This is a genomic window from Streptomyces sp. NRRL S-455 (genome assembly GCF_000717875.1).
Taxonomy (GTDB): Bacteria; Actinomycetota; Actinomycetes; order Streptomycetales; family Streptomycetaceae; genus Streptomyces.
Window position 1 is genome coordinate 57,672 of sequence record NZ_JOCT01000028.1, and the last position, 40,716, is coordinate 98,387.

The window sequence follows — 40,716 nt, forward strand, 5'->3', positions numbered from 1 at the left end:
ACCCGACGACGAACAAGGTCGTCGTGACCGCCGACCGCACGGTCTCCAAGGCCGAGTGGGCGAAGCTGACGAAGGTCGTCGACGGGCTCGGTGCGAAGGCCGAACTCAAGCGGACGAAGGGGGAGTACAAGCCCTTCATCGCCGGTGGTGACGCCATCACCGGCGGCAGTGGCCGCTGCTCGCTCGGCTTCAACGTGGTCAAGGGCGGCGAGCCGTTCTTCCTGACCGCCGGGCACTGCACCGAGGGCATCTCCACGTGGTCGGACTCCAGCGGCAAGGAGATCGGCACCAACGCGGACTCCAGCTTCCCGGGTGACGACTACGGGCTGGTCAAGTACACCGCGGAGGTGGCTCACCCGAGTGAGGTGAACCTCTACAACGGCTCGACGCAGAAGATCTCGGGCGCGGCCGAGGCGACCGTCGGCATGGAGGTCACGCGGAGCGGGTCGACGACCCAGGTGCACGACGGGAAGGTCACGGGGCTGGACGCCACCGTGAACTACGGCAACGGTGACATCGTGAACGGTCTGATCCAGACCGACGTGTGCGCGGAGCCCGGTGACAGTGGTGGTTCGCTCTTCTCGGGCAGCAACGCGATCGGACTCACGTCCGGTGGCAGTGGTGACTGCACCTCCGGTGGGGAGACGTTCTTCCAGCCGGTGACGGAGGCGCTGTCGGCGACCGGGACCGAGATCGGCTGAGTCGGTTCCTGGGCTTGTGGCCCCGTCCCTCTCTGTGTGAGGGGCGGGGCTGTTTTCGTGCCTGCGGCGGCCTGTGGCTGCTTCGGTGGGGGTGCGCGTAGCGCGTTGCGCCGGGTGGTGGGTCGGGGCCGTGCCGGGGGGTGTCCGTCCTCGGAACGGCGCGATGGGGTGTCACACCGACTGACTGTCCGTTGACGCGTCAACCAGCTGCGGGCGACACCCCCCGACACGTCCCCTTCCGTGCGTACGCGGGTGCGGGCCGCCGGGGGTCCCCGTTCTTCGGCTGCATGGCTCCGCGGTCAGGGGAGACTCGGTGTTTGCGCAGGTGGGGTGGGGTTGAGCGGGTGTCGCACATGCATTCGAGATTTGGTCTATGGTGGGGGTGAGGTAGCTGGGAACAAACGTTCGATAGCTGGGTGGGTCACGAGTGCGGGAGGTGCGTGTGCCGGGGTTCACGCATCTGCACACCGTCTCCGGGTTCTCCTTGCGATATGGGGCCTCGCATCCGGAACGGCTGGCCGAGTGTGCCTCCGGGCGGGGTATGGAGGCCTTGGCTCTGACGGATCGCGACACGCTGGCCGGTGCTGTCCGGTTCGCGAAGGCCTGCGCGAAGGCGGGGGTTCGTCCGGTGTTCGGGGCGGATCTGGCGGTGGCGGGAGTGGAGCCTGCCGAGCGTGGTGCGCGGAGTCGGCGTCGGGTCCCGGTGCGGGGCGGTGCCTTTGTCGAAGAATCGGCGCCTCGTGTGACCTTCCTCGCCCGGGATGGTGGCCGGGGGTGGGGTGAGCTGTGCCGGCTCGTCTCCGCCGCGCATGAGGGGGAGGGGACGCCCCTGCTGCCTTGGGAGCGCAATCGTGCCGAGGGGCTGTTCGTACTGCTCGGGCCCGACTCGGAGGTGGGGCGCGCCCTGGCCGCCGGACGTCCCGACCGGGCCGCGAGGCTGCTCGTGCCCTGGCGGGAGGTCTATGGCGACGCCCTGAGGCTGGAGGCCGTCTGGCATGGCCGGAAAGGTACGGGTCCCGGATCTTTGCGGCTGGCCGCCCGTACCCTCGGGTTCGCCGCCGAGCAGCGGATCCGGCCCGTGCTCAGCAACGCCGTGCGGTACGCCGACCCGGGGCTGGGACCGGTCGTCGACGTCCTGGACGCCGCCCGCCGGCTGGTGCCCGTCGACCCGGCCAAGGGGCTGGACTCCGGTGAGGCCTGGCTCAAGGGCGCGGGGGCCATGGCCGGGGTGGCTGAGCGGATCGTGGAGGCCGCGGGGTTCCGGCGGGACACCGCTCACCGGCTGGTGGAGCAGACCGAGGCCACGGCCGCCGAGTGCGTGGTCGATCCGGAGGACGACCTGGGGATCGGGAGCGTTCACTTCCCCGAGCCGCACCTGGTCGGTGCCGGGGGGCGTACCGCCCAGCGGACGCTGGCCTCACGGGCGGCGGCGGGGATGGTGCTGCGCGGGTACGACCGGAGGCGGGAGTACTGGGAGCGGATGCACCATGAGCTGGACATCATCGCTCATCACGGCTTCGCCTCCTACTTCCTGACCGTTGCCCGGGTGGTCGACGACGTGCGGGAGATGGGGATTCGGGTCGCGGCCCGGGGGTCCGGGGCGGGGTCGCTCGTCAATCATCTGCTCGGGATCGCGCACGCCGATCCGATCGAGCACCGGCTGCTGATGGAGCGGTTCCTGTCGAAGGAGCGGGTGGTGCTGCCCGACATCGACATCGACGTGGAGTCCGCGCGCCGGCTGGAGGTCTACCGCGCGATCATCGACCGGTTCGGCACCGAGCGGGTCGCGACGGTCGCGATGCCGGAGACGTACCGCGTGCGGCATGCGATCCGGGACGTGGGGGCCGCCCTGTCCATGGACCCGGCCGAGATCGACCGGGTGGCCAAGTCCTTCCCTCACATCCGGGCGCGGGACGCCCGTGCGGCGCTGGAGGAGCTGCCCGAGCTGCGTGCGCTGGCGGGGGAGAAGGAGAAGTACGGCAGGCTGTGGGAGCTGGTCGAGGCCCTGGACGCCCTGCCCCGAGGGGTGGCCATGCACCCGTGCGGGGTGCTGCTGTCCGACGCCTCTCTGCTGGCGCGTACGCCGGTCATGCCGACCAGTGGCGAGGGTCTCCCGATGTCGCAGTTCGACAAGGACGACGTCGAGGATCTCGGGCTGCTCAAACTGGACGTGCTGGGCGTGCGGATGCAGTCGGCCATGGCGCACGCCGTGTCGGAAGTGGAGCGGGTGTCGGGGGTCAGGGTCGACCTGGACGGGCTGCCGCCGGGGGATCCGGAGACCTACCGGCTGATCCGGTCCACCGAGACGCTCGGCTGCTTCCAGATCGAGTCGCCGGGGCAGCGGGACCTGGTCGGGCGGCTCCAGCCGGCCACCTTCCACGATCTCGTCGTCGACATCTCGCTGTTCCGGCCGGGGCCGGTGGCCGCCGACATGGTGCGGCCGTTCATCGAGGCACGGCACGGGCGGGCGCCGATCCGCTATCCGCACCCGGATCTGGAGGAGCCGCTGCGGGACACCTACGGGGTCGTCGTCTTCCACGAGCAGATCATCGACATCGTCGACATCATGACCGGCTGCGGGCGTGGCGAGGCGGACCGGGTGCGGCGCGGGCTGTCGGACCCGGAGTCGCAGGAGCGGATCAAGGTGTGGTTCGCACAGCACGCGGCGGCGAACGGATACGACGCGGAAACGATTCAGCGGACCTGGGAGATCGTCGAGGCCTTCGGGTCGTACGGCTTCTGCAAGGCACACGCGGTCGCCTTCGCCGTGCCGACGTACCAGTCGGCCTGGCTGAAAGCGCATCACCCCGCCGCTTTCTACGCCGGGCTGCTGACGCACGATCCCGGGATGTACCCGAAGCGGCTGCTGCTGGCGGACGCGCGGCGGCGCGGGGTGCCGGTGCTGCCGCTGGACGTGAACAAGTCGGGGGTCGCACACTGTATCGAACTGGTGTCTGATCGATGGGGGTTGCGGCTGGCCCTCTCCGACGTGCACGGCATCAGTGAGGCCGAGGCGGCGCGGATCGCAGAAGGGCAGCCGTACGCCTCGCTGGTCGACTTCTGGGAGCGCGGCCGGCCCAGTCGCCCGCTGGCGCAGCGGCTCGCACAGGTCGGGGCGCTGGACGCGTTCGGCGCCAACCGCCGTGATCTGCAGCTGCATCTGACCGAGCTGCACCGGGGCGCGCGGGGCGCGGGCGGTGGGCAGCTGCCCTTGGCCGGGGGACGGAAGACCGCACCGGCCGGGCTGCCCGACCTCACCTCCTCGGAGCGGCTCAGTGCCGAGCTGGGCGTGCTGTCCATGGACGCCTCGCGCAATCTGATGGACGATCACCGGGCGTTCCTCGACGAGCTGGGCGTGGTGTCCGCGCGGCGGCTGCGCGAGGCCCGGCACGGGGAGACGGTGCTGGTCGCGGGTGCCAAGGCGGCCACCCAGACCCCGCCCATCCGGTCCGGCAAGCGGGTCATCTTCTCCACCCTGGACGACGGCACGGGCCTGGTCGACCTCGCCTTCTTCGACGACTCCCACGACGCCTGCGCCCACACCGTCTTCCACTCCTGGCTGCTGCTGGTGCGCGGGGTGGTGCAGCGCCGCGGCCCGCGCAGCCTCAGCGTGGTGGGCGCCACCGCCTGGAACCTCGCGGAACTGCTGGAGGTGCGCCGGGAGGAAGGCCTGGAGGGCGTCGCGGCCCGGCTGGCCGGCGGCGACACCGGTGGCGATTCCGGCGACGACGGTGAGGGGGCGGCGCGCCGGCGGCTGGCCGGCTCGGAGGGGGCGCCCGCGCCGGCGGGCTCCGCGGCCCAGGACCCGATGGAGCAGCGGAAGATCCGCATGTCCACCGGATACGAGATGCACCCCTGGGCCGATCTGCGTCCCGCGGGCGAAGGGCCCGCGGTGGGAAGGAAGTTGTGGCACCAGAGTCCGGGGAGTGCGGGATGACCATCCTCTGCGTACGTTTCCAGCTGCCTCCGACGCGCGAGGCCGACCTGCCCCGGCTGCTCGGGATGCTGGAGGAGTTCACACCCGTCGTCCAGGCCCTGCCACCGGACGGGGCCCTGGCCGACCTGCGCGGCGCCGAGCGGTACTTCGGACGGGACGCCGTCGAGCTGGCCTCGGTGATCCGGGTCCGCTCGCTCGCGCTGTACGGCGTCGACTGCTTGATCGGGGCCGGGCCCGGACCGATGCTGGCCCGAGTCGCACTGCACGACGCCGTGCCCGGGGTGACGTGTGCGGTGCCCGAGGAGCAGGACGCCATCGCGGAGTTCCTCGCCGACCGGCCCGTCGGGGTGCTGCCCGGCGTGGGCGCCGCGACCTCCCGCACCCTGGCCGACTACGGCCTCGACACCCTCGGCCGGGTCGCTGCCGCGCCGCTGTCCACGCTGCAGCGGCTGATCGGCGCGAAGGCCGGCCGTGAGCTGCGGGAGAAAGCCGGCGGCGTCGACCGCGGCCGGGTCGTACCGAACGCCGTCTCCAGCTCACTCGCGACGGAACGCCCCTTCGGACGCGACGAACTGGACCCGGACCGGCATCGCCGGGCGCTGCTGTCGGCCGCCGAGGAGATCGGCGCCCGGCTGCGCGCCCTGGACAAGGTCTGCCGCACGCTCACCCTCACCGTGCGGTACGCCGACCGCTCCGCGACCACCCGCAGCCGCGCACTGAGGGAACCGACCGCGCACTCGCCGGCGCTGACCAGGACCGCGTACGGCATGTACGAGGCGCTCGGCCTGCAACGCGCCCGGGTCCGCGCGATCGCGCTGCGCGCCGAAGGGCTCAGCCCCGCCGACCAGGCCTCCTACCAGCTGACCTTCGACCCCGTGGACGAGAGGGTCCGCCGTATCGAGGAGGTCGCGGACCGGGCGCGGGCGAAGTTCGGGCCGCGGGCGGTGATGCCCGGGGGGCTAGCGGGGCGGGCGGCGTAGATCCTCCCGCCTGACGTCAGTTGGCCCACGGCGGCGTGATGCGGGTGCCGTCGGCCAGTCGTGCCTCCAGGCCGACGGAGGTGGTGACCCAGGAGTACGCGGTCCGTTCGATCGGATTCTCGACGGCCAGGGTGGCACCGGCGTTGATGATCACGGTGTCACCGGCCGTGATCCGGTCGGTGCGGCCGTCGAGGGTGATCAGCGGTTCGCCGTCGAGCAGGTGGAAGATCTCCTCCCGCCCCCCTGCTCGCCGCCGCCGGCGGGCTCACGCGGCGCATCAACGAGGGCGTGGACGCCCGTGGCTTCGAGGGGATGCGGCCCGCGCACGGGTTCGCCTTCGCCCGGCTCGCTCCGGACGGCGCGACGGTCACCGGGCTCGCCGCCCATCTCGGGGTGACCGAGCAGGCGGCCAGCCGGTTCGTCGATGAGATGGTCCGCAAGGGGTATGCCGAGCGGCGGCCGCACCCCGAGGACCCCCGGGCGCGGCTGGTCGTGCTGACCGAGCGCGCGTGGGCCTGTACGCGGGCGGCCGAGGACGCGGCCGCGGGTGCCGTGCGGGAGTGGGGCGAGGTGCTGGGGGAGGGTGAAATGCGAGTGCTACTGGAGCAGGTGCTGCGGATCACGCCTCGGGGGCCGGTGCGGCCCGCCTGGTGAGAGGGCGTCGGGTCAATCGTCCGTCGGCGATTGAGGCGGGAAGTTTTTACTGACGCGTAACTTCCCAGTTCGGCTACTCGCCCGTAACTTGACGAATGAACAGCATCCTCGTGATCCGGATCACAGGGCATCGTGCCGTCGCATCCCCCTTGACCCGCAAGGAGATCACCCGATGCTGCCGTGGAAACGAGTGCTCAGACCCCTGGCCGCGCTGCTGCTGACCGCCGCGGCCGTCGCCGTCCCCGCCACGTCCGCCCAGGCCACCGGGGCCCCCGGCTCCGGCTGGAACGACTACTCCTGCAAGCCGTCCGCCGCCCACCCCCGCCCTGTCGTCCTCGTCCACGGCACCCTCGGGAACTCCGTCGACAACTGGCTGGGCCTCGCCCCCTATCTGAAGGTCCGCGGCTACTGCGTCTTCTCCCTCGACTACGGACAGCTCGAGGGTGTCCCGTTCTTCCACGGCCTCGGGCCCGTGGAGAAGTCGGCCGCACAACTGCGGGACTTCGTGGACCGGGTGCTCGCCGCCACCGGGGCCACGGAGACCGACATCGTCGGGCACTCCCAGGGCGGCATGATGCCCCGCTGGTACCTGCGGTTCCTCGGCGGAGCCGCCAGGGTGAACGCGCTCGTCGGTATCGCGCCCAGCAACCACGGCACCGATCTGAACGGCTTCACCCACCTGCTGCCGCACTTCCCGGGCGCGGCGGACCTGTTGTCGAAGAACACACCCGCCCTCGCCGACCAGGTCGCCGGATCCGACTTCCTCAAGCGGCTGAACGCGGGTGGCGACACCGTGCCCGGCGTGCGCTACACCGTCATCGCCACGCGGTACGACGAGGTGGTCACGCCGTGGCGGAGCCAGTACCTGAACGGGCCGGACGTGCGCAACGTCCTGCTGCAGGACCTGTGCCCCGTCGACCTGTCCGAGCACGTGGCCCTCGGGCTGTTCGACCGGATCGCCTTCCACGAGGTGGCCAACGCGCTGGATCCGGGGCGGGCCACACCGACCACCTGCGCATCGGCCTTCAGCTGACACGTGTCGCCTGCTGGCACGTGTCAGGGAAACGTTTCGGGGCCTGCCCGGCCTGAGCCGCCGGACAGGCCCCGGTCATGGGGCGACGCGGAGGTCAGCGGCCTTGCCGGCCGTCGCTCACCGCCCTGCGCCGGGTCGAGAGGAACAGGGCCGACGCGCCGAGTGCCAGCGCCGCCGCGCCGCCCAGCGCGAGGAGCGTGGTGCTGCTGTCGCCGCCCGTCTCGGCGAGGTTCTCGGTGGCACCGGCCGCCTTGGGCAGGTCGCTGGCGGCACTCGCCGCCTTCGGCTTGTTCGGGGTGGTGTTCTCCGGGGTGTTCTCCGGGGCCGCGGCCGGCTCCGCCGACGTCCTGGCGTCGTCATCACCGTGCCCGTGGTTCTCGATCGTCGACTTGCCGGTGCCGGCCTCGATCTGCTTCCGCGTGGGAGCGGAGGCGGCCGGGGTCGGAGCCGGCGTGCCGCCTCCGGCCGCGGCACCGCCGCCGAAGGTGACGTCCGAGCAGGAGTAGAACGCCTCCGGGCTGTCCGACCGCTGCCACACCGCGTACAGCAGATGCTTGCCGGAGCGCTCGGGCAGTCTGCCGGGGAAGGTGGAGAAACCGCCCGTGGCGGCCGGGTCGGTGGCCGTCGCCACCGGCTTGCCGAGATCCAGGTCGTCCCAGGCGAGCGGTTTGGCCGGGTCGTAGCCGGGCTTGGTGATGTACACCGTGAACGTGCCCTTGTGGGGGGCTGTCACGCGGTACTTGAAGGTGTGGGCGCCGCTGCGCACGGAGGTCGCGGGCCAGTCGGCGCGGGCCAGGTCGAGGCCCTTGAACTCCGCGTTGTTCGCGCTGCAGAGCTTGCCGTCGGGTATGAGCCGCTGGTGGCGTCCGCCCGCGTCGCCGATGCGGATGCCGTTCCAGTCGTAGAGGGCCTGCGTGCCGCCCGCCGCGACAGCGGCACCGCAGGCGGCCGACTTCGGGCTCTCGGGGCCCTCGGCGTAGCACTGCGACACCCGGCTGACCGGGTCGCCCATCGAACCGTGCGCGGCCGCCGGCGCGGCGGTCAGGGCGAGCGGAAGGATGCCGAGGGCGGCGACGGTGACTGCCTTACGGCGTGCGGGCATGCGGGAACTCCTCGAAACGGTGCGTGGGACAGGGCCGGGCCCGAGTGGGCCGGATCCCGTGGGGTGATCCGAAGCTAGCCCCAGAGAACCGTGAAATCGCCTGCTGGAGGCGGGTGATGGAGATCCTTATGGCCGCGTTAAGGGAGCGCTCAGACTGGCATCAGGTGACGAACGCGGTGACGTGGGAGAAGCGGCTGCTCCGACGCGTGCGTCTCATGACCGGCACCCGGACTCAGGCGTCCGGCCACCACGTGCGTGCGATGTCCTTGCGGATCTCCGGGCGCCCGGCGGGGCGCTCGTCGACCTCCTCGCGGACCCGGCGGACGTCCGGCTTCTTCAGGGGCTTCTGCACGGTCACACGGCGCATGGCTGCCTCCTTAGGGGCTACCGGGTTCCGCGTTATCACGGAGGTAGACCTTTCGGGGGAGAGTTCCTCATCGCTCCCGGTCTGTCTGTGGCGGCAGTCACGAATCGAGTGTCAGTGGCGGGTGTCACTCTTGGGGCCATGACGCACGACAACGACGCTGTGAACTCGGCGAACGCCGGCGCCGACGTGGACTGGGACGCGCGGGCCGCCGACTTCGACGAGGAACCGGACCACGGGCTGCGCGACCCCCAGGTACGCCGCGCCTGGGCCGCGCGGCTGCGCGGCTGGCTGCCCGGGCGCGCGGGCGATGTCCTCGATCTCGGCTGTGGCACCGGCAGCCTGTCGCTTCTCGCGTCCGAGCAGGGACACCGGGTGACGGGCGTGGACCGCTCCCCGGCGATGGTGGCACTCGCCCGGGAGAAACTGGCCGGGCGTGACGCGGTGTTCCTGGTCGGTGACGCGGCGGCGCCGCCCGTGGGTGAGCGGCGTTTCGACGCCGTGCTCGTACGCCACGTCCTGTGGGCCCTGCCCGACCCCGGGCGCGCCCTGCGGCACTGGACCGGGCTGCTGCGGCCGGGAGGACGGCTCGTGCTGGTGGAGGGCGTGTGGGGGACGGTCGAGCCGGTCGGCATCGGGGCGGAGCGGCTCACCGGCCTGCTCGCCCCGATCGCCGCCCGGGTGCGGATGGAGCGGCTCTCGGACGATCCGCTGCTGTGGGGCAGGGAGGTGACCGACGAGCGGTACGCGGTGGTCGCGGTGAGCGGGGCCTCAGGCCAGCAGGGCGGTGAAGTCGCCGCGGCGGGCCAGTGACTCCAGCTCGTCGAGCGCGGACCGTGCGGCTGCCGCCGCCCCGGGGTCCGTTTCGCCGAGGCCGCTCTCGGCGAACTCGTCCTCGTCCAGGCGGCGTATGTCGCTGCCGTCCGCTGAGCACCACAGATCCAGGTCGAGATCCTCCACGACCAGTTCCTGGGCCATGGGGGTCCCCCCGCGCGAGCGGGTTAGAGCGTGGGGGAAGGCGGCCGGGCGGGTGACGTCGCAGTACCAGCCCTTCAGCGCGCCCGTGGCGGAGCGGACCTCTTTGATCGCGTACCAGCGGTCGCGCCAGTAGTACTCCGTGAAGACGTCCCCCGGCTCGAAGCGGACGAAGCCGAAGTCGCGGATCCCGGAGCCGGCCCACGGGGCGCGGACGGCGAGCCGGATGCCGTCGTCCGCCAGGAGCTCTCCGGTGTAGCGGATCTTCGTACGGCCCGCCTTGACGAGCACGACGTCCACCCGTGCGGGCCGGTCAGGGGAGTTCGCGGACATGGCGCACTTCCTTCGCGCAGATCTCGTAGCCGAGCCACTTGTTGACGGCGATCATCGGTTCGTTGCCGGTGTCGTTTCCGGTGAACGCCTCCGTGTACCCCGCGGCGCGGGCCCGGTGGAGGGAGTCGTTCTTGGCGAGCTTGGCCAGGCCCCGGCCGCGGAATTCCCGGGCGGTGCCCGTCATGGCGGTGGCGTAGCGGCTGCCGCCGTCGGTGTACGCCACGCTGAAGGCGGCGGGCCGGCCGTCGACGACGGCGACCGTGGTCAGGCCGCGGTTCAGGAGCGGGTGCTTCCAGGTCTCATCGAGCCAGGCCTCGTAGTCCGTGAACTCGACCTCGATGTCGCTCGGTTCGTCCGACGACGTCACCGCGTCCAGTTCGAACATCGGGCGCGGGTCGTCCGCGTAGTCGGCGGCCGTGCGCAGTTCGACGCCCGGCGGCGGGTCCTGGCGGGGCGGCAGCGTGCCGGCCGCCAGGTCCAGGCGCAGGAAGTAGGCGGAACGGCCGGCCCTGAAGCCCCTCCGCTCGGCGAAGGCGAGGTTGTCCGGCTCGTCCAGCACCCACGCGAACAGCTTCCTGACGCCCAGTGCGTACAGGCACTCCTCGGCCGTGCGCAGCAGGAGCGAACCGGCGCCACGGCTTCTGCGGTCCGGGCGTACGTAGATGTTGGCGCGGCCCTGGCCGGGTTCCGGGCTGTCGTGGGCGACGCTGACCTGGGCCGTGCCGATGATCTCGCCGTCCTCCTCGGCGACGAGCTGCCGGAAGTGGGCGTCCGGGTGGGTGTGGGTCAGGGTGTGCACCACGGCCTCGGGGGTGGACAGCATGTAGGGGAGGGCGAGGCGGCGGGTGTGTGAGAAGCCCTCGGCGTCGGCTCGGACGTCGGGTCGAAGGTCGCGCACGATCACGGTCATGGAGGCGCACGCTACGCGGGGGCGTGCCCGGCATGCCTCCCATTTTCCGTGAGGTACGGGACAATCGGCCTGTGACCTTGAAGATCGACATCGACGACAGTGCTCCGCCGTACGAGCAGGTGCGGGCACGGATCTCCGAGCAGGCGCGGTCGGGGGAGCTGCCGGTGGGGTACCGGCTGCCGACCGTGCGGGGGCTGGCCGAGTCGCTGGGACTCGCCGCGAACACCGTCGCCAAGGCGTACCGGGCGCTGGAGGCGGACGGGGTGATCGAGACGCGGGGGCGTCACGGCACGTTCGTGGCTGCCGCCGGCTCGGCGGCGGATCGTGAACTGGCCCTTGCCGCGCAGGCGTACGTGGAGCGGGCCCGGCGGCTGGGACTCACGGAGGACGACGCGCTGGCGGCGGTCCGGGATGCCCTGCGAGCGGCTTACGGGGAGTAGGGCGACCGAGCGCCGGCCGCGTCACGCGACGGCGATCCCCTCCAGTTCGACCATCAGGGTGGGGATCGCCAGCCGTGTCACCCCCAGCAAGGTGGTGGTCGGGGCCACCCGGGAGGCGGCCAACCGCGCCGCCAGCGCGCCGTAGTGCTGGAAGAGCAGATCCACGTCGGTCGTGTAGACGTTGAGCCGGACCAGGTTGGCCACCGACATGCCGGCCTCGCCGAGCACGGCCTCCAGGTTGTCGATGCTCAGCTTCAACTGAGCCGCCATGTCACCGTCATGCTGGGGCTTGCCGTCGCCGCTCATCGCGGTCTGCCCCGAGATGTACAGGGTCCGGGTGTGCCCGGAGACGACCTCGCCCTGGTTGAATCCCATGTCCGCCGACCACGTCACCGGGTTGACCGCTGTTCGTTCCATCGCCATGTCAGCTCCATTCGAGTCATGGGGTACGGACGTCCACCGGCTCGGCAGCCGGCTCGCCGTCGTGGGAAGAGCCTCGCAATGAATCACGACATCCTTGGTCATGTATTCCGATAGCCTTTTCGTATGCGCGCCGATCGGTTGGTCTCGCTGGTGCTGCTGCTGCGTCAGCGCGGTCGGCTGACCGCGGACACGCTCGCCCGTGAGCTGGAGGTGTCCACCCGCACCGTGCTGCGCGACATCGAGGCGCTGTCCGCGGCCGGCGTCCCGGTCTACGCCGAACGCGGGCGGCACGGCGGTTTCGCCTTGTCGCCCGGTTTCCGGACCGACCTCACCGGACTGAACCACGACGAGGCCCTTGCCCTGCTGACCGCCGGATCGCGGCGCGGCGCGCAGGCGTTCGGCCTCGGCTCGGAGCTCGCCGCGGCCATGCGGAAGGTGGTCGACGCGCTGCCCGAAAGCCACCGCGCCAACGCGAGCGACGCGGCCCGGCGATTCCTCGTCGACCCGGAGACCGACCTGCTCGCACGCCGACTGGTCACCGAGGAGGTGCCCGGCACCACGATGACCGAGGTCCGGCGCGCGGTGCTCGCCGGACACAAGCTGCGCATCCACTACGCGGCCACGGGCCGGACACCACGGTGGCGCACGGTGGACCCGATCGGCCTGGTCACCGTCCGCGACCAGGGCTACCTGCTGGCCACGCGGTCCGGTGAGGACCGCACCTACCGGCTGTCGCGGGTCCTGGCCGCCGAGGAACTCACCGAACCGGCACAGCGGCCGGACCGGGTCGATCTGGACCGGATCTGGCGGCAACGCTCCGCGCGTTTCCTCTCCGGCGGCGACCACATCACCGCGCTGGTACGGGTGAGTCCGGCACGCCGTGAGGATCTGCTGGGCACCGCGCTGGCCGTCCGCGCCGAAGAACCCGACGCAGACGGCTGGCTGCGGCTGGAGGTGACCTTCCAGGACGCACGACACGCCGAATGGGCGCTGTGGCAGCTCGCCACGGACGGGGAAGCCCTGGCCCCGCAGTCGTTGCGCACCTCCCTGCGCGACCGCGCCGCCGCGATCGCTGACCGTTACACCGACCCGCCCTGAGAGATACCGCCGGCCACGGTCCGCCGCGTCAGGTGCGGGCGAGGTGCTCCGGCGTGCGGGTGATGTCCAGGCCCGCTGACCTCCCCGCCCTCGCGAACGTCATCGCGTCCGCCACCGCCGCACCGCCCGGGTCGTTGTTGAAGTACGCGTAGACGTCCTCGCCGCCGGGCCACGTCGTGGCGATGCGGTCGAGCCAGGTGGCGAGGGAGCGGCGGCCGTAGCGCGGCCAGGGCCGAGCGCGGCCCTGGTGGAAGCGGACGTACCCCCAGTCGGTGGTGCGCCACAGCGGCGTCGCGGGGCGGGCCAGGACGTCGGCCCAGCACAGGGCCGCGCGGCGGGACTCCAGGACCGCCCGGACCTCCGGCGTCCACCAGGACTCGTGGCGGGGCTCGACCGCCACCCGGGTCGAGGCGGGGAAGCAGGCCAGGCAGGCGTCCAGGAGGCCCGGGTCGGCGCGCAGGTTGGGCGGGAGCTGGAGCAGGACCGGTCCGAGGCGGTCGCCGAGGCCCGCCGCGTGGCTCATCAGGCGGTGTACCGGCTCCTCGGGGTCCTTGAGCCGCTTGATGTGGGTCAGATAGCGGCTCGCCTTGACCGCGACGACGAAGTCCGCCGGTACCCGGCCGCGCCAGTCCGCGAACGTCTCCCGGGCCGGCAGCCGGTAGAAGGCGTTGTTGATCTCGACGGTGGCGAAGTGCCCCGCGTATTCCTCCAGCCAGAGCCGCATCGGCAGCCCGGACGGGTACAGGACGTCCCGCCAGTCCTTGTACTGCCATCCGGACGTGCCGACGAACAGGGTCATAAGCCCATGAAAACACCGGCGGCCGGCGAGAACCTAGAGATAGAGGCCCGCGTCCGCGTCCCCGCGGGGCTCCGGAAGGGCGGTCGGAGAGGTGCCCCGGCGCAGCGCGTACAGCTCCGCCAGGGTCGCGCCCTCGCGGCCGATGCCGTCCTCCGTGCCGAGCCAGGTCACCGCCTCCCGGCGGGTCAGCGGGCCCACTTCGATCCGGGCGAGGCAGCGGCCGGGGCGGACCACGGCCGGGTGCAGCCGCTCCAGGTCCTCATTGGTGGTGACGCCCACCAGGACGTTGCGGCCCTGGCCGAGCAGCCCGTCCGTCAGGTTCAGCAGCCTCGACAGCGCCTGGCCCGCCGTGTGCTTGGCCTCACCGCGGATCAGCTCGTCGCAGTCCTCGAGGAGCAGCAGCCGCCAGCGGCCCTTGCCCGCCGTGTCCTCCTCGCCGATCGCGATGTCCATCAGGTAGCCGACGTCGCTGAACAGCCGCTCGGGGTCGAGGACGCAGTCCACCTGGCACCAGTCCCGCCAGGAACGGGCCAGGGTGCGCAGCGCCGACGTCTTGCCGGTGCCCGGTGGACCGTGCAGGAGCAGCAGACGGCCCGAGATGTCCTCCGGGGTCGTCTTCATCAGGCGGTCCATCGCGTCGGCCACCGGTGCGGTGTAGTTGGGCCGGACCTCGTCCCAGGTGCCCGCCGCGATCTGGCGGGTGGTCCGGTGCGGGCCGCGGCGCGGGGAGACGTACCAGAAGCCCATCGTGACGTTCTCCGGCTGCGGTTCGGGTTCGTCCGCCGCGCCGTCCGTGGCCTGGTCGAGGACCTTCTTCGCCAGCTCCGCGCTGGTCGCCGTCACCGTGACGTCCGCGCCGCGGTTCCACCGGGAGACCAGCAGCGTCCACCCGTCGCCCTCCGCAAGCGTCGCGCTGCGGTCGTCGTCCCGGGCGACGCGCAGCACGCGGGCACCGGACGGCACGAGCGTCGCCCCGGACCGTACGCGGTCGATGTTCGCCGCGTGGGAGTACGGCTGCTCGCCCGTCGCGAAGCGGCCGAGGAACAGCGCGTCGACGACGTCGGACGGGGAGTCGGAGTCGTCGACGTTGAGCCGGATCGGCAGCGCCTCGTGCGGGTTCCCAGACATAGCCGCCATGATCCGGCACCGGGGCGCCGCGCGCACGCGGTTTCCCGGTGCGCACGGCGTGTTCCCCGAGTCGGGGTCAGGCCCCGGTGCGGGACACCAGCCGGCGTGCCCGGCGTGTCCTGCGGACCAGCGCGTACCCCTTGGTCAGGACCCGGTCCCCGGCGAACGTACGGGCGATCGCCCGGCCCTGGACCACCCGCTCGAACTCGGCGATGTCCGTACCGCGGCGCACTGTCACGCGCCGCAGGGCGTACGGTCCCTGCGCGCGGCGTGCGAGGCCGTTGCCGACGGCGAGGGCCTGGGCGTACCCCGTCTCGCGCACCGCCTGCCGGACCCGGCGGCTGGAGTAGCCGTAGGGGTAGGCGAACGAGGCCGGTACGGAGCCCAGTTGATCCGAGATGATCTCCTTGCAGTGGATCAGCTCGAACCGCAGGGTGGCGCCGGAGACCTGGTCGAGCTGCGGGTGGCTGTGGCTGTGCCCGCCGATCTCCACACCCGCCGCCGCCAGCTCGCGGACCTGGTCCCAGTCCAGCATGGTGTCCAGGCCGCCGCCGGTGTCGTACGGCCCCTGGATCCAGCCGGTGGAGACGAACAGGGTGGCCGGGAAGCCGTGCTTGGCGAGGGCGGGCAGGGCGTGCCGGTGCACGCCCTCGTAGCCGTCGTCGAAGGTGATGAGGACCGGCCGCCCGGGCAGCGGGCGGCCGGAGCGCCAGCACGCGGCGAGCTCGGCCGTGGTGACGGGGTTCAGACCCAGCTCCGCGAGCACCGCCATCTGCTCCGCGAACGCCTCCGGGGTCACCGACAGGGCACGGGTCGCCTCGTTCGGATCGGTCGCGACCGCGTGGTACATGAGGATCGGAACGCGTGCGTCGACGTCACTCACGGGCCGCCACCTCCACCCCGGGCACCCGGAAGGTGGTGCCGCCCCGGCGGGCCCGGACGCTGCCGACGACGTACCCTCCCGCCGCCGTCAGCACCCCGGCCACGATCGCGCCCGCCCGCCCCGCGCCGCCCGGCCGGGCCAGCAGGGCGTCCCGCAGGCCCCGCGCAACCCCGGCGGGCAGGACCCGGGTCGCGTAACGGCGCTCCGACTCGAGTCCCTTCCCGGCGCCGACGCTTCGGGCCACCAGGGCCTTGGACAGGCCTTCGGCGTAGGTGCGGGTGCGGAAGTAGCGGAAGTGCTCGCGGGCCTTAGGCACCCGGTGGTGGATCACCGCCCGGTCGTCGATGAGCAGGACCGCGTCGGGCCGGGCGCGGCTGAGGCGGATGCACAGTTCCGTCTCCTCGCAGCCCAGCGGGCGTTTGTCGCCGTCCCTGCCGATGCCGGTGGCGAAGCCGCCCGCCGCGTCGAAGGCGCTGCGGCGGAACGAGGCGTTGCCGCCGAGCACGTTGCGCACCCGGACCCGGCCGCGCGGCAGGCCCCGGTAGGTGCAGCCCACCACCCAGTCGAACTCCTCCGGGAACCAGCCGGGCCGCCGCCCGGAAGCCCAGACCGGCTCCGTACGCCCGCCGACCGCCATGACACGCGGGTCGGCGTACGCCTCGGCGAAGTGCCGCAGCCAGTCGCGCTCGGCCACGGCGTCGTCGTCGAGGAAGGCGACGACCTCGCCCCGGGCTGCCGCGATCCCGGTGTTGCGGCCGGCGGACAGGCCGCGGGGGCCCGCGTTCGCGAGCACCCGCACCACCCCCCCGTCGCACGACTCCTTGTACTCCTTGGCCAGCCGCTCCCGGAGCGTCTCGTTGTGGTCGACGACCAGCAGCGTCTCCAGGGCCGGACGCGACTGCGCCCGCACCGAGGAGACCGCCGCGAGGATGTCCTCCCAGCGGTCCTCGGTGTACGCGCAGATCACGACGGAGATGCCGGGACCGCTCAAGACACCTCTCCCCGCATCGCGTCCACCATCGGCGACTGGGGTGAACGGCGGCGCAGCGCACGGCGGTTGGAGCGCTCCTGAAGGATCACCCGGAGCACGCGCAGCCCGTCGCGCACGGCCCGCAGGTTGCTGGTGCCGTGGATGCGCAGGTACTCGTGGCTCGGGATCTCCTGCACCTTGAGCCCGGCCTTGACGACCCGGATGTTCATCAGGGTCTCCACCTCGAAGCCGGTGCAGTCGAGGTCGATCTTGTCGAGGCAGTGCCGCCAGAACGCGTTGTACCCGTAGCACAGGTCGGTGTAGCGGGCGCCGAACTTGCGGTTGACGGCCGTGCACAGCGCCCAGTTGCCGAGCTTGCGGATGAAGGTCATGTCGTCGGTGCCGCCGCCGTTGGCGAAGCGGGAGCCCTTGGCGAAGTCCGCGCCGGAGACCAGGGCGGAGACGTACGAGACGATCTCGTTGCCGTCGGCCGAGCCGTCCGCGTCGACCATCACGATGATGTCGCCGGTGCAGGCCTGGAACCCGGTGATCAGGGCGTCGCCCTTGCCCTTGCCGCGCTGCTCGACGACCTTGACGCCGGGCCACAGCTCGCGGGCCACCTGGACGGTGTCGTCGGTGGAGTTGCCGTCGACCAGGACCACTTCGTGGATCCAGTCGGGCAGGGTCTTGAAGACGTACGGCAGGTTCTCCGCCTCGTTCATGGCCGGTATCACCACGCTCACCGGCGGCGCGATGGCCAGGTGAGAGGAGACGGGCCGGTACGTGGCGGCGGCCGGCGGATGCTGGTCCGCCGCGGCCGGCTGCAGAACGGAGCTCATGAGTCGGTCCCTCTCGTCCGGTGGACCGCCCCCCCTGGGCAGTCCGGATCCACTCCGGTTCGAAAGGGGGGTTCTCACCCGTGCACCCCGAGATGGAGCTTCGGGCACGCCGGGTGAGCTGGCAAAGCTGGCCGGCCGCGAAAAACGGCAGCCGACCGCGCGGCACGGCCCGGTCACCGATGTGGTCACCGAGCACGGCACCCCCCTACCGCGCCCCGCGCCGGTTCGTCGCGGTCCTTGAGCCCTCCCCTAGAGCCGCGTACTGACGGACCGATGCGGGTGAGATGTATGACGGTATTGACGATTGAACCCGTATGGCAAGACCTGGAACGGCCTCTCACGTTTTTGTTGGTTTGGTCGTCGCTCTATGCGATTTCTGGTGCGTAAGTTGAAAGATTCGGTTACGCAAAAGAGCCGTTCCCCGAAGGCGGATGGAGCCTCCGGGGAACGGTTGTTCAGGTGCTGGAATCCCTGTCGCCTACTGGACGAGCTTCAGCAGCCGGTTCGGCGAGCCCGAACCCGCGCTGGTGACCTTGCCGGTGGTGGCGCCGTTCACCAGGGCCGAGGCGACCTGGGCCGGGGTGGAGGAGGTGTGGCCCGCCAGGTAGACCGCCGCCGCGCCCGCGACGTGCGGGGTCGCCATCGAGGTGCCGGAGATGGTGTTGGTCGCGGTGTCGCTGGTGTGCCAGCCGGCCGTGATGGAGGAGCCGGGCGCGAAGATGTCCAGGACCGAGCCGTAGTTGGAGTAGCTCGCCTTGGCGTCGGTGCTGGTGGTGGCGCCGACCGTGATCGCCTCGGCGACGCGGGCCGGGGAGGACGAGGAGGCGGTGGTGCTGCTGTTGCCCGCGGCGACGGCGTACGTGACGCCGCTGGCTATGGAGTTGCGGACCGCCGTGTCCAGCGAGGCCGAGGCTCCGCCGCCGAGTGACATGTTGGCGACCGAGGGGCCGGAGTGGTTCTGCGTCACCCAGTCGATGCCCGCGATCACACCGGCCGTGGTGCCGGAGCCGCTGTTGTTCAGCACCCGGACACCCACGATCTTCGCCTTCTTGGCGACGCCGTAGGTCGAGCCCGCGATCGTGGTGGCCACGTGGGTGCCGTGGCCGTTGCCGTCGGAGGCGTTGTTGTCGCCGTCGACGGCGTCGTAGCCGTGCGCCGCGCGGCCGCTGATCTGCTGGTGGGTGATGCGCACGCCGGTGTCGATGACGTAGACCGTCACACCGCTGCCCGCGCTGTCCGGGTAGGTGTAGGTGCCGGACAGCGGGAGCGAGGTCTGGTCGATGCGGTCCAGACCCCACGGGGCGCTGGTCTGGGTCGCGGCCAGCTGGACGCGCTGGTTCTGCTCGACGGAGGCCACCGCCGGGTCGGCCGCGAGCCGCCTGGCCTCGGTGGCGGAGAGGGTGGCGGAGTAGCCGTTCAGTGCCTTGCCGAACGTCTTGTCGACCGTGCCGCCGTACTCCTTGACGAGGCCCTTGCCCGCGGCCGAGGACGCCTTCAGGGCCGCGCTCTTCTTGAGCGTGACGATGTAGCTGTCCTTGATCGCGGTCGGTGAGTCCGCGGCGAGCACCTTGCCCTCGGCCGGAGAGGCCTGGGCGGGGAGGGCGGTGAGTCCGCCCACGAGGGCGGCGGTCGCCGTCAAGGTGATCGCGGCGAACTCGAGTCTCTTGCTACGCAGTTGTGCCATTACGAGGGAGTCCTCCTCTAGGCGGCGCGCGCCTGGGTGGGGCGCGCGTCATGTGGGGGAGTGCGCGTGCTCGCGCACACGGCCCGGGAGCGTCGCGTTCCGCTCCCGGCCGGAGTAAAGCGTCGACCATCTACCGGCGTAGAACAAGGGAGTTGAGCACTAGTCAACAAATCTGTCATGGGCACGTAACAAAGAGTGCCGGGCGCGTAACAAGGCGTGGGGAAACGCGCCCCGAGTGCCCCGGAGGAGCCGAAAAGGCTTGGCATGGACACTTCCGGTCAACACGCGTAGCTGCTACGACGGTTGTGGCAGAGATCCTGCTAAGGGAGGTTCCATGAGACGTTCCCGACTTGTCGTCTTCGTGAGCTCGCTCTTCCTCGCCACCGGCACCGCCCTCACCGGGGCAGCCACGGCGCAGGCGTCCTCACTTGCCGCAACTGGCGGTTATGTGGCTCTCGGTGACTCCTACTCCTCCGGAGTGGGCGCCGGCAGTTACATCAGCTCCAGCGGCGACTGCAAGCGCAGCACGAAGGCCTACCCCTACCTCTGGGCCGCCGCCCAGTCACCGTCCACGTTCCACTTCACGGCCTGCTCAGGCGCCCGAACGGGTGATGTTCTGTCCGGTCAGCTCGGCCCGCTCAGCAGTGCCACCGCCCTCGTCTCCGTCAGCGTCGGTGGCAACGACGCGGGATTCGCCGACGTCATGACGACCTGTGTGACCCAGTCCGACAGCGCCTGCCTCTCCCGCCTCGACACCGCCCGGTCCTACGTCGACTCCACGCTGCCCGGCAAGCTCGACAGCGTGTACTCGGCGATCCGCTCCAAGGCACCCAACGCCCGTGTCGTGGTCCTCGGCTACCCCCGCTTCTACAAGCTCGGCACCACGTGTCTCGGCCTGTCCGAGACCAAGCGCAAGGCCGTCAACGACGCCTCCGACCACCTCAACACCGCCATCGCCAAGCGAGCCGCGAACCACGGCTTCGTCTTCGGCGACGTACGCACCACCTTCACCGGCCACGAGCTCTGCTCCAGCGACTCCTGGCTGCACAGCGTCAACTGGCTCAACATCGGCGAGTCGTACCACCCGAAGGCTCCCGGCCAGTCCGGCGGCTATCTGCCGGTGCTCAACGCCAACGACTGACCGGTCAGCCGGAGTCCGTGTCCGAATCCGCGCCCGATTCATTGTCCGGATCCGTGCCGGAAGGGGAAGGGGAGGCCCCGCCCGTCGGGGTCTCCGTCTCGCACGTCAGGGAGAACGGCACCGCTTCGGACGTCGTGCGCACCGGCTCCCGCACCTCGACACTGATCTCGTTCTCGATCGTCCCGGACTCCTCGTCGGTCGTCACGGTCACCGCGTCCTGCTTCGTCCGGCCGCCGCCTTCCGGGAACGACAGCGTCTTCCAGCCTCCGTCGAGCACGGAGCCGTCCCGTGTCACCCAGCGGTAGCGCACCTCTGCAGGCAGGCTCCCCACGGTGATCGTCGCCGTGAACCCCGGTGCCTCCTCGCTCGGCGGCGGACACGAGCCCGAGTAGTCCGTGCGCGTGCCCTCCAGGCCGACCCGCACCGACTGCGGCGGCGGGCTGCTCTCCTCGCTCTCGCTCTCGCTGGGCGTCGGGGAAGGGCTGGACTTGCCACTCCCGGTGTTCCGTGGAGGAGCCTTGGTCTCGGTGGGCGTACCCGCCCCGGCGCCCCGGTCGCCCGAGCCGCCGCCGTCCCCGTTGTTCAGCAGCGCGTACGTCAACCCGCCCACCGCGAGGGCCAGTGCGACCACACCCGCGACCAGCACCGGGCCGGCCCTGCGGTCACGGCCTTGCCGGGTGGCCGTCGTCGCGCCCGAGCCGGAGTGCGCCGGCGGACCCCCCGGGAACGGCATCGGGGGCGTGGGAGCGGGCTCGGCGTGGCCCACGACCGTCGGCGGGTAGGGGGCCGCCCGTACGGTGTCCGAGCGCGGCGAGCCGCCCGCGCCGACGACCCGCAGGTCCTGCTCGGCCCGGTCGGCCGGCAGCCGCTCCGCCGGATCCTTGCGCAGCAGCCCCTCGATGACCGGGGCGAGCGGACCGGCCCGGCGCGGCGGCGGCAGCTCCTCGTCGACGATGGCACGCAGCGTGCTCAGCGGGGTGTCCTGACGGAACGGCGAGTGGCCCTCCACCGCCGCGTACAGCAGCACGCCGAGCGACCACAGGTCGGACTCGGGGCCGGGCGTGCGGCCCAGCGCCCGCTCCGGGGCGAGGAACTCGGGCGATCCGATGACCTCCCCGGTCATGGTCAGCGCGGAGCTGCCCTCGACCATGGCGATGCCGAAGTCGGTGAGCACGATCCGGCCGTCGTTCGCGATCAGTACGTTGGCCGGCTTCACATCCCGGTGCAGTACCCCGGCGTCGTGCGCGGCCCGCAGCGCGGCCAGCACCTCGGCGCCGATGTGCGCGGCACGCTGGGGCGGCATCGGACCCTCGGCGTCCAGGACCTCGGCCAGGGAGAGCCCGCGGACCAGCTCCATGACGATCCACGGCCGTCCGCCGTCCGTCGCCACGTCGTACACCGTCACCACGTTCCGGTTGGCCACCCGGGCCGCCGCCCACGCCTCCCGCTCCAGCCGGGCGTACATCCGCTGCACATCGTCGGACCCCAGCCCGGCCGGGGCGCGTACCTCCTTGACGGCGACCTCGCGGTGCAGCACCTCGTCACGGGCGCGCCACACCGTCCCCATGCCGCCCTCGCCGAGCGGCGCGAGCAGCCGGTAGCGACCCGCGATCACACGCTCATGGCCCGGTTCTTCGGACACGGCGCCCCCATTCGCAGCCGGGCGGAATCTCCATGAGGTCTGTTTTCCCCACGACGTCGGATTTCCTCACGAACGTAACTCAGCCGAGCGCGGATGCCGCCCCCTTGAACACGAGTCCGGCCCCGAGGACGACGACCGCGAAGGCCGATCCGAGCGGGGCGGTCCGGCGTACCAGGGCCGCCATCGGGCCCGCCGTCCAGCGCGGGCGCCGGTCCAGGAGCCGGGTCATGCCGCTGCCCGCCTTGACGACGGCGTACCCGGCCGCCGTGAGGGTGAGTGCCAGCCCGACGCCGTACGCGACGACGAGCAGCAGTCCGAACCAGGCCTGTCCGAGGGCCGCGGCGCCGACCAGCACGACGACGGCGGACGGGCTGGGCACGAGGCCGCCCGCGAAGCCCATGAGGATGGTGCCGCGGAGGGTCGGGGCGACGGGGTGGCTGTGGGTGAAGCCGCCGTGGGTGTGCTCGATCGTGTGGGGGTGGGAGTGGGGGTGCGCGGGGTCGTGCGGGTGGCTGTGCCCGTGCTCGTGATCGTGCTCGTGGTGGTGGCCGTGCGCGTGGCTGTGGTCGTGGGCCTCGTCGTGGTCGGTGTGGGTGTGGCCGCCGTGGCCGTGCGTGTGGGTGTGGCCGCCGTGGTGGTGGGTGTGCGCGCGGTTGCGCAGGGCGCGGCGTACCAGACTCGCGCCGGCCAGGGTCACGAGGAGCCCGCTGGCGACACCGAGCCAGGCGATCACCGAGGGGGCCGCCGCCGAACCGGCCGTGACCAGGAGGCCCAGGGCGACCACGCCCAGGGTGTGGGTGACCGTCACCGACGCGGCCATGGGCAGGACGTCCTTCATCCGGGCCTGGCCGCCCCGGGCCGCCGCCGTCGCGGCCATGATGGTCTTGCCGTGGCCGGGGGCGAGCGCGTGCATCGCGCCGAGGACGACGGCGATCAGGAGGGCCAGCGCGGCGAAGCCCGCGGTGAGGTCGTGCCGGGCGACCAGGTCGTCCAGGGCGCGCGTCCACCGGTCGGCGCCGCGGGGGAGCACGGAGGCCGCCGGGGCGTCCGACTCCTCCCCGGCCAGGGCCGGGCCGCCGGGGCGTACGCGCAGCGCGGCGGATGCGGTGTCGGCCGGGGAGGACAGCAACTCCTCGGGGTAGCGGGTCAGTTCAGCCGAGATCGACTTCTCCGGCACGTCCGACGCGGTGAGCGTCATACGGTCGCCACGCGCCGTGACCTCCCGCCAGCCGGGGCCGGAGGCGGCGCCGGCACCGCGGAACCCGAGGGCCACGGTCTCCTTGTCCTTGGGCAGGGGGGCGGTCAGCTCGCACTCCACGCGGAGGGTGTCCAGGCCGGCCTGCCCCGGCCGTACCCGCGCGTCGCTGCGCTCGGCGGTGAGAGCGGCGGTCCGGCCGTCGACGGTGACCCTGCTGTCCGCGGCGGCCTGCGCGCACCGCTCGCGGGCCCACATGGCCATGCCCAGCCGCTCGATGTCCGGTCCGGCCTGGGTCGCCGGGATCTCGGCGAGGTCCTCCACGTGGTGGACACGGAGTTCACCGGGGGCGGCGACCAGCCCGTCGTAGCGGTTGACGGTGAAGTTGCCCAGCGGGTGGGCGCTCGCCGTGTCGGCGGGCAGCAGGGTGAGCGCGCAGGCGGCCGTGAGGACGGCGGCACCGGACGCGAACAGCCGGCGCAGGGTCACCGGTTCGTCTCCAGATCCTTGAGTGCGGTGCGGGCCTCGCGCGCGCCGAGGGGCGAGAAGCCGGGGTTCAGGTCCAGCGCGGCCTTCAGGTGCTTCCGGGCGCCGCGTTCGTCGCCGGTGGCGCGTTCGATGACCCCGCGGTGGTAGAGGAAGACGGCGTTGCGGTAGCCGGTGGCGGTGGCCCGGCGGGCGTACGGCAGGGCTTCCTCGTCCCGGCCGTTGACGTGCAGCGCCCAGGCCAGGGCGTCGGCGGTGTGCACGCTCTGCCGGCGGTCCCACTCGGCGCGGGCGGCGCGCAGCGCCTCCTTCTTGTCGCCGTGGTCGGCGACGGCCATGGCGGTGTCGAGGTCGGCGTTGACACCGCCCGCGCGGGCCAGGGCGGTCCAGGCGTCGACGAGGGCGTACTGGTCAGCGGCCTTGGCCCGGTCGCCGTCGGCGCCGCGTTCCTCGTAGAGCTCGCCGAGGGCGACCAGCGGGCCGGGCAGCGGGAAGCGGGCGACGACCTGCTCAAGCCCCTCCACGGCGGCCGCCCGGTCCCCGCTCGCGGCCTGGGCGCGGGCGCGGCCCTCCAGGGCGGGGAGATACTCCTCGTCGGCGGCGAGGGCACGGGCGTAGTGGCCGAGAGCGGTCTTGTACTCGCCCTGGTTCCAGGCGAGTTGCCCGAGGGCGGTGGCGACGTACGCGACATCGGCGGGAGCGCTCGCGGCGCCCAGGGCGCGCTCCAGCACCTCCCGCGCCGTGCGGACATCGCCGCGCAGCTCGTGCACGTACGCGTAGCGTGTGAAGACGGGGACGCCGGGCCGCCTGTCGTCGGCGGTATCGGCCGCCTCGGCGGCGTCGTCGTACCGCCCGAGTTCGACGAGGGCGTCGATACGGCTGCACAGGGCGCGCTCGTTGTAGGGATTCTCCTTCAGGGCCCGGTCGGCGTACGCCAGCGCGCCGGGGAAGTCGTGCCGGGCCGCGGCGAGGGCGGCACGGCCGGCGAGGGCCGGGTCGTTTCCGGGCCGCAGTTCCAGGGACCGCTTCAGGGCGCGCTCGGCCTGGGGGTACCGCGACGGGTCCCCGTTCGTACGGGCCTGCTCGACGTAGGCGACCCCGAGCGTGGCCCAGCTGCCGAAGTCCCTCGGCTGGGCGCGGAGGTGCTTCTGCAGCGACGCGATCCCCGAGCTGAGGTCACCGCCGGCCAGCACACCGGGCGACAACGCGCCGGCTGCGGACACGGCATCGACACCGGAAGCGGCCCGACGGTCCCCCGCACCGCCGAAGGCGAGAGCCCCACCGGTCAGCGCCATGGCCAGCAGCGCGGCGCAACCGGCCAGGTGAGCGGTCCGCCACCGCCGCCCGCCGGCCGCGGCCCGCCGCACGGCGGTGACGCGTGGGCCGGTGCCGCCGTCGTCCCCGGAGGCAGGGCGGAGATGCGCGCCCCGGGCGCCGGTGTCGGCATCGGATCCGTTCCCGGCGCGCGGGCCGCCGCCCCGCCCGGCTTCCGGTTCTTCGGCCGAGCGCGGACCCTGCTCCTCCCGCGCTCCAACGGCCGTGCCGTCACCGCCTCGCCCCGTCTCCGCGCCGGCGCCGGACGTCAGGCCACCTCGCTCACGTCCCGCAGACCTCTCCGTGTCGGTCTCCTGGTCCGGGCGCCGGCGGTCGTCGCCGCGCCCCTCCGGGGCGCTGTCCGTCGTAGGCGGAGGCATGGTTCTCCTCAGTCGGCTGTGCTGGTGCGGTGCGGGAGTCGGCGGCGCGGCCCGTGCCGTGGGGGATGGGGAACGGACCGCGCCGGTCGGTGGGAGCGGAGCGGGTCAGTACGCCCGGTTCCGCATGCGGCGCCACCACATCAGGGCCGCGCCGATCAGGACGATGCCGCCCGCCCCGGCCCCGGCGGACGCGGCGATCAGGCGCATGTCGTCCGAGCCGCCCTGCGCGCCCGCCGGCTGCAGCGCGTCGCCCAGCTGGCTGCGGACGTCGTTGCCGCCGTCCACGCCCTTGGCGAGCGGGCCGCGCGAACCCTCGGTCGGGTTGGCCAGGTACGGGAAGGACTTGCCGAACTTCTTGTCGTTCTCGTTGACCGCGTCACCGAGGTCGTTCTTGGCGCCGAGCAGCTCACCCTCGACCACCTGGAGCGACGCGTCGATCACGTCGTCGGTCAGCCGCCGCCCGTTCGGGAAGCCCGCGGTGTCACCGTCCAGGACACCCAGCCGCTTCGGCTTGGCGGCCGGCTTGATGGACGTGTTGAGCCGCAGCTGCTCCGACGGCGTCACGTGCGGCGGCTGGTTGAGGTCCTTGACGCCCTTGAGGAACACGTCGACCAGGTCGTTGCGCGGCTCGGCCGGGGCCGGGATCTTGTAGATCGCCTCGATGAGCTTCGGCAGCTCCGGGTTGGTGACGTTCTCCAGGAACTGGGCGTCGTCCCGCGGCGCGGACGCGTTGAACTTGTCCTTGTCCTTCAGCGGGTTGACGACCTCGTTGACCAGCGGGTTGCCCAGACGCGAGACCTGCGTGAAGTAGCCCTTGGCGTTCTTGCGCTGCGTCGTCGACCAGATGCCGACCACCGGCTGCTCGTGCGACTCGGCGATGAAGCTGTTGGGGACCTGGAGGGCGATCGAGTTGACGTTGTAGCCCTTGAGCGTGTCGTTGCCGACCTCGGAGAGGTTCCCGCCGTACAGCAGGTCGAAGACGCGCAGATCCAGGAAGAACGGGTCGTCGGCCTGCCCGGCGAACGTCTGGGCGCCCCCGGCGAGCTTGTGGATGGCCTGCTTGCGCAGGGTGTTGTAGTCCGGCATCGACGCCTTGCCGACGTTCGACGGTGCCACCGGGACGTCGTCGGCGACCCTGGTCTTCGACACCGCCTTCAGGTCGCGCAGCTTGATCAGCTCGAGGTCGTAGGTCTGCGTGATGTTGAGGTCGGGGTCGTCGAGGCTCTCGACCGGGCCCGTGTTGTAGAGGAACGTCTTGTCGTTCTTCGTGTGGGTCTTGAACGTGTACCGGAACACCAGGTCTTCCTTGGCGTCCCCGTTGCTGTCGATGCGCAGGTCGTACTGCGCGTCCTCGGCGAACGTGAAGAAGTTGGGGCCGCCGGCCGGTTCCTCGAAGGGGATCCAGTTCGCGATGATGGTCGTCGTGTCCGGCTTGTCCGGGCTGACGAACGCGTACACGTCGGTGTTGTCGAACTGAGGAGTCCCCGAGATGAGCGGGGCCTCCCGGTGGCTGGAGGCGGAGGCCTCCTCAGGTGCCAGCGCGGTCACACCGGCGGCCGTGAGCCCGCCGGCGGCCAGCGCGCCACATATCGCGGTCGCGATGCTCCTGCGTCCCGCACCGGTCCTGGGGTTAGGTGTCATGCCGTCCGTCCTCCGTGTCAACTTGCCTGACACACGCCATTCGGAGCGGTCGGCAGAGTGGATTGGTCGAATCTCAAACGTTCTTACGGAGCATCTGAAAAGTTGTTTCATCGCCGCGGACCCGCGTTTTCGTCGCGCTGATCCGTAACCCCATCCGGAGGTGGCTGCGTTGCGAATGCCTCGTATGAGGGGACAGGCCCCGTGCGGCCTGGGAGAGGGGGACCGAGTGGAGGCGGACGAGCTGCTGCTGCTCGTGGCGGGCGGGAACCAGCATGCCTTCGAGGAGCTGTACGGGCTGGTGTCCGGCCCGGTGTTCGGACTCGTACGGCGTGTGGTGCGTGACCCCGCCCAGTCGGAGGAGGTGGCTCAGGAGGTGCTGCTCGAACTGTGGCGCTCGGCGGCGAAGTTCGACCCGGGCCGGGGCAGCGCGATGTCGTGGATCCTCACCCTCGCCCACCGCCGCGCCGTCGACCGGGTGCGCAGCGCCCGCGCGGCCGGCGAGCGCGAGCAGCGGGAGGCGCTCCGGGCGAACCAGCCGGCCTTCGACCAGGTCACCGAGGAGGTCGAGGCCGGTCTGGAACGCGAGTGGGTGCGCCGCTGCCTGGACCGGCTCACGGTCCTGCAGCGCCAGTCGGTCACGCTCGCCTACTACGAGGGCTATACGTACCGTGAGGTGGCCGAGCAGCTCTCCTTGCCCCTGGGTACCGTCAAGACACGGATGCGCGACGGACTGACCCGTATGCGCGAGTGCCTCGGAGGTGTGGCATGAGCCTCCTGCGCCGCGAGGACCCGCACTCGCTCGCCGCCCCCTACGCGCTCGACGCCCTGGACCCCGCGGAGCGGATCCGCTTCGAGAGGCACATGAAGGACTGCGACCGCTGCACCGCCGAGGTCCGCGCCCTGTCCGAGGACGCCGTCCGGCTCGCCTGGTCCACGGCCGCACCCGCTCCGGCCGCGATGCGCGACCGGGTCATGGCCGCGGTACGGACCACTCCGCAGGACCCGGCGCCGCAGGACGCGGCACGCGAGCCGGCACGCGCGCGTGCGACGCAGCTGCCGCCGCACGTGTGGGGCACCCAGCCGCCGCCGCGGCAGCGGGTCCGGCGCCGGATCCCGCTGTTCGTGCCCTTCGCCACGGTCACCGCCGCCGCGGCCCTCGTCGTCGCCTCGCTGTTCGCGGTACAGGCGAACCGGACCCAGGACGAACTGGCCGCCGAACGGGACCGGTCACGTGAGATCGCCCACGTCCTGTCGGCCCCCGACGCCCGTGCGAGCAACGGCCGGGACGGACGGGGCCGCACCATCGGAGTGATCGCTTCCGCCACGGAGGGGAGCGCCGTGGTCACCCTCGGCGGATACGACGCCCCGCCGGGCGGCCGAGTGCACCAGCTGTGGCTCATGGGTCCGGGCGGGCAACCGCGCTCCCTCGGGCTCTTCCAGGGCGACACGCCGCTGGTCGCCACCGGTCTCGGCACGTCCGCGACATCACTGGCCGTGACCGTCGAACCCGCCGGAGGGTCACCGCAGCCCACCACCCAGCCCATCGTCCAACTCGCCCTGAAATCTGTTGGATTCGGAGAGTGATCGAAAATACATCGTCAACCCCCTTACGGGGAAGGTGAATCCTGTGACCGCGATACACGTGTGCCCGGACGGGACGATAGGGTTAACCTGCCCGGGCCGGGTGGACTCGTACGGGTGGGGAGTGACATGGAACAGATAACAGTGCGCAGCAGGGCCAGGGTCCCTGCGATCACGTGCGGGAGCAGCGCGACCAGTTCGCGCCTCGACCGCCATCTCTCGGTGCTGGCGGGACCCGCCGTCCCGCAGCGGGAGACGGTCGAGGCGACCTCGCTGATGCGTGAGCTGACCGAGCGCCGGCCGCACGACCGCAGTGGCAGGGGCGCGCGCGTGCGCCGCGTCTCGCTCTTCGCGCCGCTGCGCCGGCTGCGTCGTTCGTTGTTCGGCGGCAAGTAGGGGCCGCGCTCGGGCGGTCGCACCGTCCCGGTGCGGCGCCGCGCACTCGTCGTCCGTCATCCCCACGGCACGCAGTGGCGCCAGGTGTGTTGCCCGAGCGCGGTACGCCCCCTGTCGGTGTCTGATCCCCGCCCGGCAGTGACCGGGGGCGCCGCTCGCTCCCGTCGCCCGTTCCCTGAGAACACGCTGACCGCATTCCCCTCGGCGTTGTGCTAGAGCAGGGCGAGTTGCCCTTCCGGGCCCTCCTCCGGCCCGTCCAGCACGGAGGCCGGGCGGCGGGCCGTGGCCGGGACCGGCAGAACGCCCGCGCTGGTCAGTTCGGCCGCGGTGATCGGGTCACTGACCGTCCCCCTCTCCTGCGGCGGGCGTGCTTCCGCCAGCAGGGCCAGGATCGTGATCAGCTCCAGCAGTTCCGACGTCCAGGCCTGGGGCCATGTGGCGGGGCGGATCGCCGCCAGTGTGCCCGGCTCGGCATCGGTGGCACGCGCCGCGAACCACTGTTCCAGCACGCGCACCCCGCCCACCTCGAAGTCCCAGGCCTCCGGCGGCACGGGGGAGACGCGGCCCTCGCCGAGCAGCAGGGCCTCCTCGTCCCTGTCGTAGTGCAGGGTCAGGGGGCGGGAGGGCAGCGGCGCGCGGACGTAGGGGCGGCGGCCGCCGGGAAGTTTGGGACGCTCGCCGTCGCGGCGCATCAGCCACAGCAGCCGGTGGCCCCGCTCCACGCCCCGTGCCCACGTGCCGGCGTCCCCGGTGAGGGGGACGGTGAGGTCCGGGCGGGTCGTCGCCGTGATCCACGCCAGTACGTCCAGCGGTGTCGGGGCGCTGCCCAGGCGAGTGCCCAGGTGCTCCAGCAGGCCGGGCGCCAGGTTCGGCTCCCGCCCGCCCGGGCGACGGAACAGCGGATGGACGCGGCCGGGGCGGAGCAGCGGCAGCAGCGAGGTGGCCAGGAGGCCCTCGGGCACCTCCACCACGAAGACCTGCCGCTCGTCCGCGACCCGCCACAGCTCCGGGCGGGGCGCGTCGATCAACCGCTGGTCGGGGATCAGCCACTGCTCGTCGAAGGGGGCGTGCAGCACCCGCACGGGCTGCGGGCAGGGTCCCGAGGCGCGGACCAGTTTCTCCGTGCCGCCGGTCCGGCCGGGCAACTGGCCGACGGCCGTGGTCAGCGTGCGTGAACGGCTTGGCTCGAACAGGGTCTCGCGGTCGGGCCCCTCGGCCTTCACCAAGGCGTCCCAGCGGGCCTTCAGGGACGCCGGGTCGGGGCCCGCCGGCCACCCCCGGCCCAGCCGCGGCGGTGCGACGGACCACGGCATGAGGTCCGCCAGCAGCGGAGCGTCGTCGTGCGTCACGCTGGGCATCGTACGGTGTGGCTCCGACACGCGGGTCAGTTGGCTTCGAGCGTCACCGTGAAGGAGAAGCGGTCCCCCCGGTACTGGATGACGGCCACGTCCAGGGGTCTTCCCTCGGTGTCGTAGGTGACGCCCGTGTAGTGCAGGATCGGGCTGAGCAGCGGCACCTGGAGCAGCTTCGCCGTCTCCGGGTCGGCCAGCCGGGCCTCCACCGTGTCCGTGATGCGGCCGATGTCCGCCCCGGCCGCGTCCCGCAGCACCTTGGTCATGGGCCACCGGACGAGATCGTCCAGGTCGATCCGCGCGGCCAGTTCGGGACGCACGTAGTTGCGGGCGTGGTTCGTCGGCTCCCCGGTCTTCTCGTCGCCGCGCAGCCGGTGGTACGTCGCCACATCCGGCACATCCGGGAAGAACTCGGCGAGTTCGCCGGGGACCGGGACCCGGCCGTGGTCCAGCAGTTCGGTCGTCATACCGGACTGCTGGGCCACGATCGCGTCCACCGAGCCGAGCAGACGGACCGGGGAACCCCGCCGCGCGTCCGGCTCGATGAAGGTGCCCCGCCGCCGGTGGCGCGTGATCAGCCCCTCGTCCTCCAGCTCCTTCAGTGCCTGCCGCATGGTCAGCACACTCACGCCGTAGTGCCCGGCCAGCTGCTCCTCGGTGGGCAGGCGCAGCGGGTCCTGGGGCGAGCGGCCGAGGATCGAGGCGCGCAGCGACTGCGACACCTGGTACCAGAGCGGCAGTTTGCGGTTCAGGACGATCGAGTCCGGGGCGAAGGAGGTCACGGGCCATCCGTACCGGTAGGAAATGATCAGTGCAAGGGGTGGAAGTGCCGCTCCAGGCCCTGCCAGACGTCGTCGTAGCGCTGTTGCAGGTTCTCCGCCCCGGCCGCGTGCGGCGTCAGGGTCAGCGGCCAGCGGGTCTCGAACATGAACGCCAGGCCGTCGTCGAGCTTCTGCGGCTTCAGCTCGGCGGCGCTCGCGCGGTCGAAGGTCTCCCGGTCGGGGCCGTGCGCCGACATCATGTTGTGCAGTGAGCCGCCACCCGGCACGAAGCCTTCCGCTTTCGCGTCGTACGCGCCCTCGATCAGACCCATGTACTCGCTCATCACGTTCCGGTGGAAGTACGGCGGCCGGAAGGTGTCCTCGCCCACCAACCAGCGTGGCGCGAACACCACGAAGTCCACACCGGCCAGCCCCGGGGTGTCCGACGGGGACGTCAGCACCGTGAAGATCGACGGGTCCGGGTGGTCGTACGTGATGGTGCCGAGCGCGTTGAAACGCCGTAGGTCGTAGACGTACGGCAGATGGTTGCCGTGCCAGGCGACGACATCGAGCGGGGAGTGGTCGTAGGTGGCGGTCCAGAGGTTGCCGCAGAACTTGTTCACCACCTCCACCGGGCCCTCGACGTCCTCGTACGCGGCGACCGGAGCGCGGAAGTCCCGGGGGTTGGCCAGACCGTTCGCGCCGATCGGGCCCAGGTCGGGCAGGCGGAAGGGAGCGCCGTAGTTCTCGCATACATAGCCGCGGGCTGACTCGTCGAGGAGCTCCACACGGAAGCGGACCCCACGTGGGACGAGCGCGACATGGCCCGGCTCCACATGGAGCAGACCGAACTCCGTGCGCAGCAGCAGTCCGCCGCGCTCCGGGACGATCAGCAGCTCGCCGTCGGCGTCGCTGAATACCCGGTCCATCGAGGCGTTCGCGGCGTACAGATGCACGGCGACGCCGGTGCGTTGGGTCGCGTCGCCGTTGCCGCCCAGCGTCCACAGGCCGGCCAGCCAGTCGGTGCCGGGGGCCGGGTCGGGCAGGGGGCTCCAGCGCAGACGGTTGGGGTCGGGCACGGCCTCGGTGAAGGGAGCGGTGGCGATGGTGCCGTTGGGGATCCGGGTGAACGCCGGGTGTGCGGCCGAGGGGCGGATCCGGTACAGCCACGAGCGGCGGTTGTGGGCCCGCGGCTCGGTGAACGCCGTGCCGCTCAGTTGTTCCGCGTACAGGCCGAGCGGGGCCCGTTGCGGCGAGTTGCGGCCCTCGGGCAGCGCGCCCGGGACGGCCTCGGAGCTGTGCTCGTTGCCGAAGCCGGAGAGGTAGGCCAGCCCTTCGGCGGCCTTCCGCGCTCCCTCACGCTCGACCGCGCTCGCGCGGGTGGTACCCCCATCGACCATGATCGCTGCTCCCTTGCCGTCCGATTCCTATGTGACACCGTAGGATTGCGATTTCCGCGACGCAAGGGGGACGCGCGCCCTCGGGCTCATCCTCTTGACGGAGGACGGGGAACCCGACTTCAGGACGATTCGTCGGACCGGACATGCGTTCTAGGCTCCCGGCATGTCATGTACGCGGAGGCTGCGTGCCGCGCTCGTGGTCTGTGTCCTCCTGGCCGGATCCGCGGGCTGCGGCTCCGGTGACGCCGGGGAGAACGCGGTGTCGCCGACGCCGGTGGGCCGGCTTCTGGAGGGCCGGGACACGGAGGACCGGGCCTACCGTGAGGTCGAGCAGGAGAGCGCCCCCGACGTCGGCATCGAGGTGCAGCCCGACGCGGGCGGCGGCTGGGAGGTGCGGCTGACCGTGCGGAAGTTCCGCTTCTCCCCGGCCGGGGCGGCGGGTCGCGCGGTGGCCGGGCGCGGTCTCGCGCACCTCTATGTCGACGGGCGCCTCGTCGCCCGGCTCCGCACGCCCGAGTACCGTCTCGCCGACCGCCTGGTGCCGCGCGGCACGCACCACGTCACGGCCCGTCTCCACGCCGACGACGGCACGGTGTGGGCGGTGGACGGCACCCCTGTGGAGAGCACGGCCGACATCACCGCGTCGAAGCCCGGCCCGGGCCCCGCACCGAGCGCCGACGTCCGGCCCGAAGCGGAGCCGCCGCAGCCGGCGGACGCGCGGCGGCGGAGCGGGGGGCGAGGTTCACCGGACCGCGCCGGAAAGGCATCATGAAGCCCGTGCCCCACGCGACATCGCTCCGTCGTGCGCCCGTGCAGCGGCGCAGTGCCGAACGTCTGACCAGGATCCTCGACGCCTGCGCCGACCTCCTCGACGAGGTCGGCTACGACGCGCTGAGCACCCGTGCCGTGGCCCAGCGGGCCGAAGTCCCCATCGGCTCGGTCTACCGCTTCTTCGGCAACAAGCGCCAGATGGCCGACGCGCTGGCCCAGCGCAACCTCGAGCGGTACACCGCACGTGTCACCCAGCGCCTGGCGGAGGCCGGTGCGGGGGACTGGCGGGTGGCCATGGACGTCGTGCTCGACGAGTACCTGGAGATGAAACGCTCCGCTCCGGGCTTCGCCCTCGTCGACTTCGGCAATCAGATCCCGGTCGGGTCCCGCACCGAACCCAATCACCGCGTCGCCGACCGGCTCACCGAACTCCTCTCGGGCCATCTCGACCGCGAGCCCGACGAGGAGCTGCGCCGCGTCTTCCTCATCGCCGTCGAGACCGCCGACACCCTGGTGCACCTGGCGTTCCGGGTCGCGCCGGACGGGGACCGGAAGGTCATCGAGGAGATGCGGGAGATGCTGCGGGCGTACCTGGCCCGGGTGCTCGACTGACGGCTCCGGCCCAAGCAGGCCGGCCTCCCGTTCCGCCAGGGGCTCCCCTCCGTGCATACCGGTCGGTATGCTCGGCGGGTCCGCGCGTCACCGCAGCCGCCGCCCACCGGGAGGACCTGTGTCCCGTACCGCCCTGCGTATCTGTCCCCTGTGCGAGGCCACCTGCGGCCTGACCCTCACCATCGAGGGGGCGCGCGTCACCCACGCCCGCGGTGACCGCGACGACGTGTTCAGCCAGGGGTTCATCTGCCCCAAGGGCGCTTCTTTCGGCGCCGTCGACTCCGACCCCGACCGGCTGCGCGCCCCACTCGTCCGCAGGGACGGCGAGCTGCGCGAGGCCACCTGGGAGGAGGCCTTCGACGCGGTCGCCGCCGGCATCCGGCCCGTCGTGGAGCGGTACGGCCCGCACTCCGTCGGCGTCGTCCTCGGCAACCCCAACGTGCACACCATGGCCGGCGGTCTCTACCCGCCGGTGCTGCTCGCGGGGCTCGGCACGCGCAGCGTCTTCACCGCCTCCACCGTCGACCAGATGCCCAAGCATGTCTCCAGCGGACTGCTCTACGGCGACGCGAACGCCATCCCCGTGCCCGACCTCGACCGCACCGACCACCTGCTCCTCATCGGCGCCAACCCCCTGGAGTCCAACGGCAGCCTGTGCACCGCACCCGACTTCCCGGGCAAGCTGAAGGCCCTCAAGGCCCGGGGCGGCACGCTCGTCGTGATCGACCCGCGGCGCACCCGCACCGCGAAGCTCGCCGACCGGCACATCGCCGTGCGGCCCGGCACCGACGCGCTGCTGCTGGCCGCGATGGCACGGACACTCTTCGACGAGGGCCTCGTCGAGCCGGCCCCCTACGCGCAGGGCGTCGAGGAACTCTCCGAAGCCCTGAAGGAGTTCACCCCCGAAGCCGTCGCCGAGGCCTGTGACGTCGAGGCCGGCCTCATCCGCACCCTCGCCCGTGACCTCGCCGCCGCCCCCACCGCCGCCGTATACGGCCGTATCGGCAGCTGCACCGTCCCGCACGGCACCCTGGCCAGCTGGCTCGTCGACGTCCTGAACATCCTCACCGGCAACCTCGACCGGCCCGGCGGCGCGCTCTTCCCGCAGGCCGCCACCGACAAGACCCCCCGCCCCGCCGGACCCGGCCGCGGATTCGCCCTCGGCCGCTGGCACTCCCGGGTGAGCCGGCACCCGGAGGCCAAGGGCGAACTGCCCCTCTCCGCCCTGGCCGAGGAGATCGACACCGCGACCGAGGAAGGCGAGCCGGTGCGTGCGCTCCTCGTCGTCGCCGCCAACCCCGTGCTGTCCGCACCCGACGGCGACCGGCTCGACAAGGCGTTCGACTCGCTCGACTTCATGGTCAGCGTCGACCCGTACCTCAACGAGACCTCGCGCCACGCCCACGTGGTCCTGCCCCCGCCCCCGCCGTCGCAGAGCCCGCACCACGACTTCGCCTTCAACACCTTCGCCGTGCGCAACCAGGTCCGTTACACCCGCCCCGCGATCCCACTGGAACCCGGCCGCATGGCCGAGACGGAGATCCTCGCCCGGCTGATCCTCGCCGTCACAGGTATGCACGGGGCGGACCCCGCCGCCGTCGACCGGATGGTCATCGAGCAGACACTCGGCAAGGCGGTCAACGAGGACCACTCGCCCGTGCGCGGCCGCGACCCGCGCGAGCTCGCCGCACGGCTCACCGGCGACACCGGCCCCGAACTGCGGCTCGACATGATGCTGCGCCTCGGCCCCTACGGCGACGGCTTCGGCGCACGACCGGACGGGCTGAGCCTGGAGAAGCTGCTCGCCCATCCCCACGGCATCGACCTCGGGCCGCTGCGGCCCCGGCTGCCGCAGCCGCTCAAGACCAGGAGCGGCAAGGTGGAACTGCTCCCCGGGCCGATCGCGGACGATCTGCCCCGCCTGCGCGCGGCCCTCGCCGAACGCCCCGAGGGACTCGTCCTGGTCGGCCGCCGCCATCTGCGCTCCAACAACAGCTGGATGCACAACGTGCCCGCCCTCACCGGCGGCTCCAATCGCTGCACCCTGCACATCCACCCCGAGGACGCCGAACGGCTCGGCGTACGGGACGGGGAGCCGGTGCGCGTGAAGGGTGCCGGGGGGGAGGTGACCGCACCGGCGGAGGTCACCGACGCGATCCGGCGCGGTGTCGTGAGCCTGCCGCACGGCTGGGGCCACGACCGCCCCGGCACCCGCCTCAGCCACGCCTCCACGGACCCCGGCGTCAACGTCAACCAGCTCCTCGACGGCCGGCTGCTCGACCCCCTGTCGGGCAACGCGGTCCTCAACGGAGTGCCCGTCGAATGCGCCCCAGCGGCCGAAAAGCTCATGCCTCTGACCTGAGCAAAGCTGTGACCAGCAGTTTTGCGCTTATTGCTCGCACGTCAACGTCTTGTTAACGCTGCTTGACGGGACCTAACGTCTCGGGAACCGCCGGCCCTGGTGGGATGTTCAAGGGCGAACGTTAGGTATCCACTCATGCTGACCATCCTCGGCTTCGCCATGATCGCGACCTTCCTGGTCCTGATCATGATGAAGAAGATGTCGCCGATCGCGGCGCTCGTGCTGATTCCCGCGCTGTTCTGCGTGTTCGTCGGCAAGGGCGCCCAACTCGGCGACTACGTCCTCGACGGCGTGACCGACCTCGCCCCCACTGCGGCGATGCTCATGTTCGCGATCGTCTACTTCGGTGTGATGATCGACGTCGGTCTCTTCGACCCGATCGTCCGAGGCATCCTCAAATTCTGTAAAGCCGACCCGATGCGCATCGTCGTGGGCACCGCCCTGCTCGCGGCGATCGTCTCGCTGGACGGCGACGGCTCCACCACCTTCATGATCACCGTCTCGGCGATGTACCCGCTGTACAAGCGTCTGAAGATGAGCCTGGTCGTGATGACCGGTGTCGCAGCCATGGCCAACGGCGTGATGAACACGCTCCCGTGGGGTGGCCCGACCGCCCGCGCCGCGACCGCGCTCAAGCTCGACGCCAGTGAGATCTTCGTCCCGATGATCCCGGCGCTCCTGGTCGGCCTGCTCTTCGTGTTCGTCCTCTCCTACGTGCTCGGCGTGCGTGAGCGCCGGCGGCTGGGCGTGCTGACGCTGGACGACGTGCTGGAGGAGAAGAAGGAGACCGAGACGGTTCTCGTGGGAACCGGCGGCGGCTCCGGCGACGGCAAGGTCGACATGCGCAAGGGCGCCACGGGCGGCGCGGGCTCCGGAACGGACGCACCCGAGGGCGACGCCCGGGACGAGGACGACGCCCGGGACGAGGACGGCTTCCAGGGTCTCGACCCGAACCGGGCCACCCTGCGCCCCAAGCTCTACTGGTTCAACGCGCTGCTCACGGTCACGCTGCTCACCGCCATGATCATGGAGTGGCTGCCGATCCCGGTGCTGTTCCTGCTCGGTGCCGCGCTCGCCCTCACCGTGAACTTCCCGCACATCCCCGACCAGAAGGCCCGCCTGGCCGCCCACGCCGACAACGTCCTGAACGTCGCAGGCATGGTCTTCGCCGCCGCCGTCTTCACCGGCGTCCTCCAGGGCACCGGCATGGTCGACAACATGGCCAAGTGGATGGTGGACGTCATCCCCGAGGGCATGGGCCCGCACATGGCGCTCGTCACCGGTGTGCTGAGCCTGCCCCTGACGTACTTCATGTCGAACGACGGCTTCTACTTCGGTGTCCTCCCCGTCCTCGCCGAGGCCGGCGCCGCGCACGGTGTCTCCCCGGTGGAGATGGCCCGCGCCTCGCTGGTCGGCCAGCCGCTGCACATGTCCAGCCCGCTCGTCCCGGCCGTCTACGTCCTGGTCGGCATGGCCAAGGTGGAGTTCGGTGACCACACGAGGTTCGTGGTGAAGTGGGCCGCCCTCACCTGCCTCGTCATCCTCGGGGCAGGCATGCTGTTCGGCATCATCTGACCGTTCGACCGATCTCGTGGAGGACATCGTGGGGCCCGGTGGGAACCGCGGCTGGCTGCTCCGCCTCGTCATCGCCTTCAGCTTCGCGCAGGGGGCGGTGTCCATGGCCCGGCCCGCCGTCTCCTACCGGGCCCTCGCGCTGGGCGCGGACGAGCGTGCGGTCGGTGTGATCGCCGGTGTGTACGCGCTGCTGCCGCTGTTCGCCGCCGTCCCCCTCGGCCGTCGCACCGACCACGGCCGCTGCGCGCCCCTGCTGCCCGTCGGCGTGGTCCTGATATCCGGCGGCTGCGCGCTCAGCGGCGTCGCGGACTCCCTGTGGGCGATGGCCCTGTGGAGCGGGGTGATGGGCCTCGGCCACCTCTGCTTCGTCATCGGTTCCCAGTCCCTCGTCGCCCGGCAGTCGGAGCCGCACGAACAGGACCGCAACTTCGGCCACTTCACCATCGGGGCCGCGCTCGGCCAGCTCGTCGGACCGATCGCCGCCGGCGCGCTGATCGGCGGCGAGGACATGACGGGCACCAGCGCGCTCGCGCTGGTCGTGGCGGGCGCGCTCGCGGCGGTCGCGCTCACCTCGCTGTGGCGCATAGAGCACCGCAGGCCGGCAGCCACATCCCGCGCCGGGAAGGGCGATCGCGTTCCGGTCCGGGGCATCCTGCGCACCCGGGGCGTGCCGGCCGGCATCCTCATCAGCCTCGCCGTGCTGTCCGCGACCGACATCCTCACCGCCTACCTTCCGGTGGTCGGCGAGCACCGGGGCATCGCGCCGTCCGTGATCGGCGTCCTGCTCAGTCTGCGCGCGGCGGCCACCATCGCCTGCCGTCTGGTGCTGACGCCCCTGCTGCGGCTGCTCGGCCGGACCGTTCTGCTCACGGTGACCTGTCTGCTGGCGGCCCTGCTGTGCGCGGGCATCGCCCTGCCGGTGCCGGTGTGGGCACTCGGCCTGCTGCTGGTGCTGCTCGGCTTCTGCCTCGGCGTCGGGCAGCCGCTGTCCATGACGACGGTCGTCCAGGCCGCTCCCGACGACGCCCGTTCCACGGCCCTGGCCCTGCGCCTGACCGGCAACCGGCTCGGCCAGGTCGCCGCGCCCGCCGCGGCCGGGCTGATCGCCGGGGTCGCGGGTGTGGCGGCGCCGTTCGTGATGCTGGGTGTGCTGTTGCTGGTCTCGTCGGGGGTCGCGGTGCGGTCGCGGGGAAAGCCGGACGAGCCGGACGCCGAGGGGGACGAGGCGGGTGGGACCGGTGGGACCGGTGAGGCAGGTGAGGCGGACGGAGGGCACGCCGGACCCCGTCGGGACGGGACCTCGTTGGGCCGGAAGAGCGACAGCTGACGCGTCGTGGGCGCTGCTCCGGCGGTTCCGGATGACATGTGACAGATAGTCAGGTGACGAGATGTTTGTATGACAATCATCTGACTTGGAGGACATGTTCATGCCCCTCGTACCCCTCGCGCGCCGTGCCGGCACCCGCACCGCCGTCCTCGCCGCCCTCGCCCTCGCAGGGACCACCCTGAGCGGGGCGGCCGCTGTCGCCGCTCCCGGGGACAACGGGGACGTCATGATCCACGCCCGCGAGACGGCCGCCGGCAGTCGCACCAACGATGCCAAGGTCTGCGAGTTCTACCTCGCCGCGTTCGACTTCGAGGCAGGCGAGACGGTCAACTGGACCATTCAGACCCTGCCCGAGGTGCCGGCCGAGAGCGGCTCCGTCACCCTCGACGCGACCGGCGCGGGTCGCAGTCCGCTGATCGACCTGCCCAACGGGCAGTACAAGCTGACCTGGCTCACCGACCGGGCCCACGGTGCCGGCAAGTTCAAGTTGTTCCAGATCGACTGCCCGGCCTCCGGGGCCACGCCGACTGCCATCACTCCGAGTGGCGCCGCGCCGGCGGGCGGTGGAGGCATCGCCCGCACCGAGGCCTTCACTCCGGTCGCCGGCGCCGCCGCCGTCGGGCTGGCCGCCGTCGCCGGGACGGTCTGGTTCCGGCTCCGCCGCCGCCCCGATGGCGCGGCGTAGGCCGCGTTCCGCGTATCGCGCCGCTCCGGTGGAGCGGCGCGGAGCCGGGGAGGCTGTCGGCTGGGTGCCGGTGGAGTGGAGCGGGGAAGAAGGCGGCCCTGGTGCCGGCTCAGCGGTCCGGCGTGCCCGCGAGGCCGGCTCCGCCGCGGGGCCGGTGCGGCGTGGGGGCACGGGAGCCACCGCTGATCCGAAGAGCCGGCGTGGGGCCGGGCCCGGTGCCGGCGCTCCTGCTGCGGCGGGGCGGGGAGCGGGTCACGGGGGAGGCGTCGCCCCTGTGGTTCGGCGCCCGACCGCGAATCGTGTCGCCGCTGTTCAGGGGGTGCGGCGTGGGGCTGGGTACGCCGCTGCTCAGGGGATGAGGCGTGAGGTCAAGTCCGGACACGTCACCGCTCCGGGGGTGCGTCGCAGGCGGGCCCGCAGGCCCTGGTACCGGAGGCGCGCCTACCGACTGACGCGGACGATCGTGGTGGCCGTGTCGGTGTTGATGGCCATGGTCTGGTGGGACCGGGGCGGCGAGTCCGGCAGGGCGGCCACGGCCCTCCCGCCGAGTTCCGCAGGGGCGGCCGTTGCCGTGCCGGGCGAGTCCGGCGACGACCGTGCTGCCGTACCGGGCGGCTCGACGGACGTCACCGCCCGGCCGCGCCGCTCCCGCGCACCCGAACCCCACACCGGCACGTCCTGGGCACCTGCGTCCCGCCCTGCCACGCCCCCCGCCCATGGGTCTGAGCCCTCCGGGACCCCCACAGCACGCCCCTCCACCGCCGCCGGAGACGCACGTCACCAGCAGCCCACCACGGCCCCCGAGCCGAACCACACCCCCACCCGCACGCCCACATCAACCC

General features: G+C 72.1%; 37 protein-coding genes and 1 pseudogene (1 of these 38 cut by a window edge). 18 read left to right on the top strand and 20 right to left on the bottom strand.

Translation table 11 applies throughout. From position 1 onward, the window contains the following. From IE97_RS0131265 to IE97_RS0131275, 3 genes are all read left to right on the top strand, one after another. Positions 1-701: the 3' portion of a S1 family peptidase gene (locus IE97_RS0131265; RefSeq protein WP_051705185.1), read on the top strand. Its footprint begins 382 nt before the window's first position; the window shows 701 of its 1,083 coding nt (coding positions 383-1,083); its start codon lies beyond the left edge, outside the window; it ends in the stop codon at positions 699-701. A gap of 442 nt (positions 702-1,143) precedes the next feature. Beyond that, the gene (locus IE97_RS0131270; protein ID WP_030247868.1) at positions 1,144-4,638 is read left to right on the top strand and encodes a DNA polymerase III subunit alpha; all 3,495 of its coding nucleotides are present in this window, start codon (positions 1,144-1,146) and stop codon (positions 4,636-4,638) included. Further along, the gene (locus tag IE97_RS0131275) at positions 4,635-5,618 is read left to right on the top strand and encodes a DNA polymerase Y family protein (protein ID WP_030247870.1); all 984 of its coding nucleotides are present in this window, start codon (positions 4,635-4,637) and stop codon (positions 5,616-5,618) included. The genes IE97_RS0131270 and IE97_RS0131275 overlap by 4 nt, the downstream gene beginning before the upstream one ends. 16 nt (positions 5,619-5,634) lie before the next feature. On the opposite strand, the pseudogene IE97_RS0131280 reads toward IE97_RS0131275, so the two are convergent. Then, positions 5,635-5,856 (bottom strand): annotated as a pseudogene (locus tag IE97_RS0131280) (cupin domain-containing protein); the annotation flags it as partial. 50 nt (positions 5,857-5,906) lie between these two features. Between IE97_RS0131280 and IE97_RS0131285 the strand changes: the two are divergent. Continuing rightward, on the top strand, positions 5,907-6,272 hold the full coding sequence (locus tag IE97_RS0131285) for a MarR family winged helix-turn-helix transcriptional regulator (RefSeq protein ID WP_234310780.1): 366 nt from the start codon (positions 5,907-5,909) through the stop codon (positions 6,270-6,272). Positions 6,273-6,444: 172 nt separating this feature from the next. Next, positions 6,445-7,305 carry an esterase/lipase family protein gene (locus IE97_RS0131290; protein ID WP_030247874.1) on the top strand — a complete coding sequence of 287 codons (861 nt, stop codon included), beginning with the start codon at positions 6,445-6,447 and terminating at the stop codon, positions 7,303-7,305. Positions 7,306-7,399: 94 nt separating this feature from the next. Here IE97_RS0131290 and IE97_RS0131295 read toward each other — a convergent pair whose 3' ends face one another. Beyond that, a complete protein-coding gene (locus IE97_RS0131295) occupies positions 7,400-8,407 on the bottom strand; it encodes a lytic polysaccharide monooxygenase auxiliary activity family 9 protein (RefSeq protein ID WP_030247876.1) in 1,008 nt (335 codons plus the stop codon). A gap of 232 nt (positions 8,408-8,639) precedes the next feature. Continuing rightward, a complete protein-coding gene (locus IE97_RS43510; RefSeq protein ID WP_106975470.1) occupies positions 8,640-8,774 on the bottom strand; it encodes a hypothetical protein in 135 nt (44 codons plus the stop codon). Between the two features lie 138 nt (positions 8,775-8,912). On the opposite strand from IE97_RS43510, the gene IE97_RS0131305 reads away from it, so the two are divergent. Continuing rightward, entirely contained in the window at positions 8,913-9,584 is a 672-nt protein-coding gene (locus IE97_RS0131305; protein WP_037835481.1) for a class I SAM-dependent methyltransferase, read from the top strand. Here IE97_RS0131305 and IE97_RS0131310 read toward each other — a convergent pair. Both IE97_RS0131310 and IE97_RS0131315 read right to left on the bottom strand, forming a co-directional pair. Continuing rightward, the gene (locus IE97_RS0131310; protein WP_030247879.1) at positions 9,543-10,079 is read right to left on the bottom strand and encodes a DUF402 domain-containing protein; all 537 of its coding nucleotides are present in this window, start codon (positions 10,077-10,079) and stop codon (positions 9,543-9,545) included. The genes IE97_RS0131305 and IE97_RS0131310 overlap by 42 nt on opposite strands. After that, a complete protein-coding gene (locus IE97_RS0131315; protein WP_030247881.1) occupies positions 10,060-10,989 on the bottom strand; it encodes a GNAT family N-acetyltransferase in 930 nt (309 codons plus the stop codon). Before IE97_RS0131315 ends, IE97_RS0131310 begins: the two co-directional genes overlap by 20 nt. Positions 10,990-11,060: 71 nt before the next feature. Here IE97_RS0131315 and IE97_RS0131320 point away from each other — a divergent pair, with 71 nt between their 5' ends. Continuing rightward, a complete protein-coding gene (locus tag IE97_RS0131320; protein WP_030247884.1) occupies positions 11,061-11,429 on the top strand; it encodes a GntR family transcriptional regulator in 369 nt (122 codons plus the stop codon). Positions 11,430-11,450: 21 nt separating this feature from the next. Here the strand turns inward: IE97_RS0131320 and IE97_RS0131325 are convergent, their stop codons facing one another. Continuing rightward, complete coding sequence (locus IE97_RS0131325; RefSeq protein WP_030247886.1) at positions 11,451-11,846, bottom strand: RidA family protein; 396 nt, start codon at positions 11,844-11,846, stop codon at positions 11,451-11,453. Positions 11,847-11,975: 129 nt separating this feature from the next. On the opposite strand from IE97_RS0131325, the gene IE97_RS0131330 reads away from it, so the two are divergent. Beyond that, on the top strand, positions 11,976-12,950 hold the full coding sequence (locus tag IE97_RS0131330) for a helix-turn-helix transcriptional regulator (protein WP_030247888.1): 975 nt from the start codon (positions 11,976-11,978) through the stop codon (positions 12,948-12,950). Between the two features lie 28 nt (positions 12,951-12,978). On the opposite strand, the gene IE97_RS0131335 is transcribed toward IE97_RS0131330, so the two are convergent. The 6 genes from IE97_RS0131335 to IE97_RS0131360 all read right to left on the bottom strand — a co-directional run bounded on the left by IE97_RS0131335 (position 12,979) and on the right by IE97_RS0131360 (position 19,253). Next, positions 12,979-13,749: a DUF72 domain-containing protein gene (locus IE97_RS0131335; protein WP_030247890.1), complete on the bottom strand. Its 771-nt coding sequence runs from the start codon at positions 13,747-13,749 to the stop codon at positions 12,979-12,981. A 33-nt stretch (positions 13,750-13,782) separates the two neighbouring features. Further along, positions 13,783-14,877 (bottom strand): DUF5925 domain-containing protein, encoded by a 1,095-nt coding sequence (locus tag IE97_RS0131340; protein WP_030247892.1) that lies wholly within the window; start codon positions 14,875-14,877, stop codon positions 13,783-13,785. 76 nt (positions 14,878-14,953) lie between these two features. Further along, on the bottom strand, positions 14,954-15,727 hold the full coding sequence (locus IE97_RS0131345; protein WP_037845068.1) for a polysaccharide deacetylase family protein: 774 nt from the start codon (positions 15,725-15,727) through the stop codon (positions 14,954-14,956). Between the two features lie 25 nt (positions 15,728-15,752). Then, the gene (locus tag IE97_RS0131350; RefSeq protein WP_030247897.1) at positions 15,753-16,751 is read right to left on the bottom strand and encodes a glycosyltransferase family 2 protein; all 999 of its coding nucleotides are present in this window, start codon (positions 16,749-16,751) and stop codon (positions 15,753-15,755) included. Continuing rightward, entirely contained in the window at positions 16,748-17,569 is an 822-nt protein-coding gene (locus IE97_RS0131355) for a glycosyltransferase family 2 protein (RefSeq protein WP_030247899.1), read from the bottom strand. The genes IE97_RS0131350 and IE97_RS0131355 overlap by 4 nt, the downstream gene beginning before the upstream one ends. Before the next feature lie 478 nt (positions 17,570-18,047). Then, positions 18,048-19,253, bottom strand: a complete 1,206-nt coding sequence (locus IE97_RS0131360; RefSeq protein WP_030247900.1) for a S8 family peptidase — start codon at positions 19,251-19,253, stop codon at positions 18,048-18,050. A gap of 334 nt (positions 19,254-19,587) precedes the next feature. On the opposite strand from IE97_RS0131360, the gene IE97_RS0131365 reads away from it, so the two are divergent. Continuing rightward, positions 19,588-20,394: an SGNH/GDSL hydrolase family protein gene (locus IE97_RS0131365; protein WP_030247902.1), complete on the top strand. Its 807-nt coding sequence runs from the start codon at positions 19,588-19,590 to the stop codon at positions 20,392-20,394. A 4-nt stretch (positions 20,395-20,398) separates the two neighbouring features. On the opposite strand, the gene IE97_RS0131370 is transcribed toward IE97_RS0131365, so the two are convergent. From IE97_RS0131370 to IE97_RS0131385, 4 genes are all read right to left on the bottom strand, one after another. Then, positions 20,399-22,036, bottom strand: a complete 1,638-nt coding sequence (locus IE97_RS0131370; RefSeq protein WP_037845066.1) for a serine/threonine-protein kinase — start codon at positions 22,034-22,036, stop codon at positions 20,399-20,401. A 79-nt stretch (positions 22,037-22,115) separates the two neighbouring features. Beyond that, positions 22,116-23,720 (bottom strand): nickel transporter, encoded by a 1,605-nt coding sequence (locus IE97_RS0131375; RefSeq protein WP_030247905.1) that lies wholly within the window; start codon positions 23,718-23,720, stop codon positions 22,116-22,118. After that, positions 23,717-25,411, bottom strand: coding sequence for a tetratricopeptide repeat protein (locus IE97_RS0131380; protein ID WP_037845067.1), 1,695 nt, complete (start codon positions 25,409-25,411; stop codon positions 23,717-23,719). Before IE97_RS0131380 ends, IE97_RS0131375 begins: the two co-directional genes overlap by 4 nt. A 105-nt stretch (positions 25,412-25,516) precedes the next feature. Beyond that, positions 25,517-27,052 (bottom strand): DUF4331 domain-containing protein, encoded by a 1,536-nt coding sequence (locus IE97_RS0131385; RefSeq protein WP_030247909.1) that lies wholly within the window; start codon positions 27,050-27,052, stop codon positions 25,517-25,519. Between the two features lie 226 nt (positions 27,053-27,278). Here IE97_RS0131385 and IE97_RS0131390 point away from each other — a divergent pair, with 226 nt between their 5' ends. The 3 genes from IE97_RS0131390 (at position 27,279) to IE97_RS0131400 (ending at position 29,029) form a co-directional block, all read left to right on the top strand. Continuing rightward, the gene (locus tag IE97_RS0131390; protein WP_030247911.1) at positions 27,279-27,821 is read left to right on the top strand and encodes a sigma-70 family RNA polymerase sigma factor; all 543 of its coding nucleotides are present in this window, start codon (positions 27,279-27,281) and stop codon (positions 27,819-27,821) included. Beyond that, positions 27,818-28,636 (top strand): anti-sigma factor, encoded by an 819-nt coding sequence (locus IE97_RS0131395; protein WP_030247912.1) that lies wholly within the window; start codon positions 27,818-27,820, stop codon positions 28,634-28,636. Before IE97_RS0131390 ends, IE97_RS0131395 begins: the two co-directional genes overlap by 4 nt. A 126-nt stretch (positions 28,637-28,762) precedes the next feature. Beyond that, positions 28,763-29,029 carry a hypothetical protein gene (locus tag IE97_RS0131400; protein WP_030247914.1) on the top strand — a complete coding sequence of 89 codons (267 nt, stop codon included), beginning with the start codon at positions 28,763-28,765 and terminating at the stop codon, positions 29,027-29,029. A 212-nt stretch (positions 29,030-29,241) separates the two neighbouring features. Here the strand turns inward: IE97_RS0131400 and IE97_RS0131405 are convergent, their stop codons facing one another. Genes IE97_RS0131405 through hmgA form a run of 3 tightly spaced genes read right to left on the bottom strand, consistent with a single transcriptional unit; the run spans position 29,242 to position 32,542 of the window. Continuing rightward, positions 29,242-30,387, bottom strand: a complete 1,146-nt coding sequence (locus tag IE97_RS0131405; RefSeq protein WP_030247915.1) for a type ISP restriction/modification enzyme — start codon at positions 30,385-30,387, stop codon at positions 29,242-29,244. A gap of 26 nt (positions 30,388-30,413) precedes the next feature. Then, positions 30,414-31,163 (bottom strand): GntR family transcriptional regulator, encoded by a 750-nt coding sequence (locus tag IE97_RS0131410; protein WP_030247916.1) that lies wholly within the window; start codon positions 31,161-31,163, stop codon positions 30,414-30,416. Positions 31,164-31,189: 26 nt separating this feature from the next. Further along, entirely contained in the window at positions 31,190-32,542 is a 1,353-nt protein-coding gene (gene hmgA, locus IE97_RS0131415; protein WP_030247917.1) for a homogentisate 1,2-dioxygenase, read from the bottom strand. A 163-nt stretch (positions 32,543-32,705) separates the two neighbouring features. On the opposite strand from hmgA, the gene IE97_RS0131420 reads away from it, so the two are divergent. From IE97_RS0131420 to IE97_RS0131445, 6 genes are all read left to right on the top strand, one after another. Further along, positions 32,706-33,314, top strand: a complete 609-nt coding sequence (locus IE97_RS0131420; protein WP_030247919.1) for a hypothetical protein — start codon at positions 32,706-32,708, stop codon at positions 33,312-33,314. Further along, positions 33,311-33,925: a TetR/AcrR family transcriptional regulator gene (locus tag IE97_RS0131425; protein ID WP_030247920.1), complete on the top strand. Its 615-nt coding sequence runs from the start codon at positions 33,311-33,313 to the stop codon at positions 33,923-33,925. Before IE97_RS0131420 ends, IE97_RS0131425 begins: the two co-directional genes overlap by 4 nt. Before the next feature lie 118 nt (positions 33,926-34,043). Beyond that, positions 34,044-36,287, top strand: coding sequence for a molybdopterin oxidoreductase family protein (locus IE97_RS0131430; protein WP_030247922.1), 2,244 nt, complete (start codon positions 34,044-34,046; stop codon positions 36,285-36,287). Between the two features lie 135 nt (positions 36,288-36,422). After that, positions 36,423-37,862 carry a CitMHS family transporter gene (locus IE97_RS0131435; RefSeq protein WP_030247925.1) on the top strand — a complete coding sequence of 480 codons (1,440 nt, stop codon included), beginning with the start codon at positions 36,423-36,425 and terminating at the stop codon, positions 37,860-37,862. A 28-nt stretch (positions 37,863-37,890) separates the two neighbouring features. After that, positions 37,891-39,189 (top strand): MFS transporter, encoded by a 1,299-nt coding sequence (locus tag IE97_RS0131440; RefSeq protein WP_051705187.1) that lies wholly within the window; start codon positions 37,891-37,893, stop codon positions 39,187-39,189. A 100-nt stretch (positions 39,190-39,289) separates the two neighbouring features. Next, on the top strand, positions 39,290-39,874 hold the full coding sequence (locus tag IE97_RS0131445; RefSeq protein WP_030247928.1) for a hypothetical protein: 585 nt from the start codon (positions 39,290-39,292) through the stop codon (positions 39,872-39,874). Between the two features lie 441 nt (positions 39,875-40,315). On the opposite strand, the gene IE97_RS42270 is transcribed toward IE97_RS0131445, so the two are convergent. Beyond that, positions 40,316-40,579, bottom strand: coding sequence for a hypothetical protein (locus IE97_RS42270; protein WP_158708355.1), 264 nt, complete (start codon positions 40,577-40,579; stop codon positions 40,316-40,318). Positions 40,580-40,716: the final 137 nt, after the last annotated feature.

What these genes read in the sequence shown, in the direction of transcription:
- IE97_RS0131275 (WP_030247870.1), top strand. Translation starts at nt 4,635, where the DNA reads ATGACCATCCTCTGCGTACGTTTCCAGCTGCCTCCGACGCGCGAGGCC.
- IE97_RS0131290 (WP_030247874.1), top strand. Translation starts at nt 6,445, where the DNA reads ATGCTGCCGTGGAAACGAGTGCTCAGACCCCTGGCCGCGCTGCTGCTG.
- IE97_RS0131295 (WP_030247876.1), bottom strand. Translation starts at nt 8,407, where the DNA reads ATGCCCGCACGCCGTAAGGCAGTCACCGTCGCCGCCCTCGGCATCCTT.
- IE97_RS43510 (WP_106975470.1), bottom strand. Translation starts at nt 8,774, where the DNA reads ATGCGCCGTGTGACCGTGCAGAAGCCCCTGAAGAAGCCGGACGTCCGC.
- IE97_RS0131305 (WP_037835481.1), top strand. Translation starts at nt 8,913, where the DNA reads ATGACGCACGACAACGACGCTGTGAACTCGGCGAACGCCGGCGCCGAC.
- IE97_RS0131310 (WP_030247879.1), bottom strand. Translation starts at nt 10,079, where the DNA reads ATGTCCGCGAACTCCCCTGACCGGCCCGCACGGGTGGACGTCGTGCTC.
- IE97_RS0131315 (WP_030247881.1), bottom strand. Translation starts at nt 10,989, where the DNA reads ATGACCGTGATCGTGCGCGACCTTCGACCCGACGTCCGAGCCGACGCC.
- IE97_RS0131325 (WP_030247886.1), bottom strand. Translation starts at nt 11,846, where the DNA reads ATGGAACGAACAGCGGTCAACCCGGTGACGTGGTCGGCGGACATGGGA.
- IE97_RS0131330 (WP_030247888.1), top strand. Translation starts at nt 11,976, where the DNA reads ATGCGCGCCGATCGGTTGGTCTCGCTGGTGCTGCTGCTGCGTCAGCGC.
- IE97_RS0131335 (WP_030247890.1), bottom strand. Translation starts at nt 13,749, where the DNA reads ATGACCCTGTTCGTCGGCACGTCCGGATGGCAGTACAAGGACTGGCGG.
- IE97_RS0131340 (WP_030247892.1), bottom strand. Translation starts at nt 14,877, where the DNA reads ATGTCTGGGAACCCGCACGAGGCGCTGCCGATCCGGCTCAACGTCGAC.
- IE97_RS0131345 (WP_037845068.1), bottom strand. Translation starts at nt 15,727, where the DNA reads ATGTACCACGCGGTCGCGACCGATCCGAACGAGGCGACCCGTGCCCTG.
- IE97_RS0131355 (WP_030247899.1), bottom strand. Translation starts at nt 17,569, where the DNA reads ATGAGCTCCGTTCTGCAGCCGGCCGCGGCGGACCAGCATCCGCCGGCC.
- IE97_RS0131360 (WP_030247900.1), bottom strand. Translation starts at nt 19,253, where the DNA reads ATGGCACAACTGCGTAGCAAGAGACTCGAGTTCGCCGCGATCACCTTG.
- IE97_RS0131365 (WP_030247902.1), top strand. Translation starts at nt 19,588, where the DNA reads ATGAGACGTTCCCGACTTGTCGTCTTCGTGAGCTCGCTCTTCCTCGCC.
- IE97_RS0131380 (WP_037845067.1), bottom strand. Translation starts at nt 25,411, where the DNA reads ATGCCTCCGCCTACGACGGACAGCGCCCCGGAGGGGCGCGGCGACGAC.
- IE97_RS0131385 (WP_030247909.1), bottom strand. Translation starts at nt 27,052, where the DNA reads ATGACACCTAACCCCAGGACCGGTGCGGGACGCAGGAGCATCGCGACC.
- IE97_RS0131395 (WP_030247912.1), top strand. Translation starts at nt 27,818, where the DNA reads ATGAGCCTCCTGCGCCGCGAGGACCCGCACTCGCTCGCCGCCCCCTAC.
- IE97_RS0131400 (WP_030247914.1), top strand. Translation starts at nt 28,763, where the DNA reads ATGGAACAGATAACAGTGCGCAGCAGGGCCAGGGTCCCTGCGATCACG.
- IE97_RS0131405 (WP_030247915.1), bottom strand. Translation starts at nt 30,387, where the DNA reads ATGCCCAGCGTGACGCACGACGACGCTCCGCTGCTGGCGGACCTCATG.
- hmgA (WP_030247917.1), bottom strand. Translation starts at nt 32,542, where the DNA reads ATGGTCGATGGGGGTACCACCCGCGCGAGCGCGGTCGAGCGTGAGGGA.
- IE97_RS0131420 (WP_030247919.1), top strand. Translation starts at nt 32,706, where the DNA reads ATGTCATGTACGCGGAGGCTGCGTGCCGCGCTCGTGGTCTGTGTCCTC.
- IE97_RS0131425 (WP_030247920.1), top strand. Translation starts at nt 33,311, where the DNA reads ATGAAGCCCGTGCCCCACGCGACATCGCTCCGTCGTGCGCCCGTGCAG.
- IE97_RS0131435 (WP_030247925.1), top strand. Translation starts at nt 36,423, where the DNA reads ATGCTGACCATCCTCGGCTTCGCCATGATCGCGACCTTCCTGGTCCTG.
- IE97_RS0131445 (WP_030247928.1), top strand. Translation starts at nt 39,290, where the DNA reads ATGCCCCTCGTACCCCTCGCGCGCCGTGCCGGCACCCGCACCGCCGTC.